Here is a 57,074-nt window from a genome sequence, read left to right as displayed (position 1 = left end):
TTTGCGGACGAAGGCGCGGCCTGGCGCGGGACACTGGCGCCGGCGCAGACGGCGTTGGCCGGATTCCACGGCACCATCCGGCTCGAGGTCCGCTACCAGGCCGGCGGCCGCGAAGGTGTCGTGCTGTTCGACGTCATCTACTCGCCGCAGTCGCCGGCCAGCTGGAGCGGCAGGCCGCGCGAGGCGGTCGATGGTGGCGCGCTGCAGTTCGCGCTGCCGCTGGACGTGCGCCTGCCCGGACGCTATGTGGTCACGGGGCGCGTCGACGATGCGGCCGGCCGGCCGTTCGCGCTGGCCACCTTCAACGAGGTGCTGGGGCAGGGCGCGCAGCAGGTGCGGCTCCAGGTGCACGGCAAGCTGCTGCACGACGGCGCGCCGCGCCTGCCGCTGCTGCTGCGCGACGTCGAAGGTTATCTGCTGCGCGAGAATCTCGACCCCGACCGCCTGCTGTTGCCGCGCCTGGAGGGAAAGGTGTTTGCCAGCCGCACCCGTTCGCTGGACGGCGTGCCGGATACCGAGTGGCAGAGCGAGGAGCGCAGCCGCTACCTGGCCGAGTATGCGAAGGACCGCGCCGCGGCCCGTACGCGGCTGGCGCGCTTCGATCCGCAGGCGGCGATGCCGCCGGCAGACTGCGGGATAGGCAGGATGGATCAGTAAGGGAGCAGGGGCAACTGCTCGACCATCGCCGACACCAAGATGGCGCAGCACAGCATCAGCACGCCATACCAGCGTGCCAGCGACCGTTTCAGTTTTTCCCGTACGCGCATTCCCATCTCCGTCTAGTGCAGGCAAGAGGGCAGTGTGCGCGCGGAATATGTCATCAGTGTTGCAATAGCTCAACGATGTGCGCGATGGAAAGAGGCCTTGTGGCTGCGCCGCTACGTTTGTGTCGACGCTCAGCGTAAAATAGCGCCTTGGACGAAAGATTAAGAGAGTTGAGCATGTCGATACAATGGTTCCCTGGCCACATGAACGCGGCCAAGAAGGAAGCAGCCGAGCAGATGGAAAACATCGATCTGGTGATCGAGGTCCTCGATGCGCGCCTGCCCGAGGCGAGCTGCAACCCGCTGGTAGACCAGCTGCGCAAGTTCCGCCAGCGCCCCTGCCTGAAGGTCCTGAACAAGATCGACCTGGCCGACCCGAACGCGACCGCCGCCTGGAAAGCCTATTACGATGCCCAGGATGGCGTGACCGCCTATCCGATGACGACCAAGAAGCCGGCCGACGTCGCCCGCATCCCGGAGCTGGCCCTGTCGCTGGCCCCGCACCGCGGCGTGCCGACCAAGCCGTTGCGGATCATGATCATGGGTATTCCGAACGTCGGAAAGTCGACCCTGATGAACGCGCTGCTGAAAAAGCGCGTGGCCAAGGTGGGCGACGAGCCGGCCGTGACCAAGACCCAGCAGCGCCTATACCTGAACAAGAACGTGGTGCTGGTCGACACCCCCGGCATGCTGTGGCCGAAGATCGCCATGGCCAGCGACGGCCTGATGCTGGCCGCCAGCCACGCGATCGGCACCAATGCGCTGGTCGAGGAAGAAGTGGCCGAATATCTGGGCGAACTGCTGCTGCAGCGCTACCCGCAGCTGCTGACTGCACGCTACGGCTTCAAGACCGAAGGCATGGACGGCGTGGCGGTGGTCGAGGGTGTGGCGCAGCGCCGTGGCTTCCGCGTGCGCGGCGGCGACTACGACTACGAGAAGGCGGCGCACACCCTGTTGCAGGACTATCGCCAGGGCGCGCTGGGCCGCATCAGCCTGGAAACGCCCGAATCGCGTGCTGCCAGCCTGGCCCAGCACGAGGCCGAGGTGGCCGAGAAGGCCCGCATCGCGGCCGAGAAGGCCGCCGCCAAGGCCGAGGAAGCGGCGCGCGGCAAGCGCGGGACGTAAGGCTCGCTACCAGTGTGCGTTCCCTGAGTGAGCTTTAGCACGTTGTACCCGCGAAGGCGGGTACAACGTGCTGGCGGCGCAGCAGATTGCTTAAACCTGCGGCGGCTCTCCGAACCTGAAACTCGACACCGCCAGATTCCCCATGAACGCGTCTTCATGATAGACGCAGGCCGCCGCCTCTTGCTCGGCCGCCCCCAATGCCACCATCAGCGGTATCAGGTGTTCCTCGCGCGGATGCGCTGCCCGTGCCTGTGGCGCAGTGTCCCAGCGCAGCAAGGCTTGTTCGCGCTGCGACGGCTCGAGTTCGAGCAGCGCGTGCTGCAGCCAGCCATCGAAGGCCTTTGACGCCTCGCGGCCATTCGGCCCGAATTGGCGCAGGTTGTGATACGACAGCCCGCTGCCGATGATCAGGATTCCCTCATCGCGCAGCGGCGCCAGTGCGCGGCCCGCCGCCAGGTGGGTGGCCGGATCCAGGTCGCGCCGGATCGACAGCTGCACCACCGGCATGCGCGCTTCCGGATAGACCGGGTACAGCATCGAGAACGTGCCATGGTCGAAGCCGCGTTCGGCGTCCAGCGTAGCCGGGTGACCCGCGGCCTCGAGCAGGTCGGCCACGCGCCGCGCCAGCGCCGGCTCGCCCGGCGCCGGGTACTTCACCTTATAGGTGTGCGGCGGGAAGCCGCCGTAGTCGTAGATCATGCCCGGCGCCGTGCCCGACGACACCATGAACTGCGGCGTCTCCCAGTGGGCGGTCACGACCAGCACCGCGCGCACCGTCTCTCCAGCCTCGACGCGCAGCGCTGCCAGCGAGTCGGCCAGCTGGTCGTAAGCAGTGCCGTACTGCTCGCGCATCCACGGCCAGGGGCCGCCGCCGTGCGAGACGAAGTAGGTGGGTAGACGTGCCATGGCAGCTCCTTATGAAGCATGAAAACAACGATGGTAGCCGATCCCGCGGCAAGCTGCCGGCGGCCGGGCAGGCCGCACCTTGTCAAGGTATAATCGCCCCGTTTTGGTGCTCTCGCGCACATCCAGGTGCGCGAAGTTAAACGGGAAACACGACATGGCCGCGCCACGCGCCGCCATGGAAGTGTGCTGCCCCCGCAACGGTCAACAAGCGCCACGCCTGCATGTGCAGCGTGGCAGGCGGTCTCGATAACCACTGTGCATGCCGCACAGGAAGGTGAGGTCGTCATGCTTGCCAGCCCGGATACCGGCCAAGGCAGGTGGAAGCGCCAGGCGCTTTTAGTTGACTCTGGCCTGCGGGGACGCGGGCCGGTGCCTTTTATCGAGAACACATTCATCATGATTTTTGCAGCCGCACCGCGCCGCGCGCCACTCGCACTGGCTTGCGCCTTCGTCCTGTCCGTCCCTTATGCCACGGCCCAGGACACTGTCCCTTCGGTCCTCATCACCGGCCCGCGCTTCCCGGCCCAGGCCACGCCGATCGGCGCCACCGTCATCACCGCCGAGCAGATCCGCAGCGCCGGCGCCACTGACGTCAATGCGGCGATCCGCAAGATCGGCGGCGTATTCGGCCGTCAGAGCCTGGACGGCTCGTCCGACTTCGGCCTCGACCTGCGCGGCTTCGGCACCAATAGCGCCCAGAACACGGTGGTGCTGGTCGACGGCGTGCGCCTGAACGAGAACGAGCTGGCGCACACCGTGCTGTCGACTATTCCCCTGGACACGGTCGAGCGCATCGAGATCACGCGTGGCGGCAGCAGCGTGCTGTACGGCGATGGCGCCACCGGCGGCGTGATCAATATCGTCACCCGCCGCGGCGGCAGCGCCGGTACGCACAGTTCGCTGTTCGCCGAAGCCGGCCGCTTCGACCACCGAGACCTGCGCGCCTCGATCACCCACGGCGCCGGTCCATGGTCGTTCGATGCCGCCGTGGCCGATCGCAGCACCGATAACTACCGCGACAACAACAAGTACGAGCAGACCAGCTTCAGTGGCGGCGTGCAGTATGCGTACGCGCCGAACGGCCGCGCCGGCCTGCGTTTCGAAAGTTCGCGTTCCGACTCGCGCCTGCCAGGTTCGCTGAGCGAAGCGCAGTTCCTGACCATTCCGACCCAGACCGATACGCCAAAGGATTTCGGCTCGCTCGACACCGATCGCGTGACCGCCTTCGTCGAGCACCGTGTCGGCGCCTTCGACCTGGCGGCCGAGCTGTCGCACCGCGAGCGCGACGTCGCGTCGACCTATTTCTCCGAGTGGGGCACGACCGCATCGACCTACGAGGCCGAGCAAACCCAGTTCTCGCCACGCCTGCGCCACACGGTCGATTTCGGTGACAAGCGCAACGAGTTCGTCACCGGCATCGACCTGATCCGCTGGGACCGCAAGGTCACGTCCAGCTATTCGGCGGGCGACGCGCGCCAGGACTCGAAAGCCTTCTACCTGCGCGACGAGTTGCGTTGGAACGCCCCGCACAACGCCCGCCTGGCGGTCGGCGGCCGCCATGAACGCTTCGAGAAGGACTACAGCGACCCGCTGGCTTTCCCGGCTGTCCTGGGCGAGCATCGCAAGCAGTCGCTCAACGCCTGGACCGTGGAAGGCAGCATCGACGTGATGCCGCAGGTAGCCGTGTTCGCCAAGGCCGGCCGCAGCTATCGCATCGCCAACATCGACGAGAACTCCTACCGTTCGACCCTGGACGTGCTGGAGCCGCAAACCTCGCGCGACCTGGAATTGGGCGTGGCCGCCGGCACCGAGGCGCGTAAAGCGACTGCGCGCGTATTCCGCCACCGCCTGACCAACGAGATCTACTACGACCCGACCATCGGCTTTGGCGCCAACACCAACCTCGACCCGACCCGCCGCCAGGGCGTGGAGCTGGAAGGGCAGGCCGTGTTCGCCGACGCCTGGCGCCTGACCGGTTCATGGCAATACGTGCAGGCCGAGTTCCGCGACGGCCCCAACGCCGGCCGCGAGATGGTGCTGGTGCCGAAGCACGTCGTCACCGCGCGCCTGGCCTGGACGCCGGGCGACGGCCAGACCGCCGACATCGGCGCCCAGTGGGTCGACAGCCAGCGCTACGGCAACGACTTCACCAACGGTTGCAGCACCCGCATTCCATCGTTCACCACGATCGACGCCCGCTATGCGCGCCGTTTCGGCCCGTGGGAGGTGGCGGTGTCGGGCCTGAACCTGGCCGATCGCCAGTACTACAGCCAGGCCTTCAGCTGCCGTGACGGCATCTATCCAAGCGATGGCCGCCAACTGAAACTGTCGCTGCGCTTCGATTTCTAAGGCCATGAAGCGTCTGATCGGGTTGGTGCTGGCGGTACTGCCGGCCTTCGCCGGCGCCGGCGTCACGGTGGTCGACGACGTCGGCCGCACGGTGACGCTGGCGCAGCCGGCCCGGCGCGTGGTGTCGCTGGCGCCGCACGTCACCGAGCTGCTGTACGCGGCCGGCGGCGGGGCGCGCGTGGTCGGCGCCGTCAACTATAGCGACTACCCGGAGGCAGCCAAGAAGCTGCCCCAGGTGGGCAGCTATAACAAGCTCGACTTCGAGCGCCTGCTGGCGCTCAAGCCCGACCTGGTCGTGGTCTGGCACAGCGGCAACCCGACGCGGCAGGTCGAGCAGCTGGAGCGGCTCGGGATCCCGGTCTACCACAGCGAACCGGGGCGGCTGGCCCAGATCGGCGACAGCCTGCTGCGCCTGGGCCGGCTGCTCGGCACCGAGCCGGCCGCCCAGGCGGCGGCGCGCGACTATGGCGACCGGATCGCGGCGCTCAAGGCGCGCTACGCCAGCCGGCCGCAGGTAGGCGTGTTCTACCAGGTGTGGCCGCGGCCGCTCTACACGCTCAATGACGACCACATCGCCAGCGACATGGTGCGCCTGTGCGGCGGACGCAATCTGTTCGGTGCGGTGAAGACGATCGCGCCGGAGGTCGGCGTCGAGGCGGTGATCGAGGCCGACCCCGAAGTCATCCTGGTCGGCGGGCGCGACAAGCCCGACGATCCCGGCGGGAAGATGTGGCAGGCGTTCAAGGGCATGACCGCTGTCCGGCGTGACAATATCTTCACGATCGATGGCGATTTGACTAACCGGGCGGGGCCGCGTACGGCCGAGGGTGCGGCGCAGTTGTGCGCGATGCTCGAACAAGCGCGTGGGCGCCGGCCCCGGTGACTTGACTATTCATGCCGCCGGCGTAGATTGAAAGTCACCACGCCCCTGTTTCAGCCGTAAGCAAATGCAAAAAATCGTGCTCCTGGGACAGGGGAACCGCAAAAAGTGGTAATCTCGCGGTCGTTCGTTCATTCTTTTGGAAGGATTTTATGCGCACCCTGCGTTTCGCCCTCGTTGCCGCTGCCCTGGTTGCCGGTTTCGCCAATGCTTCGCCAACCGATCCACGCGTCGGCGCCGAATACACCGTGCTCGCGAGCCCGCAGCCGACCCAGACCGTGGGCAAGAAGGTCGAAGTGGTCGAGTTCTTCGCCTACCACTGCGGCGCGTGCAATGCGTTCGAACCAAGCCTGGTGAACTGGGTCAAAAAGCAGGGTGACAACATCGTGATGCGCCGCATCCCGCTGCCGTTCCAGGGCGCCAGCGATCCTGAGGCACGCCTGTTCCTGACGCTCGACGCCATGGGCAAGCTGGAGGAGTACCATCATCGCGTGTTCCGCGCCGTGCATGTCGAGCGCAAGCGCCTGATGAAGGACGACGACATCATCGCCTGGGCTACCTCGAACGGCCTGGACAAGGCCAAGTTCCTCGAAGCGTGGAACTCGTTCGGCGTGCAGACCAAGCTCAAGCGCCTGCCGCAGATCGCCGAAGCGTATAAAGCCAGCAGCACCCCGACCGTCGTTATCGACGGCAAATACGTCGTGTCGCCGGCAACGGTGGCGCAATCGAACAAGATCCAGGACATGGGCCAGCTGATGACGGCGACCGGCCAGGTCCTCGATGCACTGGTGGCGAAGGCAGCCAAGGAAAAATGAGCGACAAAGTCGAAGGCGAGATCCTCAAGATTTACGAAGGGTCCCGACCCAAAGAGGAAAACTTGTTCGAGACGAGTAACGTGAATCACGTCGCGTGGGCGCTCGCGCTCATCTTCGTCCTGACGACCGTCTGGCTCGGCATTGCGCTCGTCAATGCCGAAAACCAGCGCCATGCGATGGCTTCGAACCTCTGTCCCGATCAAGTGTTCAAACAGGGGTTCGACCAGAAGTGCCTGCTGACCGTGCGTTCGCGCGATCACTGGTGGGAGCATCTGTGGTACGGCGCGACCCATGTGCGCGCCCGGCCCGATCACGACGGCCGGATCGATACCCGGAAGTAATACTAGAAGGCGAGACAAGACGGCAAGACAAGACGGCGTCCCCAGTGGACGCCGTTTTCACGTCCGGATGCGCGTCAAGTGCTTTCCAGGTGCGGGCAGGGACTGCGGGCGCTCCAGCGCCGCAGGGCCACCGAAGCCCAGGCCGTCAGCAGGCCGCCAACCACCAGCACCAGCCGGGTATCGATCAGCGTGAGCACGGCGCCGGCCAGCGCCATCAGGATATTTGCCAGGCAGAAGATCGTGGACAGCAGGGCCATGACCGAACCCTGGCCGTGCTGCGCGAACTCGTCGGCCGACCAGGTTTGCAGGGCGGTGTTGTAGAAAGCGTGCGGCGCGCCGAACAGGACGATGCCGGCGATGCCGATCCACAGGTTGCCGAAGCCCACGCACAGCACTGCGGCGGCGGCAATGGCCGCGTACCAGCCGGCGCGCAGGCGGCCCTCGACCCGGCTGGCATGGCCGGCGAACAGGGCGGCCGTGGTCATCAGCGCGCACATGCCCATATTGACGACGGCGATCTGGCGCGCATCGTAGCCGCCCACGTCCACCAGCCACAGCGGGAAGAATTCATACAGCGCGGCGACGCCGCAGCAATACGCCAGGTGCACCGTGAACAGGGTGCGTAGCGGCCCATGGCGCAGCAGGGTGAGCGCATGGCGGTCGCGCGCCACCGTCCACCAGCGGTGCGAATGCGGCGGCGCCGGCGTGGACGGGATCGACGCCAGCACGCCCACCGTCCCCAGCAGCAGGGCGCCGGCGGCGATATAGAAAGGCAACTCAGGACCGAAGGCCATGGTGAAGCCTGCCAGCAGCGGGCCCACCAGCCAGCCGAGGTTGAACGAGCCGTTCAGCCACGACAACGCGTGGTTGCGCAGCGGCCCCTTGATGCGCTCGATGACCAGCGCCCGCATCACCGCGCCATTACCCTCCAGCAGACCGGTGAAGAAACGCGCGGCCAGGAACAGCAGATACGATTCCACTACCATCGCCACGGCCGTGAGCAGGTGGCCCACTGCCGCCCCGACGGTGGTCAGGAGCAGGGCGCGGCGCCGGCCGAAGCCGTCCGACAGCGGGCCCAGCACGGCGCTGCCGATCAGCAGGCCGACCGGATTGATCATCAGCGCGATCCCCAGCAGCAGCTTGGGCGGCAGACCGAGGAAGCTGTTCAGGCCGTTGACGCCGCCATCGGCGAACAGCGGCGCCAGCATCGGATAGGGCAGGGAGGCGCCGACGGTGGACAGCAGTCCCAGCCCGCACAGCGTCGCGATCAGCAGGCGTTCGTTCATGCCGGCAGTCGAATCACGAAGCGTGCCCCGCCCAATGGCGAGCTTTCCACATGCAAGCTCCCGCCATGCAACACCACCGCCTTCTGCGCGATCGACAGGCCGAGCCCGAAGCCGCCGGTGGCGCGGTCGCGGCTGCGGTCGAGGCGGTAGAACGGGTCGAAGATCCGCTCGCGCTCGTCAAGGGGGATGCCGGGGCCGTCGTCGTCGACCGCGATCTCGACGCCATCCGGCGTGCGCCGCGCCGACAGCACGATGCGTTCCTGCGCATATTTCTGGGCGTTGCGCAGCAGATTGCCGACCGCACGCGCCAGCAGGCGGGCATCGACTTCCATCGTGCCGAGTCCGGCGGCCAGCTCGCAGGCCACTTCTTGCTGAGAGGGTGGCAGGGTGGCGCAGCAGTCGCGCAGCAGGGCGTCGAGCTCGGCCGGCGCGCCCTGCAGGGTGCGCGCGCTGTCGAGCTTGCTCATATCGAGCAGTTCCTTGACCAGGTTGTTCAGCTCGGACAGGTCGCCCTCCATGGCGGCGATGCGGCGGCTCAGCTCGGGATCCCTGGCCCTGGCGTCGAGCAGTTCGAGTGCGAATTCCAGGCGCGCGATCGGCGTGCGTAGTTCGTGCGACACCGAGTGCAGCAGGCTGCGCTGCGCTTCCATCAAGTCTTCGATGCGGCCGGCCATGTGGTTGATCCGTTCCGCGAGCGGATAGACGGCGTCCGACGGTTTCAGCTGCGCGCGCACCGACAGCTTGCCGGCGCCGAACTCGTCCGCCATGCGCGACAGCGACTGCAAGCCCTGCCAGTGCGAGCGCGACCACAGCGCGATCGGCAGCAACAGGGCGATGGCGACGATCACGTAGCGCAGCAGTTCCATCTTGAGCGCCTGGCCGGTATCGATCGGCAGGTTCTGGGCATGCAAGACCTCGTCCTGGCTGCCGATATAGCGTTCGCCGTCGAGGTCGACGCGGCGGTACAGGGATTTGCCGGCCACGTCGATCACGATGGCGCCGCGTTCGAGCTCGGCGCGCTGGCCGGCGCCGAGGGTGTCCAGCGCCTGGGCCAGGGGCATCAGGTCGTAGCGCACGTCGGACACTTCGCGCACATTGTTCAGGCGGGTCAGCCATTCGTCGCCGGGCGCCTGGTCGACGTATTGTTCGAGCAGGAAGATCTGGGCTGCGGCCTGGCGCCGCGCGATATCGTCCAGCGGGTCGCCGAACAGGCGCGCGAACGCGAAATAGATGACGAAGGTGGCAGCGGTGATCGACAGCATGACGAGCACGAAGAAGCGGAAGAATATCCGGTTCACGGGCGCATCCTGGGTAACTGTCGGTCTGGCGGTGGTGCCGGCTGCATGGTTTCTCCTCGGGCACGAATTGTACAGGCGCAATGGTGGTGCCGGTAATCCAAAGGGGAGAGCGGCCGGCGCGGCTTACAAATTGACGACAATTGGCCGACATCTGGAGGGTGCACGACGGGAGGCCGAACGATTACCATCTTTCCCATCATCAGGTTTTCCGTTTGCCCACCTGATGCGCCAGCAATGGAATATCGGTGGGTTTTTTTATTCAAGTAGGAAGCGACCCGGAGCGGGCCGCGCCTCGACCATAAGGATGTGCTTATGAGCATGGTGCGCGCGAGCAACACCGTCGAGCCCGGCGCAGCGCCGGTCGGTTCCGAAGCGCCAGCATGGCGCGCAGCACGGTTCCATGACCTGGCCGCGGACGCATCCCCACCGGGAATGCGACGCTTGTCATAATGGGATGGGAGAGCGAAGCTTGCTCGACGTAAAATATCGACAAACGAACTCTCCGAGTACTTTCACGATGAAACCATTCTTCGCCCTGGCCCTGGCGGCTGCGAGCACCGCAGCGAGCGCACAGACGCCGGCCACCAACCCGATGCCCGACGGCAGCCGCGACATGTACGCAGGGCTGGGCGCCGTCTCGCGGCCGCGTTACGAAGGGGCGGACAGCCAAAAGGTTTCAGCCTTGCCGGTGCTCCAGGTCCAATGGAGCAACGGCCTTTTTATTTCCGGCATGAGTGCAGGGATGCACCTGTCCAACCGTCCGACGGTCGAATACGGTCCGCTGCTGACGGTCCACCCCAACCGTGACGAGTCCGGCACGGGCCGCATCGTCGACGGCGTCGGCGTATCGACCTCGCCGCTGCACTACGCACGCACCGGGAACCGCCTGGACGGCATGCAGGACGTCAGCACCCGGCTCGAGGGCGGGTTCTTCTTCAACTATTACCTGGCGCCGGAATGGCGGCTGACCAGCAGCGTGCTGTATGGCGCCGGCAACGACCGCGACGGCGCACGCATGGAACTGGGCGTGCAGCGCCTGGCCGTGCAGCTTGCGCCGCAGCATACGCTGTCGTTCAATGCCGGCGCGACCATCGTCAACGCCGACTACAGCCGCGCCTATTTTGGCGTCACTGGGCCTGAATCGTGGCAAAGCGGCAATCCGCCGTATCGCCCGGGCGGCGGCCTCAAGGATGTCCGCGCCGGCGTGCGCTGGAACTGGGCGCTGAGCCCATCCTGGATGCTGGTCACCAATGTCCAGGCCACGCGCCTGGTCGGCAGCGTCCGCAATAGCCCGCTCGTCGAGCGGCCCACCAATGTGACGGTTTCGACCGCCTTCGCCTACCGGTTTTGATGATGCGACGCGCACACCTCACCGCCTGCGTGACCTTGCTGCTGACGGCCGAAATCGCCGTGGCGCAGCCGCGCGCCGGGGAATGGGTGAACTATCGTGACGCCTACCGCGCGATGGTGCTGTTTGACAAATACGGTGGCCCCAAGAACCTGCTGAACAACCACTTGCAGGTGCTGCCGCGCGACAAGGGCGTGCTGCAGGCGGGCGCGCAACTGCTCATGAAGGGCAAGACCGTCCAGACCAGCCTGGCGCTGGATCCGCTCGGCCGCACCGTGCTGCCGCTGCTCAAGGCGGCCTATGACGAGAACGCGGTGTTGACGCCGAACCGTCCGCTGGGCGGCTTCACGGTCAAACCGCGGGTCTCGCTGGCGCTGCGCGCCGACGGGACCTACGAGGTGGCCGACCTGCGCGCGGCTTGCGAGCAGGCGCTCGGCTTCGCCCGCTATGCCGACAATTCGGCGCGCGGCCGCCAGTGCGTCGGCGTGCGCCTGGTGTTCCCGAAAGAGGGCGAGGCGGCGGGCGTGCGGGTGCGTGCGGGGGGCGCCGAACAGGCGCTGGCGCCGGCGCGCGGGGCCGCCTTCGCGGACGACGCCGACGGCGACTTCCCGGTCGTGACCTACCGTTTCGGCGCGCAGCCGGTGGGCCAGGTCGTTACTTACAACGCCCCGCTGGCGATCGTGCCGCTGTTCGAATAAGCGCCTGGACAGGCACCAGGCGTAAAAAAACCTGCGCAGCGCAGGTTTCATGGGCAGGTCTTCAATTCCAGGCCGACGGCGAGAACAGGTAGCCTTCGCCCCACACCGTCTTGATCTTTTCCGATTCCGCATCGTCGAACTTGCGGCGCAGCTTCGAGATGCAGTTGTCGATGCTGCGATCCAGGCCGTCGAACTCGATGCCGCGCATCTTCTTGAGCAGGGCGTCGCGCGACAGCACGCGGCCGGCCGCCTCGGCCAGCACCAGCAGCAGCTTGTACTCGGTATTCGACAGCACGCAGGGCTGGCCGCGCCAGACCACGCTGCGGTCGGAGGTGACGATGCGCAGGGCGCCGAATTGCAGCACGCGCGCATCGACGCCCGACTTGGCCTGGGTACGGCGCATCAGGGCGCGCAGGCGCGCCAGCAGGACGCGCGGCTGGACCGGCTTGTTGACGAAGTCGTCGGCGCCTTGCTCGAGGCCGGATACTTCGTCATAGGAATCTTCACGCGCGGTGAGGATGAGGATGGGCACGTCGGACTGGTCCCGAATCTGGCGGCAGACAACCATGCCGTCCAGGCCCGGCAGCATCAGGTCGAGGATCACGACGTCGGGCGTCAGTTCCTTGAAACGCTCGAGCGCGGCATCGCCGCGCGTCACCAGTTCGACCGCGAATTCATAGCCGGACAGGTATTCGGTAACGAGCTCGGCCAGGCGCGCATCGTCTTCCACCAACATCACTCGGTACATACAATTTCTCCTTGGTCTCGCATTGTATAAGACCAAGTGTCCAATTAACACATCCTCCAGACATAGAAGACAGTTAATTACAGTTTGACGACAAATGGAAGCGCGTGCAGCTTGTCGGGACGATCACGAGCGTGTCCAACGTGCCAACTTGCGGCCAGGTGTGACCTTCCAGTGGGGGCGAATCTATCCATCCGGAATGTCCGGGAAACGAACTGATCGATGTCAAACAGGCGCGATCGGGCGGCGGTTAAAAAGGTGATCTTTCTGTCTGATCACCATACCGAAGGATACGCCGTGACGACCGCACCGCTTGACGCGCAATTCGACATCCCTCCCGGCTGGGGCGATCCGCACGACGGCTGGCTGCCCCGGTACGGCAGCGCCGGCATGCGGACGTATGTCGAGCGCGTGCTGGGCGCCGAAAGAACGGCGCTGGCGCCATCGGTCCAGGCGCTGGCCACCTATATCGAGGACAACGACGTCGTACGCCGTCTGGCCAACAATGCCTGCGCTGAATGCCTGGCCATCGTCGATGCGCATTCGCCGGGCATCAGCGACGTGGACACCTTGCTGCACGGTTTCAACACGATCCTCACCCATGCGCCGGGCTTCATCGATGGCGAATTGATCGGCCTGCCGTTTTCCGCCTTGATGGCGGACATCGGCCGGACCGCGAGTGGCGCGGCCCTGTTCAGGCAGCCCACCGTCGATCTGCTGATGTCGAACATCCTCAACGACTGGCATGCCTTCCTGGACAGCCCGGCCTCCAACGTGGGCTTGTGTGTCGATGGCGAACAGTGGCTGTCGGCGGCGGCGAAGGAGCGATACCGCTTCTCCTTGTGGAGCAAGGATGCCGGCACGCCGCCTCACTGGAAAAGCTGGAATGCCTTCCTGACCCGACCCTTTGAACATCCCGCGCACGCACGCCCCGTCGCCGATCCGGATTCGAACCGGACCGTCGCCTGCCCGACCGATGGCGCACCGGTACGCGGGGACGTATTCCGGTTCGGGAGCAGGCATTGCACGCTGGCCGATCTCCTCGCAACGCGCGTGCCACGGCAGCAGGCGCTGGTCGACTATTACCGGCTGGTCGAATTGTTCGACGGCGGCCGGGTCTTCCAGACGAACCTGGGACCCTATGACTTCCAGCGCTGGTGGGCGCCAGTCCATGGCGAGGTGCTGTTCGACCCGTTCACCATCCCCGGCTGCTTCGCCCGCGGGGTGATCGTGATCAGGACCGCCGACCATGGCCATGTGTGCTGCATCCCACTGGGCATGAGTGCGGCGTCCAGCATCGTGTTCGATCCAGCCATGCGGCATGGCGCGCGGGTGCACAAGGGCCAGGAAATGGGGATGTTCAACGGCGGTGGCGCGTCATTCGCGCTCTTTTTCGAAAAACTGCCCGGCAAGGAGCTGGTCTTCCTGAATGCCGACGACGAGCGGTGTTCGCCGCATTCTCTCTCGATCGGTGCCCAGATCGGCGCCTGGTACGTCAGGAAATAGGAGTTGGGCGCCTCATCCATATTGCTGCAAATTAATAAAAATTCCTCACAATAGTGGCAATCTAATGTTGCTAAAAAATAATTGTCTATGCAAAAAAATATCTGTAATAATCCAATCGCTTTCTGCCGATAACCGAAGGTTTCGAACAGGAAAATGGATGCCGGACCGGCGCAGATGCCGGTAGCGCATCTTTTGCTACTGCCTACAACACACTGCTTGGCGGCCAAATGATCATCCGAAAACTTCCATCTACCCGGAACGGATCAGCGGCAGGCTGCCAGTCAACCATCTTTTCTCCGCCAACGACCTCCTGCACCTTGCACGGCCCATGCGATGTCACAGGGCGTGGCTTGTCCTGCGTCAGTCCGACGGGTGCGCGGCATGCCAAGGCGTTGACTGCCGGTTCTCAAAAATCCCAAAACATAACCGCGGTCAATGATTCTCGAAATCGGCTCCAGCAACATCATCTCACTTTCACTGTTTTGATTAACCCCGATGCAACGGCGCCTCCCAGGCGCTGAAGTGAAAGCAGGGAACGCAATACCTTTGCGGTCGTCCAGGGCAGCAATCTTGCACAAGAGGAGAGCGGCAATAGCGCACATTCAAAATCTGATGAGCACTGTTGGAGAACTGTATTAAGCGGCTGTCTCGCCTGGTGGGCAGTTCGGCCGCCAGGAGCATGCCGACGTCCTTTTTGATGGCAGGGTGCTTTCGCTGTTCAATGAGCTTGATTTAATTAGAAAAGGCGTAGGGGTTGGCGCGCGAGTCCAGGACTCGACGTGGAGCATGCACATCACACCAAAAAAAGTGGAGACATGAAAATGCTGGAAACCATAACCAGGCAGGTGCCCCCGGCGCCCGCATATTCGTCTGCAGGTCTGAAAGAACAACCCCTTACCGATCAAGGAGCGGCAAATGCATAATTCATCGGCAGCCGCGCTTCAGCCCGGTCAACCAGTCTCCAACGGGACGCGCTGGTTCCAGCTCGCCGTTGGCGTTGTCTGCATGATCGCCACCGCGAACATCCAGTATGCATGGACCCTGTTCGTTCCCGAGATCCAGGAAACCTATGGCTGGTCGCGTGCCAGCATCCAGGTCGCCTTCACGCTGTTCGTCATCGTCCAGACCTGGCTCGCGCCGCTCGAAGGCTACTTCATCGATAAATTCGGTCCCCGCATGATGGTCGCCTTCGGCGCCATCTTCATCGGCCTGGCCTGGATCATCAATTCGCAAGCCACTACCCTGGCGGGCTTCTACGCCGGCGCGGCGGTTGGCGGTATCGGTGTGGGTTCGATCTACGCAACCTGCATCAATAACGCGATCAAGTGGTTCCCGGATCGCCGCGGCCTGGCCGTCGGCCTCACGGCAGGTGGCTACGGCGCCGGTTCGGCCGCCACGATCCTGCCGATCGCGGCCATGATCGAGTCGTCGGGCTTCCAGCAGACCTTCCTGTTCTTCGGCATCCTGCAAGGCACCCTGGCCTTCATCGCCGCCTGGTTCCTGCGCTCGCCGACGGCGGCCGAGGTCAAGAAGTCGAGCAAGCTGGTGCAGTCGACGCATGACTACACGCTCAAGGAAGCGCTGAACACCAAGCTGTTCTGGCTGATGCTGGTGATGTTCGTGCTGGTGGTCACCGGCGGCATGATGGCGGTCGCGCAGCTGGGCGTGATCGCGCAGGATCTGGGCGTGAAGGAATTCCAGGTCGACCTGCACTTCTTCGTGATGGCAGCCTTGCCGCTGGCCCTGATGCTCGATCGGATCATGAACGGCATCTCGCGGCCGCTGTTCGGCTGGATCTCGGACCACATCGGCCGCGAGAAGACCATGGTGATCGCGTTCACGCTCGAAGGCTGCGGGATCATCGCGCTGGGCTACTTCGGCCACAATCCGTATGCCTTCCTGATCCTGTCCGGCATCGTGTTCCTGGCGTGGGGCGAAGTGTACTCGCTGTTCTCGGCCCTGGCCGGCGACGCCTTCGGTACCAAGCACATCGGCAAGATCTACGGGGTGCTCTATACCGCGAAGGGCATCGGCGCCTTGTTCGTCCCGGTCGGTAACCTGATGATGGAGGCGACCGGCACCTGGTCGACCGTCCTGTACACCGTCGCCACCATGGACCTGATCGCGGCGCTGCTGGCGATCACGGTGCTCAGACCGGTGCTGCGTAACCACGTCAGCTACTCCAGGAGTCGCTACGCGGAAGAAAACGCGGTCGGGAAGGGGCCATTGCCTGCCTGACGCCCTCGGTGCGGCATGACAGGGAAACGGGCTTCTTCGGAAGCCCGTTTTTCTTGCCTGGCCGGCGCTGTTTCGATGTTAAATCGTCATTTCATGAATCTTGACTGCGGTCATTGAGCTCGTCCGGTGCGTCTCGTTAAGATCAAATGGCGTTTTGCTCAAGCGCTGATACATGGTTGAAGTGTGCACTGCAGCGTGCGCTAATGCGTTGCCAGGAGCAGAATGCAACGGCTGAGTTAAATCTTCGGAGGAAACGGGTATGGGCAAGGCACTGGAAGGCGTTCGCATTCTCGATTTCACCCACGTCCAGTCCGGACCGACCTGTACCCAGCTACTCGCCTGGTTCGGGGCCGACGTCATCAAGGTCGAGCGCGCCGGCGAGGGCGATGCGACACGCAACCAGTTGCGCGATATCGCGGGCGTGGACAGCCTGTATTTCACCATGCTCAACCATAACAAGCGCTCCATGACGCTCGACGCCAAGCGGCCGGCCGGCAAGGAAGTGCTGGAAACGTTGATCAAGCACTGCGACGTGCTGGTCGAGAACTTCGCGCCCGGCGCGCTCGATCGTATGGGCTTTACCTGGGAGCGTATCCAGGAACTCAATCCGCGCATGATCGTGGCCTCGGTCAAGGGTTTCGGTCCCGGCCCCTACGAGCACTGCAAGGTCTATGAAAACGTGGCCCAGTGCACCGGCGGCGCGGCGGCGACCACCGGTTTCGACGATGGCCCGCCGATGGTCAGCGGCGCCCAGATCGGCGACAGCGGCAGCGGCCTGCACCTGGCGCTGGGCATCGTCACCGCGCTCTACCAGCGCAACAGCACGGGCCGCGGCCAGAAGGTGCTCACCTCGATGCAGGACGCGGTGCTCAACCTGTGCCGGGTCAAGCTGCGCGACCAGCAGCGCCTCGAGCGCAACGGCGTCATGGAAGAATATCCGCAGTTCGCCGACGGCCAGTTCGGCGAGTCGGTCCCGCGCGCGGGCAATGCTTCGGGCGGCGGGCAACCTGGCTGGATCCTTAAGTGCAAGGGCTGGGAGAGCGATCCGAACGCGTATATCTACTTCATTGCGCAGGCCCAGGTCTGGCCCGCGGTCTGCAAGCTGATCGGGCGCGAGGAGTGGATCACCGATCCCGATTACGCGACCCCGAAGGCGCGCCTGCCGCGCCTGATGTCGATCTTCGCCACGGTCGAGCAGTGGAGCACCACGCTCACCAAGTTCGAGGCGATGGATATCCTGAACAAATACGATATCCCGTGCGGGCCGATCCTGTCGATGAAGGAGATCGCCCAGGAGCCGTCGCTGCGCGCCACCGGCACGATCGTCGAGGTCGATCATCCCGAGCGCGGCCCCTACCTCAGCGTGGGCAATCCGATCAAGCTGTCCGACAGCCCGACCGAGGTGCGGCGCTCGCCGCTGCTGGGCGAGCATACCGATGAAGTGCTGGCCGACCTGGGTTATTCGCGCGAGCAGATCGCGCTGCTGCGCGACGAGCGGGTGATCTAGGGCCGTGCCGTTGGCGGCCGCGTCCAGTAGCCAGGCTGGGCGTAGACCGCCTTGAGGGTGTCGATGAAGCTGCGCACCCTGGCCGGCAGGTGGCGCTGCTGCATATAGACCGCCATGATGTCGTAGTCGGGCAGGGCGTACTCGTCGAGCACCGTCACCAATTCTCCGCTGGCCAGCTGCGCCTGGATCTCCCAGGTGGAGCGCCAGGCCAGCCCGAGTCCTTCGCTCGCCCAACGGTGCAGCAATTCGCCGTCGTTGCAATCGAGGTTGCCGTTGACCTTGATGGTCACCGGCTTGCCATCCTTCTGGAAGTACCAGCCGCGCTGCTGCCCGCCCTGCAGGTTGAAGGCCAGGCAGTTGTGCTGCGCCAGCTCCTCCAGCGTGCGCGGCACGCCGCAGCGCGCGAGATAGTCCGGCGTGCCGCATACCACGCGCCGATTGGTTGCCAGCCGCACCGCGACGAAACTCGGATCGAGCACGCCGCCGATCCTGATCCCCAATTCATAACCTTCGCGCACCAGGTCGACCACGTGGTCGGTGAGGTTGAACGAGATCTGCACGTTCGGATTGGCCGCCAGGTAGGCCGGGGCGTGCGGCGCCACGTGCAGCCGCCCGAACGCCGCCGGCGCCGAGACGATCAGGTGCCCGCTGGCCTGGTCGCGGCCTTCGGACACGATGGTCTCGGCCAGGTCGATGTCCGCCAGCAGCCTGCGGCAATGCTCGAGGAAGACCGACCCCGATTCAGTGAGTGTCAGGTGGCGCGTGGTCCGGTGCAGCAGCTTGACGCCCAACCGGCGTTCGAGCGCGTCGATGCGACGCCCCAGCATGACCGGCGTGATGTCCTGCCCCAGCGCGGCGCGCGCCAGGCTGCCCTTGTCGACCGCGTCGACGAAGGCCCACATCTGTTTGACCTTGTCCATGCCTCCAGTATTCCATACTCCAGAGATCGAATACACCTACTTTTTGTGTTCTTATCAGCAGCGCTACTACGCTCTAGCATACGTTCATCGCAATCGTGCGTTCATGAGCCTGGAGGTCGGAATGGCAAGGATGACAGCAGCAGAGGCAGCGGTGCTGGTGATGGAAAAAGAAGGCATCGAGGTCGCCTTTGGCGTGCCCGGCGCCGCGATCAATCCCTTCTACGCCGCGCTGAAGAAGCGCGACAGCATCCGCCACTACCTGGCGCGCCACGTCGAAGGCGCCTCGCACATGGCCGAGGGCTATACCCGCGCCAAGGCCGGCAACCTGGGCGTGTGCATCGGCACTTCCGGGCCGGCCGGCACCGACATGATCACCGGCCTGTATTCGGCGCAGGCCGATTCGATACCTATTCTTTGCATTACCGGCCAGGCCCCGCGCGCCCGCCTGTACAAGGAAGACTTCCAGGCGGTCGACATCGAATCGATCGCCAAGCCGGTGACCAAGTGGGCCGTCACGGTGCGCGAGCCGGCCCTGGTGCCGCGCGTGTTCCAGCAGGCCTTCCACCTGATGCGCTCCGGCCGTCCCGGCCCGGTGCTGATCGACCTGCCGATCGATGTGCAGATGGCCCAGATCGAATTCGACGGCGACACCTATGCGCCGCTGGCGCTGCACAAGCCACGGGCAAATCGCGCCCAGGTCGAGAAGGCGCTCGACATGCTCAACGCGGCAAAGCGTCCCCTGATCACCGCCGGCGGCGGTATCATCAATGCCGACGCCTCGGCGCTGCTGGTGGAGTTCGCGGAAATCACGGGCGTGCCCGTGATCCCGACCCTGATGGGGTGGGGCGCGATTCCCGACGACCATCCGCAGATGGCGGGCATGGCCGGCCTGCAGACCAGCCACCGCTACGGTAATGCGACCGTGCTGGCCTCCGACTTCGTGATGGGCATCGGCAACCGCTGGGCCAACCGCCATACCGGCGGCATCGAGGTGTTCACCAAGGACCGCACCTTCGTGCACATCGATATCGAACCGACCCAGATCGGGCGCGTGTTCGGTCCCGATCTGGGCATCGTGTCCGATGCGAAGGCCGCGCTCGAACTGCTGGTCGAGGTGGCGCGCGAGTGGCGCGCGAGCGGCCGCCTGCAAGACCGCAGCACATGGCTGGAAGAATGCCAGGAGCGCAAGCGCACCATGCTGCGCAAGAGCGATTTCGATACCGTGCCAGTCAATCCCCTGCGCGTCTACCATGAGATGAACGCGTATTTCGGACGCGACGTGCGCTACGTGGCCAGCATCGGCCTGTCGCAGATCGCCGCCGCCCAGTTCCTGCACGTGAACCACCCGCGCCACTGGATCAACTGCGGCCAGGCGGGCCCGCTGGGCTGGACCATCCCGGCGGCGCTCGGGGTGCGCGTGGCCGATCCCGACGCCGACATCGTCGCCATCTCGGGCGACTACGATTTCCAGTTCCTGATCGAGGAACTGGCGGTGGCGGCGCAGTTCAAGCTGCCGTACATCCACGTACTGGTCAACAACGCCTACCTCGGCCTGATCCGCCAGGCCCAGCGCGGCTTCGAGATGGATTACTGCGTCCAGCTGGCGTTCGAGAACGTCAACGCGCCCGAGCTGGAAGGGTATGGCGTCGATCACGTCGCCGTGGTCGAGGGCCTGGGCTGCAAGGCGATCAGGGTGTTCCGGCCGGACGACATCATTCCCGCCTTCGAGCGTGCGCGCGCGCTGATGCAGCAGTACAGCGTGCCGGTGGTGGTCGAGATCATTCTCGAGCGCGTCACCAATATCGCGATGGGCACGGAGATCGATGCGCTCAACGAGTTCAATGAAGTCCTCGATATAAAGTAATGCCAGCACAGGAGACCGAGATGACCAGACTTGCCGCCAACCTGACCATGCTGTTCAACGAAGTCGACTTCCTCGACCGCTTCGAGCACGCCGCCAGGGCGGGCTTTCGCGGCGTCGAATTCCTGTTCCCCTATGCCTACCGGCTCGACGACATCGCCGCCCGGCTCGACGCAAACCGCCTCGAACTCGTGCTGCACAACCTGCCGGCCGGGGACTGGGCCGGCGGCGAGCGCGGCATCGCCTGCCATCCGGGGCGCAAGGCGGAGTTCGAGGACGGCGTCGGCGCGGCGATCGAGTATGCCAGGGGGCTGGGCGTCAAGCAGCTCAACTGCCTGGCGGGCATCGTGCCGCCCGGGGTGCCGCTGGAAGAAGCCTACCTCACGCTGGCGTCGAACCTCGAATTCGCCGCCGGCAAGCTCAAAAGCGAGGGGATCCGCCTCTTGATCGAGCCGATCAACACCTTCGATATTCCGGGGTTCTTCATGCACGGTACGCGCCAGGCGCTGGACCTCATTCGCGCGACCGGCTCCGACAATCTGTTCCTGCAGTACGACATCTATCACATGCAGCGCATGGAGGGCGAAATCGCGGCGACGATCAAGGCCAACCTCGGCCTGATTCGCCACATCCAGCTGGCCGACAATCCAGGCCGCTTCGAGCCGGGCACGGGCGAGATCAATTACCGCTACCTGCTCGGCATGCTCGACGAGATCGGGTATGAGGGCTGGGTCGGCTGCGAGTACAAGCCCAAGGCCGGCACCGCGCAGGGCCTGCACTGGATCGGCGACCACGGCCTGTAGCACGGCCAGTGGCGCGCTTCGCACGACAACACACCTGGAGACCATCATGACGAAAGTAGGATTCATCGGCCTTGGCATCATGGGCGGACCCATGGCCACCAAGCTGCAGGAGGGCGGCTGCAAGCTGTTCCTGCACGACCTGAAAAATCCGCCGCTGGCCCTGATCGAGGGCGGCGCCACCGTCTGCACCAACGCCACCGAGGTGGCCAAGCGCGCCGACATCATCATCGTGATGGTGCCCGACACCCCGCACGTCGAGGAAGTGCTGTTCGGCGCCGAGGGCGTGGCGGCCGGGCTCACGCCGGGCAAGATCGTAATCGACATGAGCTCGATCTCGCCGATGGCTACCAAGGAGTTTGCGAAAAAGATCAACAAGCGCCAGTGCGACTACCTCGACGCGCCGGTGTCGGGCGGCGAGGTGGGGGCGCGCGCCGCGACGCTTACCATCATGGTCGGTGGCGGGCAAGAGGCATTCGACCGGGCCCGGCCGCTGTTCGAGCTGATGGGGAAGAACATCACGCTGGTAGGGGGCAATGGCGATGGCCAGACCACCAAGGTGGCGAACCAGATCATCGTCGCGCTGAACATCCAGGCCGTGGCCGAGGCGCTGCTGTTCGCCTCGAAGGCGGGCGCCGACCCGGCCAGGGTGAGGCAGGCGCTGATGGGGGGCTTCGCCGCCTCGCGCATCCTGGAAGTGCATGGCGAGCGCATGGTCAAGCGTACCTTCGCGCCGGGCTTTCGCATCGAGCTGCACCAGAAGGACCTCAACCTGGCGCTGCAGGGGGCCAAGAGCCTCGGTCTCGCGCTGCCGAATACCGCCAGTGCACAGGAGCTGATGAATTCCTGCGCCGCCCACGGCATGGCCCAACTCGATCATTCGGCGCTATGCCAGGCGATCGAGCGGATGTCGAACCACGCCATCGCCGACGCCTGACATGCATACCCTGGTATTGCATCACCAGGCCTGCTTCGGGCACGAACCCGGGCCCGGCCACCCGGAATCGCCATGGCGCCTGCATGCGGTGCTGACGGCACTGCGCCAGCCCGAATTCGCGCAGCTGGCCTGGCGCGAAGCGCCGCCCGGCACGCGCGAACAGCTATTGCTGGTGCACGACGCCGACTACATCGACGCGATCGTCGGCGCAGCCCCGCTGGGCGGCCTGGTGGCGCTCGACGGCGGCGACACCCTGATGTCGCCCGGTTCGCTGGAAGCGGTGATGCGCTGCGTCGGCGCCGCCTGCGCCGGCGTGGATGCCGTGATGACGGGCGAGGCCGCCAACGTGTTCTGCGCGACCCGGCCTTGCGGACACCATGCCGAGCCTGGCCGGGCGATGGGCTTTTGCCTGTTCAACCAGGCCGCCATCGCCGCCGTCCATGCCCTCGAGGCGCACGGCCTGCAGCGCGTCGCGGTGATCGACTTCGACGTTCACCACGGAAACGGCACGCAAGCCGCGTTCTTCGACCGGCGCGAACTGTTTTACGGGTCGAGCCACCAGTCGCCGCTGTATCCGGGAACCGGGGCGGCAAGCGAGACTGGCGTCTGCGGCAATATCGTCAATGTGCCGTTGCCGCCAGGCTGCAGTCCGGACCTGTTCTGTGCGCGCACGGCCGGCGTCCTGCTGCCGGCGCTGCGCGAGTTCGCGCCGCAATTGATCGTCATCTCGGCCGGCTTCGACGCGCACCGGCTCGATCCGCTGGCCAGCATGAACCTGGAAGACGAGGATTTCGCGTGGATCACGCGCGAAGTCATGGAAATTGCGAGGGATGTGTGCCAGGGACGGATCGTGTCGATCCTGGAAGGCGGCTACAGCGCCCAGGGGCTTGCCGGGGGCTGCGCGGCGCACGTGCGTGCGCTGATGCAGGGGTAATTATGTGATGCGCGGTGCCGCGCACGGGATATCGCATCCGGTGCGGGCGCCTCGGTATGACGTCGTACCGGATATCCCGGCGACGACAGGACCGGAAATTACAGGCCGCAACCGTAGTAGGCTGGGTCCGAATCCTTGCCGGTGTAGCCTGGTTCGAGCTTCTCGCGCAGATTCAGCGTGAGGAAGGCGACGACGAGCGACAGCAGCGAGTGCGACGGGGCTGCGAAAGTGGTTTCGGCTGGTGCGTTGATCATGACTGGCTCCTGAAAGTTGGTTTGTGCGATGCAGTAAATATAGGGACTACTGACCCGCGCTTCCAATTTCGAGTGCTGATACCAGTTATTCCGTATGTGAATGTTGCCCTATAAAAACCGGCATTTTTGCGCGATCTCTGCCGTTGCCCGCGAATTCACCGGGTGTGGCTGGGTCGCCACATCATCAGGGGCCCGGTGAAGGAATCAGCGCGGCGATACGCGCCTTCCCTTCGTCCAGCAGGAACTGGCGGAACGCCCGCGCCACCGGAGGCAGGCGCTTCTCTCTCCGATGCACGACATACCAGTTGAGCATCAAGGGAAACCCTTCGACCTCCAGCACCACCAGGCTGCCCACGGCGACTTCGCGGCCGATCGTGTGAAACGACAGGAAGCCCAGTCCCATGCCGGCGATCACCGCCTGCTTGATCGTTTCGGTGCTCTTGATCTCCATCGCGACCGTCAGTTCGGCCAGGTGGGAGCCGAAGGCGTCCTGCATCGAGAACCAGGTATCGGAGCCCGGTTCGCGGATCACGAAGGGGTGAGGGATCAGATCGCTCATCGAGATGCGCCCATGGCCGGCTGCCGCCAGCGGATGATCGGGCGCAGCCACGATCACATAGGGATGGGGGGCGAAGGCATCGTTCTGCGTGTCGAGCTCGGCAGGTGGCCGCACCATCACGGCCAGGTCGGTGCGGTTCGCCGCCAGCTTGTCCAGCAGCTCTTCGCGGTTGTGCACCGTCAGGTTCAGCTGCACGCCCGGATGCTGGCGCGCGAAGGCGACCATCAGCTGCGGAAAGAAATAGTCGCCGGCACTGATCACCGCCACGTTCAGCTTGCCGCCGGCGATTCCTTTGAGTTGCGCCATCGCATCTTCCGCTTCATCGAACTGCTGGATGATGGCGCGGCAGAAGTGCAGCAACTCGTCGCCCGCCTGGGTGAGATAAATCTTCTTTCCCAGCTGTTCGAACAAGGGCATGCCGACGTGGCCCTCGAGCGTGCGGACCTGGGTCGACACGGCCGGCTGGGTCAGGTGCAGCTCCTCGGCGGCGCGCGAAAAGCTGAGGCGGCGCGCGACCGTCTCGAACACCTTCAGCTGACGCAGTGTCGCGTTCTTCATCGGTTCTCCCACCCATGTATACGCAGTCGTTAATGATTATCCCTAAAAACTTTCACTATTGCTCATCATTTTGTTGGACTACGATGGTTTTGAGACAGCTCGACCGCAACCACCACCTGGAGAGTGCCATGACGACGACCTGCAGCAACAATGTTGATGCCGAGTGCAACGCCTATAACGCGGCGTTTCATGAACTGGGATTGAGCTGGGTCTGGGATACCGGACTGTACGCGAACGCGGTCGGCAGCGCCGATGACCGCACGGGCCTGCGCAACTACCTGGCGCGGCATCAGCCGCACCTCCTGATCGCGCACGACGCCGATTTCCTGGTCGAGGCGATCCTGGCCGCCAAGGAACGCTGCCACGCGCAGCTGAGCGGCGCCGGCTGCAATCCGGCGGCCTACATCGACTGGTCCGCGCTCCAGCAGCGCCAGATCGGCGCCTAGATCCGAGCGGCCCTGTTGAGATTTTCGAATCTTAACCGTGGTCAAGGATATACGGAAATCGATCTTCCACAATCAGAGCATCCACCGACCCGACGTTCGAGAGACCTCACATGATCCGACACTGGATACGCTTTCAACACCTCGACACCGTACGTTTTGGCACGCTCGAGGGCGACAAGATCCGGATCTTCAAGGGCGATATGTTCGACAGCCCGCGACGGACCGACATGGCGGTGAACCTGAACGAGGTCGAGGTGCTCACACCGAGCGTGCCCGGCAAGGTCCTGGCGATGTGGAACAACTTTCACGCGCTGGGCCAGAAGCTGGGACTGGCGCCGCCAGCCGAGCCGCTCTACCTGATGAAGCCATCGACCTCCTACCTGGCGCCGGGCGGTACGATCCGCAAGCCGCTGTGCGAGGGCAAGGTGGCGTTCGAGGGCGAGCTGGCGATCGTGATCGGCCGCCGCTGCACTGCCGTGCCGGTCGAGGAGGCGGCCGACTACGTGTTCGGCTACACCTGCGCCAACGACGTCACCGTGGGCGAGATCATCGGGCGCGATCCGACCTTTCCCCAGTGGGTGCGCGCCAAGGGCTTCGACACCTTTTGCCCGTTCGGCCCCGTGATTGCCACCGGACTCAACCCGGCAATGCTGGTCGTGCGCACGACCCTGAACGGCGAGGTGCGCCAGGACTACCCGATCAACGACATGGTGTTTTCGGTGGCCGAGCTGGTCAGCCGAATCTCCCAGGACATGACACTGGAGCCGGGCGACCTCCTGCTGTGCGGGACGTCGGTCGGCGTCGGCTCGATGCGGCCGGGCAGCACGATCGAGGTAGAGATCGACGGCATCGGAAAGCTCATCAATCGGTTCGAGTAAACGACGACAAGGGGTGGGTCATGAAGATCGCAGTAATTGGAGCGGGGGCAATTGGCGGCCTCGTTGGCGCCAGGTTGGCGCTGGCGGGCGAGGAGGTGACATTCATCGTGCGGGGCGCCAATCTGGCGGCGATTCGCACGAACGGCATCAAGCTCATCGAGATTGACGGGGAGGAGAAGATCGCCTCGCAAGTGCGCGCGACGGACGACTATGACGCGGCCGGCGAGCAGGACCTGGTGATCCTGGCCATCAAGGCGCACCAGGTCGATGGCGTATCGGCCCAGGTCGGCAAGCTGTTCGGTCCGCGCACCGTGGTGGTGACGATGCAGAACGGCATACCGTTCTGGTATTTCCACCGCCATGGCGGCGAGTTCGACGGGCGCACCGTGCACAGCGTCGACGCTGGCGGCGAACTGGCGCGCCGGATTCCACCGGAGCGGGTGCTCGGCTGCGTGGTCTATCCGGCCGCCGAACTGATGGCGCCGGGCGTCATCCGGCACATCGAAGGCGCGCGCTTCCCACTGGGAGAACTGGACGGCACGACAAGCGAGCGGGTGGGTGCGGTATCGGCCTGCTTCCAGAACGCCGGCTTCAAGTCGCCGGTCCTCGACAACATCCGCGCCGAGATCTGGCTCAAGTTGTGGGGCAACGTCAGCTTCAATCCGATCAGCGCGCTGGCGCATTCGACCCTGGTCGACATCTGCGAATACCCGCTCACCCGCGAGCTGGCGGCGGAGATGATGCGCGAGGCCGAAGCCGTGGCCACCAAATTAGGGATCACCTTCCGCGTGACCCTGGACCGGCGCATCGAGGGCGCCGCGCAGATCGGCAAGCACAAGACCTCGATGCTGCAGGACGTGGAGGCGGGCCGGGGGCCGGAAATCGATGCCCTGGTCGGATCGGTGATCGAACTGGCGCGCATGACCGGCACCCCTACGCCGCATATCGATTCGGCGTATGCGCTGGTGAAGCTGCTGGAGCAGACCATGACCGAGGAGGGGGGCGGGGTCAAGTTGCAGAGGGCGGTGACGACAGTCTAGTTGCACTATCCACGTCGCCCCCGCGCAGGCGGGGGCCTAAGTTTGCACGCGTTTCGCTAACGCTGAACTTAGGCCCCCGCCTTCGCGGGGGCGACGGCCTTTGTGCCAACAAGATCAACGACTTCGCCTGATCTTCAGATCTTCCCCCGATTCTTCAGGCGGCTCAACGTCTCCGGCGACAGGTTCAGATATGCCGCCAATTCCTTTTTCGGCAGCCGTTCGAACAGGTCGGGGTGCTTGCGCATGAAGCGGTGGACCCGGCCTGGCGCATCGAGCAGGTGCAGCGTGATGGTGTGCGCCATGATGGCGCTCATCAGGTTCATGACCTCGTACTCGAAGGACTGCTTCACCGTGCTGTGGCTTGCTAGGAAATCGACCCATTGCGGCAGCGGCATGCGCGCCACCCGTACCTTGGTGACGCAGGCGATGCTGAACGGCGTCGGCATCTTGAGGCACCAGGCGGCGTAGCTGGTTTCGATGTCCCGTTCCGCCGAGAAGCGCAGGATCATCTCCTTGGCTTCCTGGTTGGAGACCTGGCGCTTGAGGATGCCGTCCAGGATGAAGTACTGCGACATCTCGTGCACGCCCTGGTTCATGAGCAGGTCGCCCTTCTGGTGGTTCTCGATCGTCAGATACGGCTCGAGCGCCGCCATCTCGCTGTCGCGCAGTTCCTTAAGCACGATGTTCTGCTTTAACTGCAGACGAATGATGTTCCGTTCCGAGTGATTTGCAATAGTCGTCATGAACGCAGCCGTTTAGCGAGATTCTCGCATCATGCGGCCAAAATTGACCATGGTCAATGAGACAAATCAGGCGCGCTGGCTATGATGGTTTGCGGGCGATACACACCGCGTTCTGCCCGGATCGACAATAACTGGAGACAGCAATGACTAACCACGTATCGGTAGACGTGACCGACGGCTTCCACCTGGTAATCGATGCCCTGAAACACAACGACATCGATACGATCTTCGGCCTGGTCGGCATTCCGATTACCGACCTGGCGCGCCTGGCGCAGGCCGAAGGGATGCGTTTCATCGGCTTCCGTCATGAACAGAACGCCGGCAATGCCGCGGCAATCGCCGGGTACATGACGCAAAAGCCGGGTATCTGCCTGACCGTCTCGGCGCCGGGCTTCCTCAACGGCCTGACGGCGCTGGCCAACGCGACCACCAACTGCTTCCCGATGATCCTGATCTCGGGCTCGAGCGAACGCGAGATCGTCGACCTGCAGCAGGGCGATTACGAAGAAATGGACCAGCTGAACGCGGCCAAGCCTTACGCCAAGGCATCCTACCGCATCAACAAGGCCGAGGACATCGGCGTCGGCGTGGCGCGGGCGATCCGCGCCGCCGTCTCGGGCCGCCCCGGCGGCGTCTATCTCGACCTGCCGGCCCAGCTGCTGGCGCAGACGATCGAGGCCGGCCACGCCAAGCGTTCCCTGATCAAGGTGGTCGACCCGGTGCCGCGCCAGCTGCCGGCCCCGGACTCGGTGCAGCGCGCGCTGGCCCTGCTCAAGGGCGCGAAGAAGCCGCTGATCCTGCTCGGCAAGGGCGCCGCCTACGCGCAGGCCGACGACGACATCCGCGCGCTGGTCGAGCGCACCGGCATTCCCTACCTGCCGATGTCGATGGCCAAGGGCCTGCTGCCTGACACTCACGCCCAATCGGCTTCGGCGGCCCGCTCCTACGTGCTGGCCGAGGCCGACGTGGTGGTGCTGATCGGCGCGCGCCTCAACTGGCTGCTGGCCCACGGCAAGGGCAAGACCTGGGGCAAGCCCAAGCAGTTCGTCCAGATCGACATCTCGCCGACCGAGATCGACAGCAATGTGGCGATCGCCGCGCCGCTGATCGGCGACATCGGCTCGTGCGTGGCGGCCCTGCTCGACGGGCTGGACGGCGCCGGCATCGCCAAGCCCGACGCGGAATGGCTGGGCCCGATCGCCGAGCGCAAGGAGCAGAACACGGCCAAGATGGCGGCGCTGCTCAACCGCGACGTGGCGCCGATGAACTTCCACACCGCCCTGCGCGCCATCCGCGACGTGCTCAAGCAGCACCCGGACATCAACCTGGTGAACGAGGGCGCCAACACGCTCGATTACGCGCGCAGCATCATTGACCAGTATCAGCCGCGCAAGCGTTTCGACTCCGGCACCTGGGGCATCATGGGCATCGGCATGGGCTATGCGATCGGCGCGGCCGTCGTCAGCGGCAAGCCGGTGGTCGCGATCGAAGGCGACAGCGCCTTCGGTTTCAGCGGCATGGAGCTCGAGACCATCTGCCGCTACGAGCTGCCGGTGACGACCATCATCTTCAATAACAACGGCGTGTACCGTGGCACCGACGTTAACCCGACCGGCGGCAAGGACGTCGCCCCGACCGTGTTCGTCAAGAACGCGCGCTACGACAAGATGATCGAGGCCTTCGGCGGCATCGGCTACCACGTGACCAGCCCGGAAGAACTGACCCGCGCGCTAAGCGAGGCAATCGCCGCCGGCAAGCCGGCCCTGATCAATGCCGTGATCGACGAGACCGCCGGCACCGAGAGCGGCCGCCTGACCAATCTGAATCCGCAAAGCAACGCGAAAAAGTGACCGATCAGTAGTACAGCGAAGCGACACGTACGACCGCCGGCGCCCACAAGGCCGCCGGTGGTGCCCGCACTATCGACTGAATAAAGGAGACTGACATCATGAGCAAACCACTCGAAGGCATCAAGATCATCGACTTCACCCACGTCCAGGCCGGCCCCGCCTGCACCCAGCTGCTGGCCTGGTTCGGCGCTGACGTGATCAAGGTCGAGCGTCCCGGCGCGGGCGACGTCACGCGCTCGCAGCTGCGCGACATCCCCGGCGTCGACGCCCTGTATTTCACCATGCTCAACAGCAACAAGCGTTCGCTGACGCTCGACACCAAGAAGCCCGAAGGAAAGGAAATCCTGACCAAGCTGATCAAGGAGTCGGACGTGCTGGTCGAGAACTTCGGTCCGGGTGCGCTGGACCGCATGGGCTTTACCTGGGAGCACATCAAGGAACTGAACCCGGGCATGATCGTGGCATCGGTCAAGGGCTTCAGCGACGGCCACCACTACGAAGACCTGAAAGTCTATGAGAACGTGGCGCAGTGCGCCGGCGGCGCGGCCTCGACCACCGGTTTCGACGACGGCCCACCGACCGTCAGCGCCGCTGCCCTGGGCGACAGCAATACCGGCATGCACCTGGCGATCGGCATCCTGACCGCCCTGCGTGCGCGCGACACCACGGGCAAGGGCCAGAAGGTGGCGGTATCGATGCAGGACAGCGTGCTCAATCTGTGCCGCGTGAAGCTGCGCGACCAGCAGCGCCTGGACCGGGTCGGCTACCTGGAAGAGTATCCGCAGTACCCGCATGGCACGTTCTCCGACGTCGTCCCGCGCGGCGGCAATGCCGGCGGCGGTGGCCAGCCAGGCTGGGTGCTCAAGTGCAAGGGCTGGGAAACCGACCCCAATGCCTACATCTACTTCACCATCCAGGGCCATGCCTGGGCGCCGATCTGCAAGGCGCTCGGCAAGGAAGAGTGGATCGACGACCCGGCCTACATGACCGCCGGCGCGCGCCAGGACAAGATCTTCGCCATCTTCGGGACGATCGAGGACTGGCTGAAGGACAAGACCAAGTTCGAGGCGGTCGACATCCTGCGCAAGTTCGATATTCCTTGCTCGCCAGTGCTGTCGATGAAGGAAATCGCCGCCGATCCCTCGCTGCGCGCCAGCGGCACGATCGCCGAGGTCGAGCACAAGGAGCGCGGCACCTATCTCACCGTGGGCAGCCCCATCAAGTTCTCGGACATGAAGGTCGACATCAAGGGCTCGCCGCTGCTGGGCGAACACACCGACGAGGTGCTGGAAGGCCTCGGCTATAGCCAGAAGGACATCGCGGCGCTGCACGAGAAGCAGGTGGTGTGATCGCGGGCCTGGCTGGATAAACGAAGTTCGGTGCGCGTCGGCGGTTTGCGACGCGCACCTGTTTTTTATGGGGGAGGTAACACCATGCAAGCCGACATCGATTTTCAACAACTGCTGCAGGCGCTGGGCGACGGCGTCGTCGTTTGCGACGCGAAAGGCGACATCACGTTCTGGAACGCCGCGGCCACGCGCATCTTCGGCTTTACCGAGAGCGAGGCCATTGGACAGTCGCTGGACCTGATCATCCCCGAGCGTCAACGCCAGCGGCACTGGGACGGCTATCACAAGACGATGGACACGGGCGAGACGCGCTACGGCAGCGACATCCTGCGCGTGCCGGCGCTGCACAAGGAAGGCAAGCCCTTGTCGATCGCCTTCACGGTGGCGCTGCTGCACGGGCCTGGTGGGGAGGTGTCGGCAATCGTCGCCCTGGTGCGCGACGAGACCGAACGCTGGGGGGAAGAACGCAAGCTGCGCGCAAGGCTGACGCAGCTCGAGACGGCGCAGGCGTGATCCTGTTCATCCAGTCTCGCAGCACGCTAGTCCCGTAACATAAGAACGTCATTCCCGCGTCCCCAGCACGTCATTCCCGCGCAGGCGCACTGGTGTCCGGAATATTTATACGCAAAGTATGCATCGTCATCCCCGCGGAGGCGGGGATCCAAGTGAAATCACAGAATGTTCATGCTCTTGCGTGACCCGAACGTTCATCGGTGGTCGATTTTTAGGCCACTGGCCATGCACACTTAGGTTCCCGCCAAGGCGCCCGGCGAGGGCGGGAACGACGTGATTTTTCCTATACAGCGGCCTTTTTCAAGCGCCCAAAATTATTCCGGACACCAGTGCGCGCAGGCGGGAATCCAAGTCTTAAGCGTTGCCACTACGGTTTAACGCAGTGGCTGCGCAACGTACCTGGATTCCCGCCTGCGCGGGAATGACGTGCTCAGGTCGCGGGACTGGCGTGTTCTGACAGCGGGACTGGCGTGTTCTGGCAGCGGGACTGGCGTGTTCAGGCTTGCGGGACTGGCGTGTTCAGGCTTGCGGAATGACCTGGTGATTAACCCGCATCACCACCCGGCGGCGGAGGCGGCATATGGTCGCGCCGGTGCTCCAGCAATGCCTCGATCACCATCGGCTTGAGTCCTTCGCCCTCGGTTTCGTCGAGATGCGAAAACAGCCGGCTGCGCATGCGCGGCGCCCAGAAGCGCTGCAGATGGTTGGCGATCTCGGTGCGGCCTTCCTGGGGATCCGGGTAGGACTCGAAGAAGGTGCCGATCTGGTTGGCCATCGTGACCAGGTTGTCGATGTTCATGCGGACTCCATTGCGATGTTGGCGCCGTGGGCATAGGCGACGAAGTCGTCGCCACGCGCGAAGGCAACCAGCGTCAGGCCGCAACCGAGTGCGGTACGGACGGCGAGGGCGGTAGGGGCCGAGATGGCGACCATGGCAGCGATGCCGACGGTGGCGGCTTTCTGCACCATCTCGACGCTGGCGCGGCTGGTGAGCAGGCAAAAACCGTCGGCCGGGTCGGCCCCGGCCAGATGCAGGCCGCCGATCAGCTTGTCGAGCGCGTTGTGGCGGCCGACATCCTCGAATGCAGCGCGCGGCCTGCCGTCGCGGCCGCACCATATGGCCGCATGGGTGGCGCCGGTAATGCGATTGAGCGGCTGCTGGGCCCGGGCCTCGGCCAGGGCGCGCCGGATCGCCGGGCCGGACAGCGCCCGCGTCGGCGCCAGCCAGGGCAGGGGCCGCACCACCTGGGCCAGGCTGTCGACGCCGCACAGGCCGCAGCCGGTACGGCCCGCCAGGCTGCGCCGCCGCTCCTTGAGACGCATGAAGGCGCCGGCGGCGAGGTCGATGTGGGCGGTGATGCCGTTTGCAGCGTGTTCGATCTCCACGCCATAGAATTCGGCAGGCGAGGCGACGATGCCTTCGCTCAGCGAAAAGCCGAGCGCAAACTCCTCCAGGTCGGCGGGCGTCGCCAGCATCACCGCGTGCGAGACGCCGTTGTACTCGAGCGCAACCGGCACTTCCTCGGCCAGTTCGTCCTGTGTGCTGCGCAATTGACCGCCGTGCGTGCGCGTCACGGTCATGCAGGCGCTCGGAAAGTGCTGGACGGGCCCTTGCACCTTGGCGTGCGCATCCATGTCGAGCGCGGCCATCATGCGACCGGCTCCGCCAGGCCCAGCTGCATCTGGTTGAAGCGGGCATATTCCAGCTGCCAGTCCGACTGCTGCTGGACCGGCATCACCTGCACCGCCGTCACCTTGTATTCGGGGCAGTTGGTGGCCCAGTCGGAGTTCTCGGTCGTGATGACGTTGGCGCCCGATTCCGGGAAGTGGAAGGTGGTGTACACCACGCCTGGCTGCATGCGCTCGGTGATCATCGCCCGCAGCACGGTCTCGCCCGCGCGGCTGTGGATGCCGACCCACTGGCCCTCCTCGATGCCGCGCTCCTGGGCATCGTGCGGGTGGATCTCGAGCCGGTCTTCGGCATGCCAGCGCACGTTCTCGGTGCGGCGCGTCTGCGCGCCGACGTTGTACTGCGACAGGATGCGGCCGGTGGTCAGGATCAGCGGATACTTGCGCGTCACCTTCTCGTCGGTGGCGACGTACTGGGTGATGATGAAGCGGCCCTTGCCGCGCACGAAGCCGTCGACGTGCATGGTCGGCGTGCCTTCCGGCGCCTCGTCGTTGCATGGCCACTGGATGCTGCCCAGTTCATCGAGGCGGCGGTAGCTCACGCCGCTGAAGGTCGGCGTCAGGCGCGCGATCTCGTCCATGATCTCGGACGGGTGGCGATAGTTCATCGGATAGCCCAGCCGGTTCGACAGCGCGACGGTGACTTCCCAGTCGGCATAGCCGGCCCGTGGCGGCATGACCTTGCGCACGCGCGAGATGCGGCGCTCGGCATTGGTGAACGTGCCGTCCTTTTCCAGGAACGAGGAACCCGGCAGCAGCACGTGGGCATACTTGGCCGTCTCGTTCAGGAAGATATCCTGCACCACGATGCATTCCATGGCCTCCAGCGCCGAGGTGACGTGCTGGGTGTTCGGATCGGACTGGACGATGTCCTCGCCCTGGCAATACAGGCCCATGAAGCTGCCGTCGAGCGCCGCCTCGAACATGTTCGGAATGCGCAGGCCCGGTTCGGCCTGCAGCGGCACGCCCCAGGCCTGTTCGAACAGGGTGCGCACGGTGGTGTCCGAGACGTGGCGGTAGCCCGGCAGCTCGTGCGGGAAGGAGCCGATATCGCAAGAGCCCTGCACATTGTTCTGTCCGCGCAGCGGATTGACGCCCACCCCGGCGCGGCCGACGTTACCGGTGACCATGGCCAGGTTGGCGATGCCCATGACGGCGGTCGACCCCTGCGCGTGTTCGGTCACGCCCAGGCCATAGAAGATCGCGCCATTGCCGCCCAGCGCATACAGGCGGGCGGCATCGCGCACCTGCTGCGCCGGCACGCCGGTGATCGCTTCCATCGCTTCCGGCGAGTTTTCCGGCTGGGCGACGAAGGCGCGCCACTGGGCGAAGGCGCGCAGGTCGCAGCGCTCGGTGATGAAATCGTTGGCCATCAGGCCTTCGGTGACGATCACGTGGGCCAGCGCGCTGATCATCGCGACGTTGGTGCCGGGCCGCAGCTGCAGGTGGTGGTCGGCGCGGATGTGCGGCGACTTGACCAGGTCGATGCGGCGCGGATCGATGACGATCAGCCGCGCGCCCTGGCGCAGGCGCTTCTTCATGCGCGAGGCGAACACCGGATGGCCGTCGGTCGGGTTGGCGCCGATGACCAGGATCACATCGGCCTTCTCGACCGACTTGAAGGTCTGGGTGCCGGCCGATTCGCCGAGCGTCGTCTTGAGGCCGTAGCCGGTCGGGGAGTGGCACACGCGGGCGCAAGTGTCGACGTTGTTGTTGCCGAAGGCGGCGCGCACCAGCTTCTGCACCAGATAACCTTCTTCGTTGGTGCAACGCGACGAGACGATGCCGCCGATCGAATCCCGGCCGTGCTTGGCCTGGATGCGCTTGAACTCCGATGCCGCGTAGTCGAGGGCTTCATCCCACGACACTTCCTTCCACGGATCGGTGATCTTGGCGCGGATCATGGGTTTGAGGATGCGGTCCTTGTGGGTGGCGTAGCCCCAGGCGAAGCGGCCCTTGACGCAGGCATGGCCTTCGTTGGCCTTGCCGTCCCTGGCCGGCACCATGCGCACCACCTCATTGCCCTTCATCTCGGCCTTGAGCGAGCAACCGACGCCGCAATAGGCGCAGGTGGTGGTGATGCTGTGTTCGGCCTGGCCGAGCCAGATGACCGATTTTTCGGTGAGGGTGGCGGTGGGGCAGGCTTCGACGCAGGCGCCGCACGACACGCATTCGGATTCCATGAACGCTTCGCTCTGGCCGGCGGCGACGCGGGAATCGAACCCGCGTCCGGAGATCGTCAGCGCGAAGGTGCCTTGCGTCTCTTCGCAGGCGCGCACGCAGCGGTTGCACACGATGCATTTCGACGAATCGAAGGTGAAATAGGGATTGCTCTCGTCCTTCTTGAGCTTCAGGTGGTTGGCGCCCTCGTAGCCGTAGCGCACTTCACGCAGGCCGGTGACGCCGGCCATGTCCTGCAGCTCGCAGTTGCCGTTGGCCGGGCAGGTGAGGCAGTCGAGCGGGTGGTCGGAGATATACAGCTCCATCACGCCCTTGCGCACTTCCTGCAGCTTGGGCGTCTGGGTGCGCACCACCATGCCCGCTTCGGCCGGCGTGGTGCAAGACGCGGGATAACCGCGGCGGCCTTCGATCTCGACCAGGCACAGGCGGCAGGAGCCGAACGGCTCCAGGCTGTCGGTGGCGCACAGCTTGGGGATGTTGATGCTGTTCTCGGCCGCCGCGCGCATCAGCGAGGTGCCGGCCGGGACGGTGACCTGGACGCCGTCGATGGTGAGGGTGATCATCTCGGTGGCGAGGTGGATTTCTTTCGCCGGCGTGCCGAAATCGCGGGTGAGGATGGTTTCGATCATTGCCTTGTCTCCTGGGCCGCCACTCAGGCGGCCAGTTCGTCGCCGGCCACCTGGCCGAAGTCTTGCGGGAAGTGGTTCAGCGCCGACAGCACCGGATAGGGCGTCATGCCGCCCATCGCGCACAGCGAACCGTTGAGCATCGTGTCGCACAGGCTGCGCAGCAGGATCACCTGCTGCGGGCGCTCGGTGCCGGCGCGGATCTTGTCGATCACCTCGACGCCGCGGGTGGAACCGATGCGGCAGGGCGTGCATTTGCCGCACGATTCGACGGCGCAGAACTCCATTGCGTAGCGCGCCAGCTTCGCCATGTCGGCGCTGTCGTCGTGCACCACGATGCCGCCATGGCCCAGCACCGCCCACAAGGCGGCGAAGGCCTCGTAGTCGAGCGGGGTGTCCCACTGCGAGGCCGGCAGATAGGCGCCCAGCGGACCGCCCACCTGCACCGCCTTGATCGGACGGCCGCTGGCGCTGCCGCCGCCGTAGTCATACATGATCTCGCGCAGCGTGACGCCGAACGCCAGTTCGATCAGGCCGCCGTTCTTGATATTGCCGGCCAGTTGCACCGGCAAGGTGCCGCGCGAGCGGCCCATCCCGAAGTCCTGGTAGAACTGGGCGCCCTTGTCGAGGATAATCGGCACCGAGGCCAGCGACAGCACATTGTTGATGACGGTCGGCTGGCCGAACAGGCCGGCCAGCGCGGGAAGCGGTGGCTTGGCGCGCACCACGCCGCGCTTGCCCTCGATGCTCTCGAGCAGGGCGGTTTCTTCGCCGCAGATATAGGCGCCGGCGCCCTTGCGTACCTCCAGCTCGAAGGCGCGGCCGCTGCCGGCGACGTTCGCTCCGAGCAGGCCCGCGCGCGTGGCCGTCTGGATCGCATGATTGAGCGCGGCGATCGCATGCGGATACTCGCTGCGCACATAGATGAAACCGCGGGTGGCGCCGACCGCGAGGCCGGCGATCGTCATGCCCTCGATCAGGACGAAAGGATCGCTTTCCATGACGATGCGGTCGGCGAAGGTGCCGGAGTCACCTTCGTCGGCATTGCAGACGATGTATTTTTGGTAGGCGGGTGCGCGCAGCACCGTGTTCCACTTGATCCCGGTGGGGAAGGCGGCGCCGCCGCGTCCGCGCAGGCCCGAGGCGGTAACCGCGGCGACGATGTCGGCGCCCGTCATCGTCACGGCCTGGCGCAGGCCGCGGTAGCCGCCGTGGGCCTCGTAGTCGGCCAGGGAGAGCGGATCGGTGATGCCGCAGCGGGCGAAGGTCAGGCGGGTCTGCCGGGCCAGGTAGGGAATTTCCTCGACGAGGCCGAGCGCCAGGCGGTGCCTGGATTGGCCGTCGTGGAAGCCGGCATCGAACAGGGCGGCGACGTCGCTTTCATCGACGGTGCCGAAGCCGATGCGGCCGGCTGGCGTCTCGACTTCGACCAGCGGTTCGAGGTACAACAGGCCGCGCGTGCCGTTGCGCACCAGGTCGATGGCGATGCCGCGCCGCGCGGCCTCGCTACGAATCGCGCTGGCGACGTCGTCGGCGCCAAGGGCCAGCGCAGCCGAATCGGCGGGTACATAGATGCGCACGCTCATGCGACCTCCTCGGCTTTGGGGGACAGCTTCGCCACCAGCCTGTCGAAACGCTGCGGCGTCACCCGGGCGTGGACGGCGTCGTTGATCATGATGGCCGGCGCGGTGGCGCATTGGCCGAGGCAGTACACGGGTTCCAGGGCGAAGCCGCCGTCGGCGGTGTGCGCGTGCAGGTCGCAACCGAGCGCCTGCTGGACGTGCGACAGCAGGGCGTCGCCCCCCATGCTCTGGCAGGCCTCGGCGCGGCAGACCTGCACCGTGCAGCGCGCCGGCGGCGTGGTCTTGTAGTAGTGGTAGAAGGTGATCACGCCATGGACCTCGGCGCGCGACAGGTTGAAGCTTTGCGCGAGCCCCTCGACCGCATCGGGCGGGATGAAGCCGAGCCGGTCCTGGATCGCGTGCAGCACCGGCAGCAGCAAGTCCTGGCCGAGGTGGCCTTCGTGCGCATGAAGTGCGAGGATGTCGCCGATGACGCGGCGCGTTTCGGTGCTGTCTTGTTTCATGGTGTCTCCATCTCTGCCTTGCATATGTTTATCGGAACATATATAACGGCTTTTATTGACTGCTCAGGCCAGAGTAGCACCCGATTCACCGGTGTTCAATATGAAGGATTTTGCATATGATCAGAGTGGAGATACGGCCGGACTGGATCGTGCGCGATGCCTCCGGGGAGCCGACCGCGCTGCCGGCGCTGCTCGGGCTGCTGCTGGCGGTGAGCGAACTGGGTTCGATCAGTAAGGCCGCCACGGCGCGCGGCATGTCCTACCGCCATGCCTGGGGAATGCTGCAGCAGTTCTCGGCACAATTCGGCGTGGAGCTGGTTCACAAGGTGCGCGGGAAGGGCACGGTGCTGTCGCCGCTCGCCGAAAAACTAATGTGGGCCGACCGCCGCATCAATGCCCGCCTGACCCCCACGCTCGATAGTCTCGCCTCGGAACTGCAGCAGGAACTGGCGCGGGTACTGGTCGGCGATGCGCAAGTCCTGCGCCTGACCGCCTCGCACGGGTTCGCGGTGGCGGCCCTGGTGACGCAGCTGAACGAGCATGGCGTCACGGTCGACATCAATTATCGGGGCAGCAGCGACGCGGTGGCGGCGCTGGCGCGCGGCGAGTGCGACCTGGCGGGCTTTCATTTGCCGGTGGGAGAGCTGGAGGGGGCGGCGGCCGCCAAGTACCGGCCCTGGCTCGATCCCGAGCGCCACGCGCTGCTGCACCTGGCGTATCGCATGCAGGGGATCTTCGTCGCCAAGGGCAATCCGAAAGGAGTCACCGGCCTGGCCGACCTGGCGCGCCACGATCTGCGCTTCGTCAACCGCCAGAAGGGGTCCGGCACGCGGGTGCTGCTCGAACTGCTGCTGGCCGACCGTGGCGTTGATGCCGCCGTGATCAACCGCTCCGGCACCGCCGAATTCACGCACGCGGCGGTGGCGGCCTACGTCGCCAGCGACATGGCCGACGTGGGCTTCGGCGTCGAGACGGCGGCGCGGCGTTTCGATCTCGATTTCATCCCGGTGATTCGCGAACGGTATTTCCTTGCCTGCCACGCCAGCGCACTGGACACGCCGCTGCTGACGTCGGCGCAGGCGGCGATGGCGGGCGGCGCTTTTCGGGAGGTGCTGTCGGGGTTGCCTGGCTACGATGGCGCGCTGAGCGGCGAGCGGCTCGATCTGCACTTCCTGTTCCAGTAGTAAAAGCGGGCGCGGTATGATGCGATCCATGTCAAATGAGAGCATGCGGGCATATGAACTGGATCGATGACTGGCGCGTGCGCCGCGAGCTGCGGCGGTCACGCTATCGTGAACAACTGGTGCAGCTTGCGCCGGCCTTGCATGCCTACTGGCAGCGTGTCGGGCCCGAAGAGTTTCCGGGAATGCCCGCCGACCGTCTGTTCTTTCATCGGGCCGCTACCGGACTGATGGAATTCTTCGACGCATCCACACGGCGCGGCAGGCCCTGCGCACTGCCGTCGCTGGCCGCGGACTCGGTCTGGCATGCGTGGATGCGCTGGGACGCCGACGATCTCGCGCGCTTTTGTCGGCGCCACTTTGGCGCCGCGATCGCGCACCTGCCGCAGTCCGCCCTTGATCGCACAGCCCTGGCGCAGACACTCGTCGGCTGCCGCGCGCTGGAAGGGCGGCCTTCCCACGGCCCCGGCCTGCCGCCGCTCTTCGCTCTCGACGCCCGCCTGCATATGCCGAACGGCCACGGTTACTGGATCGAGCGTGGCGACATCGTTTACCGGCGCCTCGATGCGGCAGGAAGCAAGCCGGGGCCGGCGCACGTGCACCCCGATCTCGCGCTGCCGGCGCTGTTCGGTGCGGGCCTGGTCAGCGAAATGACTTACCTGGCGCTGTTGAAGAAACCGGGGCCGGAGGCACAAACCGGCGACGGCGGCATTGCCATCGTCGATTCCGGTGGCGACAGCGACGGTTGCGGCGATGGTGGCGGCGGGAGTGGTTGCGGCGGTGGCGGTGGCGGCGACTAGATTCCGGCGCCGGTGAAAAAAAGGCCCGCGCGAGCGGGCCCTGGTCGTCGATGCATCATGCCGTCGCCGGCATGACCGTCAGCGCATTCAGACGAAATTCTTGTTCACGAATTCCCAGTTGGCGACGTTCCAGAACGCTTCCAGGAACTTGGCGCGCGCATTGCGGTAGTCGATGTAGTAAGCGTGTTCCCAGACGTCGGCGGTCAAGAGCGGCACGTCGGTGGTGGTCAGCGGGGTGCCGGCGCCAGTGGTGTTGACGATGTCGACGCTGCCGTCGGCCTTTTGCACCAGCCAGGTCCAGCCCGAGCCGAAGTTGCCCAGTGCCGACTTGTTGAACTCTTCCTTGAACTTGTCGAACGAACCCCATTTGGCATTGATCGCGTCCAGCGCCTTGCCGGTCGGTGCGCCGCCGCCGTTCGGGCTCAGGCAGTTCCAGAAGAAGGTGTGGTTCCAGATCTGGGCCGCGTTGTTGAACACGCCGCCGGTCGACTTCTTGATGATCTCTTCCAGGGACAGGTTTTCGAACTCGGTGCCCTTGATGATGTTGTTCAGGTTGGTCACATAGGTCTGGTGGTGCTTGCCGTGGTGGTATTCCAGGGTCTCGGCCGAGATGTGCGGTTGCAGGGCGTCCTTGGCATACGGCAGTGGCGGCAGGGTGTGTTCCATGTGTGCGTTCCTTAGTGGTTGGGAAAGGTTGCTGTTCTTATAGCGCCGTTATTCTACGCAATATAGAGCAACGTTGCAGGCTTGCATTTTTTGCAGCCCCGGCAACCGATCCGGATTCACTCCAGCACGCTCTGCACCTGCGCCACGCCGACCTCGGCGCTGCCATTGGCCAGTCGCACCGTCAGCGTGTCGCGCGCGTGGATCTGGGCTGGATCGCGCACGATCTGGCCCTTGCCGTCGCGCACGATGGCATAGCCGCGCTCCAGGGTGCGCTGCGGGTTGAGCAGCTCCAGCTGGGCGGCCAGGGCATTGAGCGCTTCGCGCCGCGCCCTGAGCTGGCTGCACAGGCTCGCGTTCAGGTGGCGGCTGTCCGACGCCAGGCGGGCGCGCAGGGCGCGCATGTCGGGACGGTGGCGCGACCAGCGCTGCTGCAGCTGGGCCAGCGCCAGGCTGTGACGGTTCACCGGCAGCTTGACCGCGTGGGTCATCGCCGTGGCCAGCGACAGCAGTTTGAGGCGCTGGTGGCCGATCTGGGCCGAGGGGCTCAACAAGCGGCGGTTCAGGTTGTCGAGGCCCTGACCGGCGTCGTGCAGGCGGCGCTCCATGGCGCGTTGCAGATCGAGGGCGTCGCCTTCGAGCGAGGCGAGCCAGTCGGCGCGTGGCGTGGCGGCCAGCTCGGCGGCCGCCGTCGGCGTCGCCGCGCGCACGTCGGCGGCGAAGTCGGCGATGGTGACGTCGGTTTCATGGCCGACGCCCGAGATCACGGGAATCGCGCAGGCGTCGATGGCGCGCGCCACGCACTCCTCGTTGAAGCTCCACAAATCCTCGATCGAGCCGCCGCCGCGGCAGACCAGCAGCACGTCCACCTCGGCGCGGCGCGAGGCCGTCATGATGGCTTCTGCGATCTTGTCGGCGGCGAACTGGCCCTGGACCGGGGCAGGGTAGAGCACGATGCGCACGTGCGGGGCGCGCCGGCGCAGGGCGGTCAGCACGTCGCGCAGCGCGGCGGCCTGCGGGCTGGTGACGATGCCGATGCTGCGCGCGAACAGCGGCAGCGCGCGCTTGCGGTCGGCGTCGAACAGGCCTTGCGCGGCCAGCTTGTCCTTCAGGCGCAGGAAGGCTTCGTAGAGCTGGCCCACGCCGGCGCGGCGGATCGCCTCGACGTTGATCTGATAGTCGCCGCGCGCGCCGTACAGGGTCACCAGCGCGCGCACCTCGACCTTGTCGCCTTCGCGCGGGGTAAAGCCGGCCGACTGCGCGCGGCTGCGGAACATCACGGCGCGCACCTGGGCCGCATCGTCCTTCAGCGTGAAATACCAGTGGCCGGAAGCGGCGCGGGTGAAGTTGGAGATCTCGCCGCCAATCCACACCAGCGGGAACGAACGCTCCAGCAGGCGCGCCACCTGCTGGTTCAGGGCTGTGACGCTTAGGACGGCGGGGGCGGTGAAGGCTGGATCGACGTCGTTCGGTGCTTGCATGGCGGGCTGGCGAGAATGGCGAAAGCGAACATTATCCCCCATCGGCAAGCGGCAAGTGGTTTTTCCAGCCCAGGGCTCGGGATCGAGCAATGTTGCTACTTTTCAATGCAATCTATTGAAAACCTTTGTTAATCAATGGCTTATCGGTTGGGTAATGTCGTTTGAGAGCGGTTTATCCACAAAAACTGTGGGGAACTCGTCCGATTGGAGGGGGAGTGCGTACCGTTTGGGCAGGATAAGTAGAATTGTTACGAATCAATGACTTAAGTCTCTAGCCGGGAGCTTGATCACAAAGTTGTCCACAGAATCTGTGCAAACCTTTCGTGCGCAGGACAGGGCCGTAAAGCGGCCGATCCATGCTTCGGCGGACCGGACATGGGGCATCCGACGCTGCCCGCTTTTGAGGCAGTCCGATCTAATCTCAATCAAATCAACCACTTAAGCAGTAAAGTTCAAGCTTCCTCACATTCTTATCCACAAAAATTGTGCACATGGCGAATAATGTGTGCACCACTGCTTCGCCGGCCAAACAATCGAGGCAGAAACCGCCATCCAGGCACTTTTTGTTGGCAAAAAATGCCGTATGCTAGTATTTTGGGCAGTGATGTTTTATTGAGATAAATCAAAGGCTTACTGTCATAAAGTGCTCATTGCTCACACTTTTGTCCACAAAAATTGTGTGGAACCGGAGGCAAGCGCAGGCGAAGTACAGCCGGCTTTTACTGCTCGCAATTTAGGCTTAACAATTAATTCTTTTGGAATCAGTTACTTAGCTCAGTCCGGCTACCCTTGCGCACAATTTTGTCCACAGAATTTGTTCGCAACTACATCGTGCTAGTGAGCAACTTATCAAGCCGGAGCCCGGTTGAGCCAAGTCATGAGACTGCCATTTTCTTGCGCAGGCGCAGAAAGCCCTTACAAATCAAGGTACTTGTTCCACCTCGCGGTCATTGCACACAATTTTATCCACAGAAGATGTGAAGAACTCTACTTGCCGCTTCGCTGCCAACTTGCTACATTGCCGAATTGATCTTTTTCCTCTCAGGAGTATCTCTTGCTCGCCATTTTTCAAGCCGCAGGCTGGCCTATCTGGTTCCTGCTGGTCGCGTCGATCGTTGCCGTCGCCCTCATCGTCGAACGCCTGATCACCCTGCGCCGCGAGAAGATCCTGCCCCGCAACCTGCTCGATGAAGTCATCCGCGTCTACCGCAGCGGCAAGGTGACGCCCGACGTGGTGGACAAGCTCGAGCAGAACTCGCCTCTCGGCGCCGTCCTGGCCGCGGCATTGCGCAACGTCGACGCCCCGCGCGACGTGATGAAGGAGTCGATCGAGGAGGCCGGCCGCGGCGTGGCCCAGAACCTGGAACGTTTCCTCACCACGCTCGGCACCATCGCCTCGCTGGCGCCGCTGATGGGCCTGTTCGGCACGGTGGTCGGCATGATCGAGATCTTCGGCGCCTCGAGCCCGACCGGCGGCAACAATCCGGCCCAGCTCGCGCACGGCATCTCGGTGGCGCTGTACAACACCGGCTTCGGCCTGGCGATCGCGATGCCAGCCCTGGTGTTCTACCGCCACTTCCGCAACCTGGTCGACACCTATATCGTCGAGATGGAACTGCAGGCGGTGAAACTGGTCGACGTCGTCCACGGTGCCCGCAAATGATGGACTTTCGCCGCGGCCGCAAGCGCGAAGAGCCGGAGATCAACCTGATCCCGTTCATCGACGTGCTGCTGGTGGTCCTGATCTTCCTGATGGTCTCGACCACCTACAGCAAGTTCACCGAACTGCAGATCACCTTGCCGACGGCCGAGGCCGAGAAGCAGGCGGAAAAACCGTTCGAGATCAATGTGACGGTCGACGCCAAGGGCAACTATACGGTCAATAACACGCCGGTGGCCTTCACCAGTGTGGCCGGCCTGGCCCAGGACATGAAGAACGCCGCGCGCACGCCAGAGGGTCAGGTCGTGGCCAGCCCTGTGGTGATCGTCAACGCCGACCAGTTCGCGATGCACCAGATGGTAATCAATGTGCTGGAAGCGGCGCGCGTGGCCGGCTATGACAAGCTGACCTTCGCGGCCCAGACCGGCGCCGCCAAATAATCGATACGGCGCGCACGCTGCGCGCCGCTTTTCTTTCCGCATGGCTTCCCAACTCGAATCGACCCTGACCCGCGCCTGGCTCCGGCGCGGGCCGCTTGCCTGGGCGCTGCTGCCGCTGGCGCTGCTGTTCCGCCTGCTGGCCGGCCTGCGCCGGCTGCTGTTTCGCACCGGCCTGAAACGCGCTGAGCGCCTGCCGGTGCCGGTGATCGTGGTCGGCAATATCTTCATCGGCGGCACCGGCAAGACGCCGCTGACGATCTGGCTGGCGGAGAGCCTGCGCGCGGCCGGTCTGAATCCCGGCGTGATCTCGCGCGGCCATGGCGGCCAGGAGGGCGCGGCGCTGGAAGTGACCCCGCAGTCCGATCCGCGCGCCGTGGGCGACGAACCGCTGCTGATCGCGGCCCGCGCCGCGTGCCCGGTCGTGGTCGGCCGCCGCCGCGTGCAAGCGGGACGAACGCTGCTGCAGGCGCATCCCGGGGTAGACGTGCTGATCGCGGACGACGGCCTGCAGCACTACGCGCTGGCGCGCGACGTCGAGATCGTCCTGTTCGACGGCCGCGGCGTCGGCAATGGCTGGCTGCTGCCGGCCGGTCCCTTGCGCGAGCCGCCGTCGCGCCGGCGCGACTTCACGGTCGTCAACGCGCCCGCGATTTCCCCAGGCCTGGCTGCGGCGGTCGGCGGACAGCCATGGCGCATGCACCTGGCGGGAGAATTCACCGAGCCGCTGCTGGGCGGCCGGCAGGTGCCGCTGGCCCAGTTAAGTGACAAACGCATCGTGGCCGCCGCCGGCATCGGCAATCCGGGCCGCTTCTTCGCCATGCTGCGCGCGGCCGGGCTGACGGTCGGCGAGCTGCCTTTGCCCGACCATCACGACTTTCTCGACGACCCGTTTGCCGGGGTCGATGCCGATGTCATCCTGATCACCGAGAAGGATGCAGTAAAATGTCGGCAAATTGATCATCTGAAGAACGATCCACGCCTGTGGGTCGTGCCGGTCACGGCGCAGCTCGACGCGCGCCTGGCCGAACAAATCGTGGAGAAATGTCGTGGACGCTCGCTTGCTTGATATCCTGGTCTGCCCCTTGTGCAAGGGACCGCTTGAACTCGACAAAAAGGCGCAGGAACTGACCTGCCGCGCCGACCGCCTTGCCTATCCGATCCGCGACGGCATCCCGATCATGTGGGCCGACCAGGCGCGCAAGATCGAACCCGCCTGACGGTTCGCAATGAGCTTTACCGTCATCATCCCGGCGCGCCTGGCGTCGACCCGCCTGCCGAACAAGCCGCTCGCCGACCTGGGCGGCAAGCCCATGGTGGTGCGCGTGGCCGAACGGGCGCGTGAATCCGGCGCGACGCGCATCATCGTCGCCACCGACCATGAAGACATCGCCACCGCCTGCGCCGCGCATGGCGTCTCCGCCGTGCTCACCCGCGCCGATCACCCGTCCGGCACCGACCGCATCGCCGAAGTGGCGCAGGTGCTGGGCCTGGGCGCGCACGAAGTCGTGGTCAACCTGCAGGGCGACGAGCCGCTGATCGATCCAGCGCTGCTCGCGGCCTGCGCCGCCCGCATCGACGCCAATACGCCGATGGCCACCTGCGCGCATCCGATCCTGGACGCCGCGGAGGTTTTCAATCCGAACATCGTCAAGGTGGTGCTCGACAAGCTGGGCCGCGCGCTGTACTTCTCGCGCGCTACCATTCCATGGCACCGCGACGCCTTCGCGGCCACCCAGGACTCCCTGCCGCTCGGCTACGCGCCGCTGCGCCACGTCGGCCTCTACGCCTACAGCAACGCCTTCCTGCAAGCCTATCCGAAGCTGGCGGTCTCGCCGCTCGAAGGTATCGAGGCGCTCGAACAGCTGCGCGTGCTGTGGCACGGCTATCCGATCGCCGTGCATGTCACACAAGATGCGCCGCCCGGTGGCGTGGATACGCCGGACGACCTGGCGCGGGTACGCCTGCATTACCCGTCTTGATGTAACCGCAGAAGAGTGATGAGGGCGTCTGCGCGGGATCAATAATCCTGGCCGCAGGGCCCCAAAAACTGGCTTGAAAGCCAACTTTTGTGGTAACTTCCGTGTCAAGGAAGTCTTGGCAGCATCAAACATAATTTATACAATCCCCACAAACTTTCATTATTTTCTAGAATCTCAGGAAACTCATGCGTCTCATTCTGTTAGGAGCACCCGGTGCCGGTAAGGGCACCCAGGCAAACTTCATCAAGGAAAAGTTCAACATCCCGCAAATCTCGACCGGCGACATGCTGCGCGCCGCGATCAAGGCGGGCACTGAACTGGGCCTGGCTGCGAAAAAGGTGATGGACGCTGGCCAACTGGTGTCGGACGACATCATCATCGGCCTGGTCAAGGAGCGCCTGAAGGATGCGGACTGCGCCAACGGCTATCTGTTCGACGGATTCCCGCGCACCATCGCCCAGGCCGAGGCGATGAAGGACAGCGGCGTCACCATCGACTACGTGCTCGAAATCGACGTTCCCGATGAAATGATCCTCGAACGCATGACCGGCCGCCGCTCGCACCCGGCCTCGGGCCGCGTGTACCACGTCAAGTTCAACCCACCGAAGGTCGAAGGCGTCGACGACGTCAGCGGCGAGCCGCTGATCCAGCGCGACGACGACAAGGCCGAGACCGTATCGAAGCGCCTCGAGGTCTACCATAACCAGACCGAAGTCCTGCTGGGCTACTACGGCAAGTGGGCTGAATCGGGCCTGCCGGGCGCGCCGAAATACCGCAAGATCTCGGGCGTCGGCCCGGTCGAGCAGGTGCGTGACAACGCGTTTGCGGCGCTGTCCGAATAATCGATCCAGTCAGCTTCACCCCGTCGTTCCCGCGCAGGCGGGAACCTAAGTTGCTTGCGTCATCGAGACGTTTGAAAACTTAGGTTCCCGCCTCCGCGGGAACGACGTTTTTGGGCCGACGTAAAGCGTCTGCGCCATCAAGGCGTCGGCATCCCCACCAGCTGGATATTGCCCATGAACGGCGCGCCGCCGTTGAAGGTGCGTGCGCAGTTGAGCGTGCGCAGCATCTGCTGCAGCAGCGACGGTGCGCTCGAGACGATGGCCGCGGGGCCGTTCAGCGTCACCTCCAATGGCCAGGTGGCCGTCGTTAATGCCGTTGGTGACGGAGGTCAGGGTAGGTGGCTCCGGCTCCGGCTCTCGTTCAGGCGCTGGAGGAAACGTTGGCGCCACGGGCAACTTGCGCGGGTGTATCGATTGGTTTCAATGCATTATGTGAGAAATTGTTTCTCGCGTGCCGTGCGCGGGGTTATCAAGACGATAATAGGTCATCGATCGATTAAAAACGGAGAGAGGTCTATCATGTACAAGTCGAACGCCATCCTTGCCGTCCTGCTCGCAGCCACTGCGATCGGCGCCGGCGCCCAGACCACCGGCACCACCCAGGGCCAGCCGGCCACCGGCGCGACCTACCGGCCGTCGCTCGACGGCCAGCAGACCTCGACCCCGGCGCCGACGATCGACATGCGTCCCATGACCGAGGCTGAGAAATCGACCGGGCGCCAGGAACCATCGCGCCTGAAGGACATCGATCCCGCCACCCACCCGGAGCCGCAGAACGTGCGTCCGCAGCCGTCGCCGATGCCGCGTCCGCAGGACAGCCAGGCGGTGCCGCCGAGCGCACGCATCACGCCGACGCCAATCGCTGCGCCTGCCCCGGTCGGCCCGACCTCGCGTCCGGTCAGCGCCTGCACCGGCGCCACCTGCACCGACGCCAGCGGCGCCACCACCGCCGGCCAGGTCGGCAATGCCAGCGTCAACAGCGAAGGCCGCCTGTGCAACCGCACCGGCAACACGATGCAATGCTTCTGAAAGCCTGAGCGGCGACATGGTGGTTTCTCATAAAAGTTCGCTACAATGCCGGTTGACGTTAACGTAAACGTTAATAAGCGGCACCAGAACTTATATAAAGGGACATCACCATGCACATCCAGAACAACGTCTTCATCGTCACCGGCGGCGCCTCGGGCCTGGGCGCGGCCACCGCGCGCATGCTGTTCGATGGCGGCGCGAAAGTCGTGATCGCCGACGTTCAAGAAGAAGCCGGCCGCGCGCTGGCGGCTGAGATCAACGGCCAGTTCGTCCGCTGCGACGTCACCCAGGAAGCGGACGGCAAGGCCGCCGTCGACGCCGCCGTGGCGCTGGGCACCCTGCGCGGCCTGGTCAACTGCGCCGGCGTGGCGCCGGCCGTCAAGACCGTCGGCAAGGACGGTCCGCACCCGCTGGACGTGTTCCAGCGCGCCGTCAACATCAACCTGGTCGGCACCTTCAATATGGCGCGCCTGGCGGCCGAGGCCATGGGCAAGACCGAAGAAGCCGAACACGGCGAGCGCGGCATCATCATCAACACCGCCTCGGTCGCGGCCTACGATGGCCAGATGGGCCAAGCCGCCTACGGCTCCTCGAAAGCGGCCGTGGCCGGCCTGACCCTGCCGATGGCGCGCGACCTGGCGCGGAGTGGCATCCGCGTGATGACCATTGCGCCGGGCATCTTCGAGACCCCGATGCTGATGAATATGCCGCAGGAAGTGCGCGATTCGCTGGGCAAGATGGTGCCGTTCCCGCCGCGCCTGGGCATGCCCAAGGAGTATGCCCACCTGGCCAAGGCCATCATCGAGAACGTGATGCTCAACGGCGAGACGATCCGCCTGGACGGCGCGATCCGCATGCAGCCGAAGTAAGAAAAATTCTTGTCCTGAAAGCAAGCCGGCGTGACATGAGGTAGCATGTCCCCGATGTCGGGCGCGTTGCCGCTGTCGTGCGGCGGCGCGCCCGTTTGCTTTTGGGAGAATCGTTTGAAACAACTCAGCACTATTGCACTCGCCCTGGCTCTGGCCGGCGTCCTTCCCCATCCCGTCCTGGCCCAGGATTCACTGCAGGCCGCGCCCGAAGCGGCCAGCGGCTTCCAGGAAAAGACCGGCTGGCCGGCCCGGAAATACATGGTTGCCGCGGCCAATCCGCTGGCGGTGGACGCCGGCTACCAGATCCTGCGCCGCGGCGGCAGCGCGATCGACGCGGCGATCGCCACCCAGCTGGTGCTGACCCTGGTCGAGCCGCAATCGTCGGGCATCGGCGGCGGCGCCTTCATGGTCCACTACGACGGCAAGGATACCCAGGCCTTCGACGGCCGCGAGACCGCGCCGTCCAGGGCCGACGAGCACCTGTTCGAGCGCCCGGACGGCACCCCGCTGTCGCGCACCGAAGGCGTGGTCGGCGGCCGCTCGGTGGGCGCGCCGGGCGTGCTGCGCATGCTCGAACTGGCCCACCGCCAGCACGGCAAGCTGCCCTGGAAGGCGCTGTTCGAACCGGCGATCCGGCTGTCGGAGCAGGGCTTCGCGGTCAGCCCCCGCATGCACAAGATGCTGGCCGGCGAGACCCACCTGCGCAAGGATCCGGTGGCCGTCGCTTACTTCTACGACAAGAATGGCCAGGCCTGGCCGGTCGGCCATGTGCTGAAGAACCCGGCGCTGGCCAGGACGCTGCGCGAGATAGCCGACGGCGGCGCCGACGTGTTCTATACCGGCCGCATCGCGCGCGATATCGCGGAAAAAGTCGCGCGGCACCCGACCAATCCCGGCCTGTTGACGGCCAGGGACATCGCCGACTACCGGCCCAAGGTGCGCACGCCGGTCTGCAGCGACTATCGCCAATACACCGTGTGCGGCATGCCGCCGCCGTCGTCGGGCGGGATCGCCGTCGCCCAGATGCTGGGCATGTTCGAGACCTTCGACATGAAGGCGCTGGCCCCAAAAGACGGCGTGCCGGGCTTTGACGCCGTGCACGTGTTCTCCGAAGTGGGACGCCTTGCCTACGCCGACCGCAACCGCTATGCGGCCGACGCCGACTTCGTGCCGCTGCCGGGGCGCGGCATCCCTAGCCTGATCGACAAGGGCTACCTGAAACAGCGCGCCGGCCTGGTCGGCGCCCGTTCGATGGGCGAGGCGAAGGCCGGCACGCCGCCGGGCATGGAAGTCGCCTGGGGCACGGACAATGCGATCGAGACGCCGTCGACCTCGCACCTGTCGGTGGTCGACGCCGAGGGCCGCGGCCTGGCGATGACGACCACCATCGAAGACGCCTTCGGTTCGCGCCAGATGGTCGACGGCTTCATGCTCAACAACCAGCTGACCGACTTTTCGTTCAGCGCGCGTGACGCCGACGGCCCGGTGGCGAACCGGGTCGAGGCCAATAAACGGCCGCGCAGCGCCATGTCGCCCACCATCGTGTTCGAGAAGGATAGCGGCAAGCTGGTGCTCACCGTCGGCTCGCCGGGCGGTCCGGCCATCATCAACTACGTGGCCAAGGTGCTGGTCGGGACCCTGGACTGGGGCCTGAACGTGCAGCAGGCGATCGCGCTGCCCAATTTCGGCAGCCGCAACGGCCCCACCGAGCTGGAACGCGGGCGCTTCCCGCAAGCCACGCAAGACCTGCTGCGCGCGCGCGGCCATGCGATCCGGGTAAGCGACCAGACCTCGGGCCTGCACGGCATCGAGCGGATCGGGGTGCATGGGGTGCAGATGTGGTTCGGCGGCGCCGACCCGCGCCGCGAAGGTATTGCCAAAGGAGACTGAAGTGGGACAGGGAAGCGACAAATCAAGACAATTTGTCGCGATTCCAGCCCCATATTTGCCTCAAGACAAGCAGAGTTTGCTAACCTGTCGCCGTGGATAGCAAACAGAAAACCGGATCGATCCTGACGGGAGCAGGAAGGCGCGTTGCCGATGCGCGCGTCGGCTTTCGCGCCTCATGATCATGCTGCGCCGGTTCTTTTCTGACTTCCTGTCGATAATCTTCCTGTCGCTGCTGCTGGCGGCATCGGCGCCGCTGCGCGCGGCCGCGCCCGAGCCGACCCTGCGCTTCGAGCACCTGTCGGTGCAGCAGGGCCTGGCCCAGGAATCGGTCCTGTCCATCGTCCAGGACCGCGACGGCTTCATGTGGTTCGGCACCCAGTCCGGCCTGTCGCGTTACGACGGCAACCGCTTCGTGCACTACCGCAGCGAGGTCGGCAACCCGCGCAGCCTGTCCAGCAACTGGGTGCGGGTGCTGCACCTGGACCGCCACGGCCGCATGTGGCTGGGCACCGACGGCGGCCTGAATCGCTACGATCCGGCCACCCGCAGCTTCACCCTGTACGCGCCGCACGAGCCGACCCGGCGCGGCACCGGCAACCGCCAGATCAAGGCCATGATCAGCGACGGCCACGACGGGCTGTGGATCGGCACCGCCGACGGCCTGCAGCACTTCGATCTCGAGACCGGCAAGTTCACGGTCTGGCACCACGTGCCGAACGATGCACGCACCCTGCGCGACGACGGCATCCAGGCGCTGGCGCTCGACGCCGACAAGCGGCTGTGGATCGGCACTGCGGCGGGACTGGACAGCCTGGCCCCCGACCGCCGGACGGTCGAGCACCATCCTTCGACACTGGACTTGCGTTCGCGGCCGGTGCACGCGCTGCTGGTCGACGCCGGCCAGCGGCTCTGGATCGGCCGCTTCGGTGGGCTGGAGCGGCGCGACCTGCGCGGTCCGGAGTCGGGGAAGCTGCGCCGCTTCGGACCCGCCGACGGCATCGGAGAATCGTGGATCACCACGCTGTACCAGGATCCCGATGCCACGGTCTGGGTCGGCACCCACGACGACGGCCTGCTGCGCTGGTGCACCGGGGCCGAACGCTTCGACGCCTTCCGCAACGTCGTAACCGATCGCCACAGCCTGGTCGACAACTACGTCTCGGCCCTGTACCGCGACCGGGTCGGCACTTTCTGGGCCGGCACCTGGTATGGCGGCGTGTCGCGCGTGGACCTGGGCAGCGGCGGCTTCGCGCGCCTGAATGCGCGGCCCGGCGTGGCCGACTCGCTGGCGGACAACAAGGTGCGCGCGCTGCTTGAAGACGGGCAGCGGCTGTGGGTCGGCTCGGCCACCGCCTTGCACCACTTCGATCCGCGCACCGGCAAGGCCGAGGTGTTCCGGCACCGCAAGGACGACCCGAACAGCCTGATCGACGTGCCGGCGGCCGCCATCGTGCGCGACGGCGCCGGCCTGCTGTGGATCGGCAGCCGCTCCGGCATCACTTCGTTCGATCCCGGCACGCGCCAGTTCCGGCGCCAGGTGCTGCCGGGCGACGCCGACGCCAACAATGTGCGCTCGATGCTGCTCGACCGCGCCGGCGGCATCTGGATCACGACCCGCGGCGGCATGCACCGGCTCGACCCAAGCACGCGCGCCGTCACCAGCTACCGCCACGATCCGTCGAAATTCACCAGCCTGTCGGACGACATCGCGCGTCCGATGCTGGAAGACCGGCACGGCCGCTTCTGGGTCGGCACCTTCGCCGGCCTCGACCTGCTCGACCGCGCCAGCGGCAGGTTCCGCCACTTCAGGCACGATCCCTACGACCCCAACAGCATCAGCCACGACGAGGTGCACCACCTGATGGAGGACAGCCGCGGCGACATCTGGATCGGCACCGCGGTGGGCCTGAACAGGATGGTGACGGGGCGCGACGGCGCGCTCAGCTTTACCCGCTACACCACGCGCGACGGCCTGGTCGACGATTCGGTGGCGGCGATCGTGGAAGACCAGGATGGCCGCATCTGGGCCAGCACCTCCAGCGGCATCTCGAGCTTCGACCCGGCCACCGCGCGCTGGCGCAGCTACACGGCGGTCGACGGCATCACCGAGGGCGCCTTCTTCGACGCCTCGGTGCTGCGCACGACCGATGGGACCCTGTATTTCGGCGGCTTCAACGGCATCACCGCCTTCGATCCGCGCGCGATCCGCGACAACCGCATCGCGCCGCGCCCCGTGATCACCGGCCTGCAGATCTATAACCGGCCCCTCGAGGAGGCCTTCCCGGGCCTCTTGCCGGGGCCGATCGAGAACGCCAGCGCCGTGACCCTGCCGGCCGACGCCGCCGTGCTCACCCTCGAATTCGCGGCGCTGCACTTCGCCGCGCCCGAGCGCAACAAGTTCGCCTACCGGCTCGACGGCTTCGACAAGGGCTGGGTGAGCGCCGGCGCCGACCAGCGCTTCGCCACCTATACCAACCTCGATCCCGGGACCTATGTGTTCCGGGTGCGCGCGGCCAACAAGGACGACGTCTGGAGCGAGGACGTGGCGGCGCTGGCGCTGACCATCGAGCCGCCGCCGTGGGGCACGCCGTGGGCCCGGATCGGCATGATCCTGGCGGTGTGCAGCGCCATCTACGTGGGCCTGCGCGTGCGCCTGTCGAGCCTGCGCCGCCACAAGGAGCGGCTGGAATACCAGGTGAGCGCGCGCACCGAGCAGGTGGAGCAGCAGAACCGCATGCTCGAGCAGCAGACGCAGGAACTGCGCGAGCAGGAGCGGCGCGGGCGCCATCAGAGCAACGAGCTGGCGCGCGCCTACCGCGCGCTGCAGGAGAACGAGGAAGTCCTGCGCCAGGCCAAGGAGCGCGCGGAGGACGCGACGCGCCAGAAGTCCGAATTCCTGGCCAATATGAGCCATGAGATGCGCACCCCGCTGGCCGGCGTGATCGGCATGCTGGGCTTCGCGCTGCGCGACGCGGCGCTCAGGGACAATACGCGCGAGCAGATCCTGCGCGGCCAGGCCAATGCCGAAGCGCTGCTGGCGATCATCAACGATTTGCTGGACTTCTCGAAGATCGAGGCCGGCAAGCTGACGGTCGAGCGCATCGACTTCGACCTGCACGAGAAGATGCGCAACGTGGCCAGCCTGTTCCAGGAGCAGGCAGCGGGTTATAGCCTGGATTTCTCGGTCCAGGTCGATGACAACGTGCCGCGCTTTTTGGTGGGCGACCCGACCCGCGTGCGCCAGGTGCTGGTGAACCTGATCGGGAACGCCTTCAAGTTCACCAGGTCGGGCAGCGTGGCGGTGCAGGTCGAATGCCGGCCGGACGACCAGGACCGCCCACCGGGCATGCACATGATCCGCTTCACGGTGCGCGACACCGGCATCGGCATCCCGTCCGACGCGCTGCCGCGCCTGTTCCAGAAGTTCGAGCAGGCCGACACCACCACCACGCGCCGCTACGGCGGCACGGGCCTCGGCCTGGCGATCTGCCGCCAGCTGGTGGAGCTCATGAAAGGCACCATCGGCGTCAACAGCGAAGAAGGCAAGGGCAGCGTGTTCAGCGTGCTGCTGCCGCTGCCGGATGGCGTCGAGCCGGCGCGCGTGGAGCTGGCGCCGCGCGCGCCGCACAGCCATCGCCTGCGGATCCTGTGCGCCGAGGACTTCCCGACCAACCAGATCATCGCGCGCCTGATGGTCGAGGAAATGGGCCACGAGATCGACATCGTCGACAATGGCCTGGAAGCGGTGACTGCCTGCGCCCGCCGGCGCTACGACCTGGTGCTGATGGATGGCCGCATGCCCGAGATGGACGGCGCCAGCGCCACCCGCCTGATCCGCGCCGGCGGCCCGCAGGATGCGCCGGTAGCCGATCCGCACGTGATGATCGTGGCGCTCACCGCCAACGCCACCGACGAGGACCGCACGCGCTATCTGGCCTGCGGCATGGACGCCTTCCTGACCAAGCCGATCGACGAGGCGGCGCTGCACATGCAGCTGGCGCGCGCGATCGAGCGCCAGCTGCAGCGCGGCGTGGCGCTCGATCCGATGCCGGCGCAGGGCACGCAGGGCAGCCGTGCGCAGGCGATGGCGGCGCTGGACGCGATGTTCGAGGTGACCTTCGACGAACCGGCGGCCGCGCGCAAGGCGGAACCCGCGGCGGCGCCCGCGGAGCCGGCGGCTGCCGCGCATGGGGTTGGGGAGGCGCTGGCGGTGCGCCTGCGCGCCGCCTTCTGCGCCGACCTGCCGCGCCGTCGCCGCGAGCTGGCGGCGGCCGTTGCGTCGGACGATCTGGACGCGGCCGGCCGCATCCTGCACGGCCTGCGCGGCAGCGCCGGCCACCTGGCGGAGCCGGCCCTGGAGGCGCTGTGCGGCGAACTGGAAGCGGCGGCCGACACCGGCGAGCACCAGCGCCTGCGCGCCGGCCTGCCGCAGCTGCATGCGCTGCTCGATGCCTTCGCGTCGCGCTGATGCCGCAGGCAATCCTGCAACCAACCCATTGTGCCTGCCTATAATGCAGGTCTTGACCGATCAGGCGGAGAGCGAATGAAGGTGCTGGTAGTGGACGACGACATCGTGGCGCGCATGATGCTGATGCATCTGGTCGACAGCTGCGGCAACCACGCGATCCTGGAAGCGGAAGACGGCGCCGACGCCTGGCGCCAGCTGGAGGCCGGGCTGCGGCCCGACATCGTGTTCTGCGACCTGCGCATGCCGCACCTGTCCGGCCTCGAGCTGCTGCAGCGGCTGCGCGCGGATGAGGCGACGGCCGCGTTGCCCTTTGTGCTGGTCTCGGCCGCGTCCGACGCCGCCACGCTCGACGAAGCGGCGGCCCTGGGCGCCAGCGGCTACATCGTCAAGCCGTTCCGCCAGGAAGACGTGCGCGCGCAGTTCGAACGTCTGTTCCCCGCAGGGACCGAAGAGGTGCCTCCTGACGAAGCGCCGCACGAGGTCGCGCACCGCCTCGGCATCGACGCTGCGCGGCTGCGCCTGTATCTCGACGGACTGGCGCGCCAGCTGCAGGCGGCCATGCAAGAACCGCCGCCCGGCGACGAAGGCATGCGGGCGCGCCTGAACCGCCTGCGCGAGGGCTGCAAGACCTTGGGCCTGTACGGCGCCGCGGCGGCGCTGGACAAGGCGGCCGCAGACGCCCAGTCGGCGCCGCAAGACGTGGCGGCGGCGCTGGCCGGCGCGAGCGCCGCGGTGGCGCGCCAGGCCGAGCGCGCGGCGCGTGCTTGAGCGGGTTTCGAGCAGGCACAAGAATGGAGTGCGAATCCGCTTGTCGATGGATTGCTTTAGATTTAAAGTATTCATGGATTGTTGCTTGAGCGCTTATTCTCGTCGCCTTGTTTCACGCAGCCGGGACCCTTCATGAACGACGCCACCTTCGCAACCCTGTCCCCGTCCGGCCACACGGATGGCTTCGCCCGCGCCAACCTGCCGCCGCCGCACGCCTGGCCCGAATTCCGCTTCGACCTGCCCGAACTGCATTACCCGCCGCGCCTGAATTGCGTCGCCGAACTGCTCGACGGCGCCGTCAAGCGCGGCTGGGGCGGGCGCACGGCGCTGATCGGCGCGCGCGAGCGCCTCACCTATGCCGAACTCCTGGCGCGGGTCGACCGCATCGCCCACGTGCTGCGCCACGACCTGGGCCTGGCCACCGGCAACCGGGTGCTGGTGCGCGGCGCCAACTGTCCGACGATGGCGGCCTGCATCCTGGGCGTGATCAAGGCCGGCTGCATCGCGGTGCCGACCATGCCGCTGCTGCGCGCGCGCGAACTGGGCGCCATCGCCGACAAGGCGCGCATCAACGCGGTGCTGTGCGCCGGCGGTCTGGTGGGAGAGGTCGAGGCGCTGGGCCTGGCCGTGCCGGTGCTGGTATTCGACGCCCCGATCGCCGATTGCCTCGAACAACGCATGGCGCGCCACGACGCGCCGTTCGCGGCGGCCGACACGGCGGCCGACGACGTCTGCCTGATCAGTTTCACCTCCGGCACCACCGGCGTGCCGAAAGGGACCATGCACTTCCACCGCGACGTGCTGGCGATCTGCGACTGCTTCCCGCGCCACGTCCTGCGCGCCCGGGCCGACGACGTCTTCATCGGCACGCCGCCGCTGGCCTTTACTTTCGGCCTGGGCGGGCTGCTGCTGTTCCCGCTGCGGGTGGGGGCGGCCGGGGTGCTGATCGAGAAGCTCACGCCCGAAGCCCTGCT

General features: G+C 65.6%; 51 protein-coding genes and 1 riboswitch (2 of these 52 running past the window's edge). Of the genes, 35 read left to right on the top strand and 16 right to left on the bottom strand.

Going from position 1 to position 57,074, the window contains the following annotated elements; translation table 11 throughout:
- Positions 1-657: the 3' portion of a hypothetical protein gene (locus SOM61_RS15805; protein WP_320474965.1), read on the top strand. Its footprint begins 537 nt before the window's first position; the window shows 657 of its 1,194 coding nt (coding positions 538-1,194); its start codon lies beyond the left edge, outside the window; its stop codon occupies positions 655-657.
- Positions 658-941: 284 nt separating this feature from the next.
- A complete protein-coding gene (gene ylqF / locus SOM61_RS15800; protein WP_320474964.1) occupies positions 942-1,889 on the top strand; it encodes a ribosome biogenesis GTPase YlqF in 948 nt (315 codons plus the stop codon).
- Positions 1,890-1,979: 90 nt separating this feature from the next.
- On the opposite strand, the gene SOM61_RS15795 is transcribed toward ylqF, so the two are convergent.
- Entirely contained in the window at positions 1,980-2,795 is an 816-nt protein-coding gene (locus SOM61_RS15795; protein WP_320474963.1) for a DODA-type extradiol aromatic ring-opening family dioxygenase, read from the bottom strand.
- An 87-nt stretch (positions 2,796-2,882) separates the two neighbouring features.
- Positions 2,883-3,122, top strand: a riboswitch (cobalamin riboswitch).
- Between the two features lie 69 nt (positions 3,123-3,191).
- Here SOM61_RS15795 and SOM61_RS15790 point away from each other — a divergent pair.
- From SOM61_RS15790 to SOM61_RS15775, 4 genes are all read left to right on the top strand, one after another.
- Positions 3,192-5,144, top strand: coding sequence for a TonB-dependent receptor (locus SOM61_RS15790; RefSeq protein ID WP_320474962.1), 1,953 nt, complete (start codon positions 3,192-3,194; stop codon positions 5,142-5,144).
- A 4-nt stretch (positions 5,145-5,148) separates the two neighbouring features.
- Positions 5,149-6,027 carry a cobalamin-binding protein gene (locus SOM61_RS15785; protein ID WP_320474961.1) on the top strand — a complete coding sequence of 293 codons (879 nt, stop codon included), beginning with the start codon at positions 5,149-5,151 and terminating at the stop codon, positions 6,025-6,027.
- 149 nt (positions 6,028-6,176) lie between these two features.
- Entirely contained in the window at positions 6,177-6,839 is a 663-nt protein-coding gene (locus SOM61_RS15780; RefSeq protein WP_123071425.1) for a thiol:disulfide interchange protein DsbA/DsbL, read from the top strand.
- Complete coding sequence (locus SOM61_RS15775) at positions 6,836-7,180, top strand: hypothetical protein (protein ID WP_320474960.1); 345 nt, start codon at positions 6,836-6,838, stop codon at positions 7,178-7,180. The genes SOM61_RS15780 and SOM61_RS15775 overlap by 4 nt, the downstream gene beginning before the upstream one ends.
- Before the next feature lie 74 nt (positions 7,181-7,254).
- Here SOM61_RS15775 and SOM61_RS15770 read toward each other — a convergent pair whose 3' ends face one another.
- The gene (locus SOM61_RS15770) at positions 7,255-8,466 is read right to left on the bottom strand and encodes an MFS transporter (protein WP_320474959.1); all 1,212 of its coding nucleotides are present in this window, start codon (positions 8,464-8,466) and stop codon (positions 7,255-7,257) included.
- Entirely contained in the window at positions 8,463-9,764 is a 1,302-nt protein-coding gene (locus SOM61_RS15765) for an ATP-binding protein (RefSeq protein ID WP_320474958.1), read from the bottom strand. The genes SOM61_RS15770 and SOM61_RS15765 overlap by 4 nt, the downstream gene beginning before the upstream one ends.
- Before the next feature lie 517 nt (positions 9,765-10,281).
- Here SOM61_RS15765 and SOM61_RS15760 point away from each other — a divergent pair.
- Both SOM61_RS15760 and SOM61_RS15755 read left to right on the top strand, forming a co-directional pair.
- Positions 10,282-11,115, top strand: coding sequence for a MipA/OmpV family protein (locus tag SOM61_RS15760; RefSeq protein WP_320474957.1), 834 nt, complete (start codon positions 10,282-10,284; stop codon positions 11,113-11,115).
- Complete coding sequence (locus SOM61_RS15755) at positions 11,115-11,810, top strand: hypothetical protein (protein WP_320474956.1); 696 nt, start codon at positions 11,115-11,117, stop codon at positions 11,808-11,810. The genes SOM61_RS15760 and SOM61_RS15755 overlap by 1 nt, the downstream gene beginning before the upstream one ends.
- 61 nt (positions 11,811-11,871) lie before the next feature.
- On the opposite strand, the gene SOM61_RS15750 is transcribed toward SOM61_RS15755, so the two are convergent.
- The gene (locus tag SOM61_RS15750; protein ID WP_320474955.1) at positions 11,872-12,558 is read right to left on the bottom strand and encodes a response regulator transcription factor; all 687 of its coding nucleotides are present in this window, start codon (positions 12,556-12,558) and stop codon (positions 11,872-11,874) included.
- Positions 12,559-12,852: 294 nt separating this feature from the next.
- Between SOM61_RS15750 and SOM61_RS15745 the strand changes: the two genes are divergently transcribed.
- From SOM61_RS15745 to frc (SOM61_RS15735), 3 genes are all read left to right on the top strand, one after another.
- The gene (locus SOM61_RS15745) at positions 12,853-14,061 is read left to right on the top strand and encodes a phophatidylserine decarboxylase associated domain-containing protein (RefSeq protein WP_320474954.1); all 1,209 of its coding nucleotides are present in this window, start codon (positions 12,853-12,855) and stop codon (positions 14,059-14,061) included.
- Between the two features lie 915 nt (positions 14,062-14,976).
- A complete protein-coding gene (oxlT, locus tag SOM61_RS15740) occupies positions 14,977-16,299 on the top strand; it encodes an oxalate/formate MFS antiporter (RefSeq protein ID WP_320474953.1) in 1,323 nt (440 codons plus the stop codon).
- Positions 16,300-16,558: 259 nt separating this feature from the next.
- Entirely contained in the window at positions 16,559-17,806 is a 1,248-nt protein-coding gene (gene frc / locus SOM61_RS15735) for a formyl-CoA transferase (RefSeq protein WP_320474952.1), read from the top strand.
- Here frc (SOM61_RS15735) and SOM61_RS15730 read toward each other — a convergent pair.
- Positions 17,803-18,726, bottom strand: a complete 924-nt coding sequence (locus SOM61_RS15730; protein ID WP_320474951.1) for a LysR family transcriptional regulator — start codon at positions 18,724-18,726, stop codon at positions 17,803-17,805. The genes frc (SOM61_RS15735) and SOM61_RS15730 overlap by 4 nt on opposite strands.
- A 121-nt stretch (positions 18,727-18,847) precedes the next feature.
- Here SOM61_RS15730 and gcl point away from each other — a divergent pair, with 121 nt between their 5' ends.
- From gcl to SOM61_RS15710, 4 genes are read left to right on the top strand one after another with little or no spacing between them, the layout of a single operon-like run.
- Positions 18,848-20,590 carry a glyoxylate carboligase gene (gene gcl / locus SOM61_RS15725; protein ID WP_320474950.1) on the top strand — a complete coding sequence of 581 codons (1,743 nt, stop codon included), beginning with the start codon at positions 18,848-18,850 and terminating at the stop codon, positions 20,588-20,590.
- 20 nt (positions 20,591-20,610) lie between these two features.
- Positions 20,611-21,390 (top strand): hydroxypyruvate isomerase, encoded by a 780-nt coding sequence (hyi, locus tag SOM61_RS15720; protein WP_320474949.1) that lies wholly within the window; start codon positions 20,611-20,613, stop codon positions 21,388-21,390.
- A gap of 46 nt (positions 21,391-21,436) precedes the next feature.
- Positions 21,437-22,324, top strand: coding sequence for a 2-hydroxy-3-oxopropionate reductase (locus SOM61_RS15715; RefSeq protein WP_320474948.1), 888 nt, complete (start codon positions 21,437-21,439; stop codon positions 22,322-22,324).
- Between the two features lies 1 nt (position 22,325).
- Positions 22,326-23,258, top strand: coding sequence for a histone deacetylase family protein (locus SOM61_RS15710; RefSeq protein WP_320474947.1), 933 nt, complete (start codon positions 22,326-22,328; stop codon positions 23,256-23,258).
- A 98-nt stretch (positions 23,259-23,356) separates the two neighbouring features.
- Here SOM61_RS15710 and SOM61_RS15705 read toward each other — a convergent pair whose 3' ends face one another.
- Together SOM61_RS15705 and SOM61_RS15700 are read right to left on the bottom strand one after the other, a co-directional pair.
- Positions 23,357-23,512: a hypothetical protein gene (locus SOM61_RS15705; RefSeq protein ID WP_320474946.1), complete on the bottom strand. Its 156-nt coding sequence runs from the start codon at positions 23,510-23,512 to the stop codon at positions 23,357-23,359.
- Between the two features lie 184 nt (positions 23,513-23,696).
- Complete coding sequence (locus SOM61_RS15700; RefSeq protein WP_320474945.1) at positions 23,697-24,629, bottom strand: LysR family transcriptional regulator; 933 nt, start codon at positions 24,627-24,629, stop codon at positions 23,697-23,699.
- 128 nt (positions 24,630-24,757) lie between these two features.
- On the opposite strand from SOM61_RS15700, the gene SOM61_RS15695 reads away from it, so the two are divergent.
- The 3 genes from SOM61_RS15695 to SOM61_RS15685 all read left to right on the top strand — a co-directional run bounded on the left by SOM61_RS15695 (position 24,758) and on the right by SOM61_RS15685 (position 26,993).
- Positions 24,758-25,075, top strand: a complete 318-nt coding sequence (locus tag SOM61_RS15695; RefSeq protein ID WP_320474944.1) for an HAD family hydrolase — start codon at positions 24,758-24,760, stop codon at positions 25,073-25,075.
- Positions 25,076-25,185: 110 nt separating this feature from the next.
- Complete coding sequence (locus SOM61_RS15690; RefSeq protein WP_320474943.1) at positions 25,186-25,953, top strand: fumarylacetoacetate hydrolase family protein; 768 nt, start codon at positions 25,186-25,188, stop codon at positions 25,951-25,953.
- Positions 25,954-25,973: 20 nt separating this feature from the next.
- Positions 25,974-26,993: a 2-dehydropantoate 2-reductase gene (locus SOM61_RS15685; RefSeq protein WP_320474942.1), complete on the top strand. Its 1,020-nt coding sequence runs from the start codon at positions 25,974-25,976 to the stop codon at positions 26,991-26,993.
- Positions 26,994-27,127: 134 nt separating this feature from the next.
- On the opposite strand, the gene SOM61_RS15680 is transcribed toward SOM61_RS15685, so the two are convergent.
- A complete protein-coding gene (locus tag SOM61_RS15680) occupies positions 27,128-27,736 on the bottom strand; it encodes a Crp/Fnr family transcriptional regulator (RefSeq protein WP_320474941.1) in 609 nt (202 codons plus the stop codon).
- 143 nt (positions 27,737-27,879) lie between these two features.
- Here SOM61_RS15680 and oxc point away from each other — a divergent pair, with 143 nt between their 5' ends.
- The 3 genes from oxc (at position 27,880) to SOM61_RS15665 (ending at position 31,448) form a co-directional block, all read left to right on the top strand.
- Positions 27,880-29,586, top strand: coding sequence for an oxalyl-CoA decarboxylase (gene oxc, locus SOM61_RS15675; RefSeq protein WP_320474940.1), 1,707 nt, complete (start codon positions 27,880-27,882; stop codon positions 29,584-29,586).
- Positions 29,587-29,684: 98 nt separating this feature from the next.
- Complete coding sequence (gene frc, locus SOM61_RS15670; protein ID WP_147933861.1) at positions 29,685-30,935, top strand: formyl-CoA transferase; 1,251 nt, start codon at positions 29,685-29,687, stop codon at positions 30,933-30,935.
- Positions 30,936-31,019: 84 nt separating this feature from the next.
- Positions 31,020-31,448, top strand: a complete 429-nt coding sequence (locus tag SOM61_RS15665; RefSeq protein WP_123071885.1) for a PAS domain-containing protein — start codon at positions 31,020-31,022, stop codon at positions 31,446-31,448.
- A 544-nt stretch (positions 31,449-31,992) separates the two neighbouring features.
- Here the strand turns inward: SOM61_RS15665 and SOM61_RS15660 are convergent.
- From SOM61_RS15660 to SOM61_RS15640, 5 genes are read right to left on the bottom strand one after another with little or no spacing between them, the layout of a single operon-like run.
- Positions 31,993-32,247 (bottom strand): formate dehydrogenase subunit delta, encoded by a 255-nt coding sequence (locus tag SOM61_RS15660; protein WP_147933859.1) that lies wholly within the window; start codon positions 32,245-32,247, stop codon positions 31,993-31,995.
- Positions 32,244-33,101 (bottom strand): formate dehydrogenase accessory sulfurtransferase FdhD, encoded by an 858-nt coding sequence (gene fdhD / locus SOM61_RS15655; RefSeq protein WP_414675001.1) that lies wholly within the window; start codon positions 33,099-33,101, stop codon positions 32,244-32,246. Before fdhD ends, SOM61_RS15660 begins: the two co-directional genes overlap by 4 nt.
- The gene (fdhF, locus tag SOM61_RS15650) at positions 33,098-35,947 is read right to left on the bottom strand and encodes a formate dehydrogenase subunit alpha (RefSeq protein WP_320474938.1); all 2,850 of its coding nucleotides are present in this window, start codon (positions 35,945-35,947) and stop codon (positions 33,098-33,100) included. The genes fdhD and fdhF overlap by 4 nt, the downstream gene beginning before the upstream one ends.
- A gap of 23 nt (positions 35,948-35,970) precedes the next feature.
- Entirely contained in the window at positions 35,971-37,530 is a 1,560-nt protein-coding gene (locus SOM61_RS15645; RefSeq protein ID WP_320474937.1) for a formate dehydrogenase beta subunit, read from the bottom strand.
- The gene (locus SOM61_RS15640) at positions 37,527-38,030 is read right to left on the bottom strand and encodes a formate dehydrogenase subunit gamma (protein WP_320474936.1); all 504 of its coding nucleotides are present in this window, start codon (positions 38,028-38,030) and stop codon (positions 37,527-37,529) included. The genes SOM61_RS15645 and SOM61_RS15640 overlap by 4 nt, the downstream gene beginning before the upstream one ends.
- A gap of 116 nt (positions 38,031-38,146) precedes the next feature.
- On the opposite strand from SOM61_RS15640, the gene SOM61_RS15635 reads away from it, so the two are divergent.
- Together SOM61_RS15635 and SOM61_RS15630 are read left to right on the top strand one after the other, a co-directional pair.
- Positions 38,147-39,214: a substrate-binding domain-containing protein gene (locus SOM61_RS15635; protein WP_320474935.1), complete on the top strand. Its 1,068-nt coding sequence runs from the start codon at positions 38,147-38,149 to the stop codon at positions 39,212-39,214.
- 53 nt (positions 39,215-39,267) lie between these two features.
- Entirely contained in the window at positions 39,268-40,011 is a 744-nt protein-coding gene (locus SOM61_RS15630; RefSeq protein WP_320474934.1) for a hypothetical protein, read from the top strand.
- A gap of 87 nt (positions 40,012-40,098) precedes the next feature.
- Here SOM61_RS15630 and SOM61_RS15625 read toward each other — a convergent pair whose 3' ends face one another.
- Together SOM61_RS15625 and xseA are read right to left on the bottom strand one after the other, a co-directional pair.
- Positions 40,099-40,677 (bottom strand): superoxide dismutase, encoded by a 579-nt coding sequence (locus tag SOM61_RS15625; protein ID WP_320474933.1) that lies wholly within the window; start codon positions 40,675-40,677, stop codon positions 40,099-40,101.
- Positions 40,678-40,793: 116 nt separating this feature from the next.
- A complete protein-coding gene (gene xseA / locus SOM61_RS15620; RefSeq protein ID WP_320474932.1) occupies positions 40,794-42,155 on the bottom strand; it encodes an exodeoxyribonuclease VII large subunit in 1,362 nt (453 codons plus the stop codon).
- Between the two features lie 1,054 nt (positions 42,156-43,209).
- On the opposite strand from xseA, the gene SOM61_RS15615 reads away from it, so the two are divergent.
- From SOM61_RS15615 to adk, 6 genes are all read left to right on the top strand, one after another.
- Positions 43,210-43,818, top strand: a complete 609-nt coding sequence (locus SOM61_RS15615; RefSeq protein ID WP_147933851.1) for a MotA/TolQ/ExbB proton channel family protein — start codon at positions 43,210-43,212, stop codon at positions 43,816-43,818.
- Entirely contained in the window at positions 43,818-44,255 is a 438-nt protein-coding gene (locus SOM61_RS15610; RefSeq protein WP_320474990.1) for an ExbD/TolR family protein, read from the top strand. The genes SOM61_RS15615 and SOM61_RS15610 overlap by 1 nt, the downstream gene beginning before the upstream one ends.
- Before the next feature lie 40 nt (positions 44,256-44,295).
- A complete protein-coding gene (lpxK, locus tag SOM61_RS15605) occupies positions 44,296-45,321 on the top strand; it encodes a tetraacyldisaccharide 4'-kinase (RefSeq protein ID WP_320474931.1) in 1,026 nt (341 codons plus the stop codon).
- Complete coding sequence (locus tag SOM61_RS15600) at positions 45,302-45,472, top strand: Trm112 family protein (RefSeq protein WP_005669111.1); 171 nt, start codon at positions 45,302-45,304, stop codon at positions 45,470-45,472. Before lpxK ends, SOM61_RS15600 begins: the two co-directional genes overlap by 20 nt.
- A 9-nt stretch (positions 45,473-45,481) precedes the next feature.
- Positions 45,482-46,234, top strand: a complete 753-nt coding sequence (gene kdsB, locus SOM61_RS15595) for a 3-deoxy-manno-octulosonate cytidylyltransferase (RefSeq protein ID WP_320474930.1) — start codon at positions 45,482-45,484, stop codon at positions 46,232-46,234.
- A 185-nt stretch (positions 46,235-46,419) separates the two neighbouring features.
- Complete coding sequence (gene adk, locus SOM61_RS15590; RefSeq protein WP_005669115.1) at positions 46,420-47,076, top strand: adenylate kinase; 657 nt, start codon at positions 46,420-46,422, stop codon at positions 47,074-47,076.
- A 137-nt stretch (positions 47,077-47,213) separates the two neighbouring features.
- Here adk and SOM61_RS15585 read toward each other — a convergent pair whose 3' ends face one another.
- Positions 47,214-47,360 carry a hypothetical protein gene (locus SOM61_RS15585; protein ID WP_320474929.1) on the bottom strand — a complete coding sequence of 49 codons (147 nt, stop codon included), beginning with the start codon at positions 47,358-47,360 and terminating at the stop codon, positions 47,214-47,216.
- Positions 47,361-47,595: 235 nt separating this feature from the next.
- Here SOM61_RS15585 and SOM61_RS15580 point away from each other — a divergent pair, with 235 nt between their 5' ends.
- The 6 genes from SOM61_RS15580 to SOM61_RS15555 all read left to right on the top strand — a co-directional run.
- Positions 47,596-48,105, top strand: a complete 510-nt coding sequence (locus SOM61_RS15580) for a hypothetical protein (RefSeq protein WP_320474928.1) — start codon at positions 47,596-47,598, stop codon at positions 48,103-48,105.
- A gap of 110 nt (positions 48,106-48,215) precedes the next feature.
- Positions 48,216-48,974, top strand: coding sequence for a 3-hydroxyacyl-CoA dehydrogenase (locus SOM61_RS15575; RefSeq protein ID WP_320474927.1), 759 nt, complete (start codon positions 48,216-48,218; stop codon positions 48,972-48,974).
- A 54-nt stretch (positions 48,975-49,028) separates the two neighbouring features.
- Positions 49,029-50,864, top strand: a complete 1,836-nt coding sequence (gene ggt / locus SOM61_RS15570) for a gamma-glutamyltransferase (protein ID WP_414675007.1) — start codon at positions 49,029-49,031, stop codon at positions 50,862-50,864.
- A 175-nt stretch (positions 50,865-51,039) separates the two neighbouring features.
- Positions 51,040-55,332 (top strand): hybrid sensor histidine kinase/response regulator, encoded by a 4,293-nt coding sequence (locus SOM61_RS15565; RefSeq protein ID WP_320474925.1) that lies wholly within the window; start codon positions 51,040-51,042, stop codon positions 55,330-55,332.
- Positions 55,333-55,407: 75 nt separating this feature from the next.
- Positions 55,408-56,100, top strand: coding sequence for a response regulator (locus SOM61_RS15560; RefSeq protein ID WP_320474924.1), 693 nt, complete (start codon positions 55,408-55,410; stop codon positions 56,098-56,100).
- A gap of 132 nt (positions 56,101-56,232) precedes the next feature.
- A protein-coding gene (locus SOM61_RS15555; protein WP_320474923.1) for an AMP-binding protein crosses the window boundary here: on the top strand, positions 56,233-57,074 show its 5' portion. It continues 787 nt past the right edge of the window; only the first 842 of its 1,629 coding nucleotides appear in the window; it begins with the start codon at positions 56,233-56,235; the stop codon falls past the right edge of the window.

Source organism: Massilia sp. CFBP9012 (assembly GCF_034045115.1).
Taxonomy (GTDB): domain Bacteria; phylum Pseudomonadota; class Gammaproteobacteria; order Burkholderiales; family Burkholderiaceae_D; genus Telluria.
Note: the sequence above shows the minus strand (reverse complement) of the source record. Positions and strands in the feature narration are given on the sequence as shown.

Coding starts and splice junctions, on each gene's coding strand:
- ylqF (WP_320474964.1), top strand. CDS start 942: ATGTCGATACAATGGTTCCCTGGCCACATGAACGCGGCCAAGAAGGAA.
- SOM61_RS15795 (WP_320474963.1), bottom strand. CDS start 2,795: ATGGCACGTCTACCCACCTACTTCGTCTCGCACGGCGGCGGCCCCTGG.
- SOM61_RS15790 (WP_320474962.1), top strand. CDS start 3,192: ATGATTTTTGCAGCCGCACCGCGCCGCGCGCCACTCGCACTGGCTTGC.
- SOM61_RS15785 (WP_320474961.1), top strand. CDS start 5,149: ATGAAGCGTCTGATCGGGTTGGTGCTGGCGGTACTGCCGGCCTTCGCC.
- SOM61_RS15780 (WP_123071425.1), top strand. CDS start 6,177: ATGCGCACCCTGCGTTTCGCCCTCGTTGCCGCTGCCCTGGTTGCCGGT.
- SOM61_RS15775 (WP_320474960.1), top strand. CDS start 6,836: ATGAGCGACAAAGTCGAAGGCGAGATCCTCAAGATTTACGAAGGGTCC.
- SOM61_RS15770 (WP_320474959.1), bottom strand. CDS start 8,466: ATGAACGAACGCCTGCTGATCGCGACGCTGTGCGGGCTGGGACTGCTG.
- SOM61_RS15760 (WP_320474957.1), top strand. CDS start 10,282: ATGAAACCATTCTTCGCCCTGGCCCTGGCGGCTGCGAGCACCGCAGCG.
- SOM61_RS15755 (WP_320474956.1), top strand. CDS start 11,115: ATGATGCGACGCGCACACCTCACCGCCTGCGTGACCTTGCTGCTGACG.
- SOM61_RS15750 (WP_320474955.1), bottom strand. CDS start 12,558: ATGTACCGAGTGATGTTGGTGGAAGACGATGCGCGCCTGGCCGAGCTC.
- oxlT (WP_320474953.1), top strand. CDS start 14,977: ATGCATAATTCATCGGCAGCCGCGCTTCAGCCCGGTCAACCAGTCTCC.
- frc (WP_320474952.1), top strand. CDS start 16,559: ATGGGCAAGGCACTGGAAGGCGTTCGCATTCTCGATTTCACCCACGTC.
- SOM61_RS15730 (WP_320474951.1), bottom strand. CDS start 18,726: ATGGACAAGGTCAAACAGATGTGGGCCTTCGTCGACGCGGTCGACAAG.
- gcl (WP_320474950.1), top strand. CDS start 18,848: ATGGCAAGGATGACAGCAGCAGAGGCAGCGGTGCTGGTGATGGAAAAA.
- hyi (WP_320474949.1), top strand. CDS start 20,611: ATGACCAGACTTGCCGCCAACCTGACCATGCTGTTCAACGAAGTCGAC.
- SOM61_RS15715 (WP_320474948.1), top strand. CDS start 21,437: ATGACGAAAGTAGGATTCATCGGCCTTGGCATCATGGGCGGACCCATG.
- SOM61_RS15710 (WP_320474947.1), top strand. CDS start 22,326: ATGCATACCCTGGTATTGCATCACCAGGCCTGCTTCGGGCACGAACCC.
- SOM61_RS15705 (WP_320474946.1), bottom strand. CDS start 23,512: ATGATCAACGCACCAGCCGAAACCACTTTCGCAGCCCCGTCGCACTCG.
- SOM61_RS15700 (WP_320474945.1), bottom strand. CDS start 24,629: ATGAAGAACGCGACACTGCGTCAGCTGAAGGTGTTCGAGACGGTCGCG.
- SOM61_RS15695 (WP_320474944.1), top strand. CDS start 24,758: ATGACGACGACCTGCAGCAACAATGTTGATGCCGAGTGCAACGCCTAT.
- SOM61_RS15690 (WP_320474943.1), top strand. CDS start 25,186: ATGATCCGACACTGGATACGCTTTCAACACCTCGACACCGTACGTTTT.
- SOM61_RS15685 (WP_320474942.1), top strand. CDS start 25,974: ATGAAGATCGCAGTAATTGGAGCGGGGGCAATTGGCGGCCTCGTTGGC.
- SOM61_RS15680 (WP_320474941.1), bottom strand. CDS start 27,736: ATGACGACTATTGCAAATCACTCGGAACGGAACATCATTCGTCTGCAG.
- oxc (WP_320474940.1), top strand. CDS start 27,880: ATGACTAACCACGTATCGGTAGACGTGACCGACGGCTTCCACCTGGTA.
- frc (WP_147933861.1), top strand. CDS start 29,685: ATGAGCAAACCACTCGAAGGCATCAAGATCATCGACTTCACCCACGTC.
- SOM61_RS15665 (WP_123071885.1), top strand. CDS start 31,020: ATGCAAGCCGACATCGATTTTCAACAACTGCTGCAGGCGCTGGGCGAC.
- SOM61_RS15660 (WP_147933859.1), bottom strand. CDS start 32,247: ATGAACATCGACAACCTGGTCACGATGGCCAACCAGATCGGCACCTTC.
- fdhD (WP_414675001.1), bottom strand. CDS start 33,101: ATGATGGCCGCGCTCGACATGGATGCGCACGCCAAGGTGCAAGGGCCC.
- fdhF (WP_320474938.1), bottom strand. CDS start 35,947: ATGATCGAAACCATCCTCACCCGCGATTTCGGCACGCCGGCGAAAGAA.
- SOM61_RS15645 (WP_320474937.1), bottom strand. CDS start 37,530: ATGAGCGTGCGCATCTATGTACCCGCCGATTCGGCTGCGCTGGCCCTT.
- SOM61_RS15640 (WP_320474936.1), bottom strand. CDS start 38,030: ATGAAACAAGACAGCACCGAAACGCGCCGCGTCATCGGCGACATCCTC.
- SOM61_RS15635 (WP_320474935.1), top strand. CDS start 38,147: ATGATCAGAGTGGAGATACGGCCGGACTGGATCGTGCGCGATGCCTCC.
- SOM61_RS15630 (WP_320474934.1), top strand. CDS start 39,268: ATGAACTGGATCGATGACTGGCGCGTGCGCCGCGAGCTGCGGCGGTCA.
- SOM61_RS15625 (WP_320474933.1), bottom strand. CDS start 40,677: ATGGAACACACCCTGCCGCCACTGCCGTATGCCAAGGACGCCCTGCAA.
- xseA (WP_320474932.1), bottom strand. CDS start 42,155: ATGCAAGCACCGAACGACGTCGATCCAGCCTTCACCGCCCCCGCCGTC.
- SOM61_RS15610 (WP_320474990.1), top strand. CDS start 43,818: ATGGACTTTCGCCGCGGCCGCAAGCGCGAAGAGCCGGAGATCAACCTG.
- lpxK (WP_320474931.1), top strand. CDS start 44,296: ATGGCTTCCCAACTCGAATCGACCCTGACCCGCGCCTGGCTCCGGCGC.
- kdsB (WP_320474930.1), top strand. CDS start 45,482: ATGAGCTTTACCGTCATCATCCCGGCGCGCCTGGCGTCGACCCGCCTG.
- adk (WP_005669115.1), top strand. CDS start 46,420: ATGCGTCTCATTCTGTTAGGAGCACCCGGTGCCGGTAAGGGCACCCAG.
- SOM61_RS15580 (WP_320474928.1), top strand. CDS start 47,596: ATGTACAAGTCGAACGCCATCCTTGCCGTCCTGCTCGCAGCCACTGCG.
- SOM61_RS15575 (WP_320474927.1), top strand. CDS start 48,216: ATGCACATCCAGAACAACGTCTTCATCGTCACCGGCGGCGCCTCGGGC.
- ggt (WP_414675007.1), top strand. CDS start 49,029: ATGTCGGGCGCGTTGCCGCTGTCGTGCGGCGGCGCGCCCGTTTGCTTT.
- SOM61_RS15565 (WP_320474925.1), top strand. CDS start 51,040: ATGATCATGCTGCGCCGGTTCTTTTCTGACTTCCTGTCGATAATCTTC.
- SOM61_RS15560 (WP_320474924.1), top strand. CDS start 55,408: ATGAAGGTGCTGGTAGTGGACGACGACATCGTGGCGCGCATGATGCTG.